The sequence below is a fragment of the Neptuniibacter caesariensis genome, assembly GCF_000153345.1.
GTDB lineage: Bacteria > Pseudomonadota > Gammaproteobacteria > Pseudomonadales > Balneatricaceae > Neptuniibacter > Neptuniibacter caesariensis.
This window is the reverse complement of the sequence record NZ_CH724127.1, coordinates 2,981-60,651: the sequence shown is the minus strand read 5'-3', so window position 1 is coordinate 60,651 and position 57,671 is coordinate 2,981. Positions and strand designations below refer to the sequence as shown.

48 protein-coding genes (1 of these 48 cut by a window edge) are annotated in these 57,671 nt (G+C 45.9%); 22 read left to right on the top strand and 26 right to left on the bottom strand.

The features are described 5' to 3' along the window. Positions 1-124 carry the 3' end of a bifunctional alpha/beta hydrolase/OsmC family protein gene (locus tag MED92_RS14100; protein WP_007022238.1) on the top strand. Its footprint begins 1,097 nt before the window's first position, so 124 of the gene's 1,221 nt are visible here — the last part of the coding sequence; the start codon falls outside the window, past its left edge; its stop codon occupies positions 122-124. On the opposite strand, the gene MED92_RS14095 is transcribed toward MED92_RS14100, so the two are convergent. Both MED92_RS14095 and MED92_RS14090 read right to left on the bottom strand, forming a co-directional pair. Further along, positions 121-945 carry an AraC family transcriptional regulator gene (locus tag MED92_RS14095; RefSeq protein ID WP_238321521.1) on the bottom strand — a complete coding sequence of 275 codons (825 nt, stop codon included), beginning with the start codon at positions 943-945 and terminating at the stop codon, positions 121-123. The two genes, MED92_RS14100 and MED92_RS14095, sit on opposite strands and share 4 nt — an antisense overlap. Before the next feature lie 7 nt (positions 946-952). Then, positions 953-1,534, bottom strand: coding sequence for a LysE family translocator (locus MED92_RS14090; RefSeq protein WP_007022236.1), 582 nt, complete (start codon positions 1,532-1,534; stop codon positions 953-955). A 240-nt stretch (positions 1,535-1,774) separates the two neighbouring features. Here MED92_RS14090 and cysM point away from each other — a divergent pair, with 240 nt between their 5' ends. The 12 genes from cysM to MED92_RS14030 all read left to right on the top strand — a co-directional run bounded on the left by cysM (position 1,775) and on the right by MED92_RS14030 (position 18,720). Next, positions 1,775-2,674 carry a cysteine synthase CysM gene (gene cysM / locus MED92_RS14085; protein ID WP_007022235.1) on the top strand — a complete coding sequence of 300 codons (900 nt, stop codon included), beginning with the start codon at positions 1,775-1,777 and terminating at the stop codon, positions 2,672-2,674. Positions 2,675-2,958: 284 nt separating this feature from the next. Continuing rightward, entirely contained in the window at positions 2,959-5,223 is a 2,265-nt protein-coding gene (relA, locus tag MED92_RS14080) for a GTP diphosphokinase (RefSeq protein ID WP_007022234.1), read from the top strand. A gap of 17 nt (positions 5,224-5,240) precedes the next feature. Further along, positions 5,241-6,059: a nucleoside triphosphate pyrophosphohydrolase gene (mazG, locus tag MED92_RS14075; protein ID WP_007022233.1), complete on the top strand. Its 819-nt coding sequence runs from the start codon at positions 5,241-5,243 to the stop codon at positions 6,057-6,059. Continuing rightward, a complete protein-coding gene (locus MED92_RS14070) occupies positions 6,060-6,443 on the top strand; it encodes a hypothetical protein (RefSeq protein ID WP_007022232.1) in 384 nt (127 codons plus the stop codon). Between the two features lie 164 nt (positions 6,444-6,607). Continuing rightward, positions 6,608-9,217, top strand: a complete 2,610-nt coding sequence (ppc, locus tag MED92_RS14065; protein WP_007022231.1) for a phosphoenolpyruvate carboxylase — start codon at positions 6,608-6,610, stop codon at positions 9,215-9,217. A 319-nt stretch (positions 9,218-9,536) separates the two neighbouring features. Beyond that, on the top strand, positions 9,537-10,196 hold the full coding sequence (gene adk, locus MED92_RS14060; protein ID WP_007022230.1) for an adenylate kinase: 660 nt from the start codon (positions 9,537-9,539) through the stop codon (positions 10,194-10,196). Positions 10,197-10,333: 137 nt separating this feature from the next. Continuing rightward, complete coding sequence (hemH, locus tag MED92_RS14055; RefSeq protein ID WP_007022229.1) at positions 10,334-11,344, top strand: ferrochelatase; 1,011 nt, start codon at positions 10,334-10,336, stop codon at positions 11,342-11,344. Then, complete coding sequence (gene rlmB / locus MED92_RS14050; RefSeq protein WP_007022228.1) at positions 11,345-12,082, top strand: 23S rRNA (guanosine(2251)-2'-O)-methyltransferase RlmB; 738 nt, start codon at positions 11,345-11,347, stop codon at positions 12,080-12,082. Between the two features lie 41 nt (positions 12,083-12,123). Further along, complete coding sequence (locus MED92_RS14045; RefSeq protein WP_007022227.1) at positions 12,124-13,356, top strand: DEAD/DEAH box helicase; 1,233 nt, start codon at positions 12,124-12,126, stop codon at positions 13,354-13,356. A gap of 273 nt (positions 13,357-13,629) precedes the next feature. Next, positions 13,630-15,105, top strand: coding sequence for a metallophosphoesterase (locus MED92_RS18685; RefSeq protein ID WP_007022226.1), 1,476 nt, complete (start codon positions 13,630-13,632; stop codon positions 15,103-15,105). Next, positions 15,090-16,484, top strand: a complete 1,395-nt coding sequence (locus tag MED92_RS14035) for an alpha/beta hydrolase family protein (RefSeq protein WP_007022225.1) — start codon at positions 15,090-15,092, stop codon at positions 16,482-16,484. The genes MED92_RS18685 and MED92_RS14035 overlap by 16 nt, the downstream gene beginning before the upstream one ends. Position 16,485: 1 nt before the next feature. Continuing rightward, on the top strand, positions 16,486-18,720 hold the full coding sequence (locus MED92_RS14030) for a DUF6351 family protein (RefSeq protein WP_007022224.1): 2,235 nt from the start codon (positions 16,486-16,488) through the stop codon (positions 18,718-18,720). Between the two features lie 39 nt (positions 18,721-18,759). On the opposite strand, the gene MED92_RS14025 is transcribed toward MED92_RS14030, so the two are convergent. Further along, complete coding sequence (locus MED92_RS14025) at positions 18,760-19,935, bottom strand: acetate/propionate family kinase (RefSeq protein ID WP_007022223.1); 1,176 nt, start codon at positions 19,933-19,935, stop codon at positions 18,760-18,762. A gap of 5 nt (positions 19,936-19,940) precedes the next feature. Beyond that, entirely contained in the window at positions 19,941-20,912 is a 972-nt protein-coding gene (locus MED92_RS14020) for a bifunctional enoyl-CoA hydratase/phosphate acetyltransferase (RefSeq protein ID WP_007022222.1), read from the bottom strand. A 263-nt stretch (positions 20,913-21,175) separates the two neighbouring features. On the opposite strand from MED92_RS14020, the gene MED92_RS14015 reads away from it, so the two are divergent. Beyond that, complete coding sequence (locus MED92_RS14015) at positions 21,176-22,660, top strand: response regulator (RefSeq protein WP_007022221.1); 1,485 nt, start codon at positions 21,176-21,178, stop codon at positions 22,658-22,660. A gap of 7 nt (positions 22,661-22,667) precedes the next feature. Here the strand turns inward: MED92_RS14015 and MED92_RS18680 are convergent, their stop codons facing one another. Next, positions 22,668-25,085, bottom strand: coding sequence for a sensor domain-containing protein (locus MED92_RS18680; RefSeq protein ID WP_162010868.1), 2,418 nt, complete (start codon positions 25,083-25,085; stop codon positions 22,668-22,670). Positions 25,086-25,151: 66 nt separating this feature from the next. Here MED92_RS18680 and MED92_RS19355 point away from each other — a divergent pair, with 66 nt between their 5' ends. The 3 genes from MED92_RS19355 (at position 25,152) to MED92_RS14000 (ending at position 27,209) form a co-directional block, all read left to right on the top strand. Further along, positions 25,152-25,283, top strand: a complete 132-nt coding sequence (locus MED92_RS19355) for a hypothetical protein (protein WP_272941717.1) — start codon at positions 25,152-25,154, stop codon at positions 25,281-25,283. Between the two features lie 372 nt (positions 25,284-25,655). Continuing rightward, on the top strand, positions 25,656-26,690 hold the full coding sequence (locus MED92_RS14005; RefSeq protein ID WP_007022219.1) for a DUF2333 family protein: 1,035 nt from the start codon (positions 25,656-25,658) through the stop codon (positions 26,688-26,690). A 90-nt stretch (positions 26,691-26,780) separates the two neighbouring features. Then, positions 26,781-27,209, top strand: a complete 429-nt coding sequence (locus MED92_RS14000; RefSeq protein WP_007022218.1) for a PilZ domain-containing protein — start codon at positions 26,781-26,783, stop codon at positions 27,207-27,209. Positions 27,210-27,223: 14 nt separating this feature from the next. Here the strand turns inward: MED92_RS14000 and MED92_RS13995 are convergent, their stop codons facing one another. The 9 genes from MED92_RS13995 to MED92_RS13955 all read right to left on the bottom strand — a co-directional run bounded on the left by MED92_RS13995 (position 27,224) and on the right by MED92_RS13955 (position 39,117). Next, positions 27,224-29,245, bottom strand: a complete 2,022-nt coding sequence (locus tag MED92_RS13995; protein WP_007022217.1) for an ATP-binding protein — start codon at positions 29,243-29,245, stop codon at positions 27,224-27,226. 167 nt (positions 29,246-29,412) lie between these two features. Then, on the bottom strand, positions 29,413-29,778 hold the full coding sequence (locus MED92_RS13990; RefSeq protein ID WP_007022216.1) for a histidine triad nucleotide-binding protein: 366 nt from the start codon (positions 29,776-29,778) through the stop codon (positions 29,413-29,415). 95 nt (positions 29,779-29,873) lie between these two features. Beyond that, complete coding sequence (locus MED92_RS13985; RefSeq protein ID WP_007022215.1) at positions 29,874-31,400, bottom strand: SpoVR family protein; 1,527 nt, start codon at positions 31,398-31,400, stop codon at positions 29,874-29,876. Continuing rightward, positions 31,397-32,683: a YeaH/YhbH family protein gene (locus tag MED92_RS13980; protein ID WP_007022214.1), complete on the bottom strand. Its 1,287-nt coding sequence runs from the start codon at positions 32,681-32,683 to the stop codon at positions 31,397-31,399. The genes MED92_RS13985 and MED92_RS13980 overlap by 4 nt, the downstream gene beginning before the upstream one ends. Before the next feature lie 89 nt (positions 32,684-32,772). Beyond that, the gene (locus MED92_RS13975) at positions 32,773-34,695 is read right to left on the bottom strand and encodes a PrkA family serine protein kinase (RefSeq protein WP_007022212.1); all 1,923 of its coding nucleotides are present in this window, start codon (positions 34,693-34,695) and stop codon (positions 32,773-32,775) included. A gap of 167 nt (positions 34,696-34,862) precedes the next feature. Beyond that, positions 34,863-35,984 (bottom strand): dihydrolipoamide acetyltransferase family protein, encoded by a 1,122-nt coding sequence (locus MED92_RS13970; protein WP_007022211.1) that lies wholly within the window; start codon positions 35,982-35,984, stop codon positions 34,863-34,865. Then, complete coding sequence (locus tag MED92_RS13965; RefSeq protein ID WP_007022210.1) at positions 35,981-36,970, bottom strand: alpha-ketoacid dehydrogenase subunit beta; 990 nt, start codon at positions 36,968-36,970, stop codon at positions 35,981-35,983. Before MED92_RS13965 ends, MED92_RS13970 begins: the two co-directional genes overlap by 4 nt. Then, complete coding sequence (gene pdhA / locus MED92_RS13960; RefSeq protein ID WP_007022209.1) at positions 36,967-38,049, bottom strand: pyruvate dehydrogenase (acetyl-transferring) E1 component subunit alpha; 1,083 nt, start codon at positions 38,047-38,049, stop codon at positions 36,967-36,969. Before pdhA ends, MED92_RS13965 begins: the two co-directional genes overlap by 4 nt. Before the next feature lie 24 nt (positions 38,050-38,073). Beyond that, a complete protein-coding gene (locus MED92_RS13955; RefSeq protein ID WP_007022208.1) occupies positions 38,074-39,117 on the bottom strand; it encodes a Leu/Phe/Val dehydrogenase in 1,044 nt (347 codons plus the stop codon). A 380-nt stretch (positions 39,118-39,497) separates the two neighbouring features. Here MED92_RS13955 and MED92_RS13950 point away from each other — a divergent pair, with 380 nt between their 5' ends. Both MED92_RS13950 and MED92_RS13945 read left to right on the top strand, forming a co-directional pair. Further along, entirely contained in the window at positions 39,498-40,706 is a 1,209-nt protein-coding gene (locus MED92_RS13950) for a L,D-transpeptidase family protein (RefSeq protein WP_007022207.1), read from the top strand. Between the two features lie 39 nt (positions 40,707-40,745). Then, complete coding sequence (locus tag MED92_RS13945; protein ID WP_007022206.1) at positions 40,746-42,209, top strand: L,D-transpeptidase Cds6 family protein; 1,464 nt, start codon at positions 40,746-40,748, stop codon at positions 42,207-42,209. Positions 42,210-42,249: 40 nt separating this feature from the next. Here the strand turns inward: MED92_RS13945 and MED92_RS13940 are convergent, their stop codons facing one another. Further along, complete coding sequence (locus tag MED92_RS13940; RefSeq protein ID WP_007022205.1) at positions 42,250-43,782, bottom strand: tetratricopeptide repeat protein; 1,533 nt, start codon at positions 43,780-43,782, stop codon at positions 42,250-42,252. A 215-nt stretch (positions 43,783-43,997) separates the two neighbouring features. Here MED92_RS13940 and MED92_RS13935 point away from each other — a divergent pair, with 215 nt between their 5' ends. Both MED92_RS13935 and MED92_RS13930 read left to right on the top strand, forming a co-directional pair. Beyond that, positions 43,998-45,614 (top strand): FecR domain-containing protein, encoded by a 1,617-nt coding sequence (locus MED92_RS13935; RefSeq protein ID WP_007022204.1) that lies wholly within the window; start codon positions 43,998-44,000, stop codon positions 45,612-45,614. After that, positions 45,614-46,741 carry a CHASE2 domain-containing protein gene (locus MED92_RS13930; protein ID WP_007022203.1) on the top strand — a complete coding sequence of 376 codons (1,128 nt, stop codon included), beginning with the start codon at positions 45,614-45,616 and terminating at the stop codon, positions 46,739-46,741. The genes MED92_RS13935 and MED92_RS13930 overlap by 1 nt, the downstream gene beginning before the upstream one ends. Before the next feature lie 25 nt (positions 46,742-46,766). On the opposite strand, the gene purD is transcribed toward MED92_RS13930, so the two are convergent. The 9 genes from purD to aroQ form a co-directional block, all read right to left on the bottom strand. Further along, on the bottom strand, positions 46,767-48,050 hold the full coding sequence (purD, locus tag MED92_RS13925; protein ID WP_007022202.1) for a phosphoribosylamine--glycine ligase: 1,284 nt from the start codon (positions 48,048-48,050) through the stop codon (positions 46,767-46,769). A gap of 109 nt (positions 48,051-48,159) precedes the next feature. Continuing rightward, positions 48,160-49,740: a bifunctional phosphoribosylaminoimidazolecarboxamide formyltransferase/IMP cyclohydrolase gene (gene purH / locus MED92_RS13920; protein WP_007022201.1), complete on the bottom strand. Its 1,581-nt coding sequence runs from the start codon at positions 49,738-49,740 to the stop codon at positions 48,160-48,162. Positions 49,741-49,773: 33 nt separating this feature from the next. Then, on the bottom strand, positions 49,774-50,058 hold the full coding sequence (gene fis, locus MED92_RS13915) for a DNA-binding transcriptional regulator Fis (protein WP_007022200.1): 285 nt from the start codon (positions 50,056-50,058) through the stop codon (positions 49,774-49,776). Positions 50,059-50,079: 21 nt separating this feature from the next. Further along, on the bottom strand, positions 50,080-51,066 hold the full coding sequence (gene dusB / locus MED92_RS13910; RefSeq protein WP_007022199.1) for a tRNA dihydrouridine synthase DusB: 987 nt from the start codon (positions 51,064-51,066) through the stop codon (positions 50,080-50,082). Between the two features lie 149 nt (positions 51,067-51,215). Beyond that, entirely contained in the window at positions 51,216-52,136 is a 921-nt protein-coding gene (locus MED92_RS19090; protein WP_007022198.1) for a zinc-ribbon and DUF3426 domain-containing protein, read from the bottom strand. Positions 52,137-52,138: 2 nt separating this feature from the next. Continuing rightward, complete coding sequence (gene prmA / locus MED92_RS13900; protein ID WP_007022197.1) at positions 52,139-53,035, bottom strand: 50S ribosomal protein L11 methyltransferase; 897 nt, start codon at positions 53,033-53,035, stop codon at positions 52,139-52,141. 130 nt (positions 53,036-53,165) lie between these two features. Further along, complete coding sequence (gene accC / locus MED92_RS13895; RefSeq protein ID WP_007022196.1) at positions 53,166-54,506, bottom strand: acetyl-CoA carboxylase biotin carboxylase subunit; 1,341 nt, start codon at positions 54,504-54,506, stop codon at positions 53,166-53,168. Between the two features lie 28 nt (positions 54,507-54,534). Next, positions 54,535-54,984 carry an acetyl-CoA carboxylase biotin carboxyl carrier protein gene (gene accB, locus MED92_RS13890; protein ID WP_007022195.1) on the bottom strand — a complete coding sequence of 150 codons (450 nt, stop codon included), beginning with the start codon at positions 54,982-54,984 and terminating at the stop codon, positions 54,535-54,537. Positions 54,985-55,024: 40 nt separating this feature from the next. Further along, on the bottom strand, positions 55,025-55,465 hold the full coding sequence (gene aroQ / locus MED92_RS13885; protein WP_007022194.1) for a type II 3-dehydroquinate dehydratase: 441 nt from the start codon (positions 55,463-55,465) through the stop codon (positions 55,025-55,027). Between the two features lie 316 nt (positions 55,466-55,781). Here aroQ and MED92_RS13880 point away from each other — a divergent pair, with 316 nt between their 5' ends. Next, positions 55,782-56,552: a ParA family protein gene (locus MED92_RS13880; RefSeq protein ID WP_007022193.1), complete on the top strand. Its 771-nt coding sequence runs from the start codon at positions 55,782-55,784 to the stop codon at positions 56,550-56,552. 239 nt (positions 56,553-56,791) lie between these two features. Here MED92_RS13880 and MED92_RS13875 read toward each other — a convergent pair whose 3' ends face one another. Both MED92_RS13875 and MED92_RS13870 read right to left on the bottom strand, forming a co-directional pair. Beyond that, positions 56,792-57,259: a hypothetical protein gene (locus tag MED92_RS13875; RefSeq protein WP_007022191.1), complete on the bottom strand. Its 468-nt coding sequence runs from the start codon at positions 57,257-57,259 to the stop codon at positions 56,792-56,794. A 150-nt stretch (positions 57,260-57,409) separates the two neighbouring features. Further along, positions 57,410-57,671 (bottom strand): inorganic diphosphatase (locus MED92_RS13870; protein WP_007022190.1); only part of this gene is annotated, 262 nt, incomplete at its 5' end.

Sequence of the window (57,671 nt, the reverse complement as noted above, 5' to 3'; positions counted from 1 at the left end):
AACGCTTGTTGGTCAGCTTTCTGATGATGAGCGCCAAAAGCTGTTAGAAATTGCAGATAAATGCCCAGTGCATAAAACACTGGAGGGAAAGATTAATATCGTGACAGCGCTGGTGGGTGATTAAGCATTAAAAAAAGATTGGTATTGCTTAGGGGTCAGCGCGACCCGCTTTTTGAAATTACGCTGAAAGTGGCTCTGGTCAGAAAAGCCAAGCTGTAGTGCTGTATCAGCCAGGCTGGCTCCATCTTGTAAGAGTGCCTTGGCTTTCTTGATGCGCTGATCCAGTTGATAAGCATGGGGTGACTGACCATAGCGGTCTTTAAAACTACGGATCAGATGGTAGCGGCTTAACCCGGATTCTTCGCTAAACTCATCAAGTGACCAGTTGCTATCTAACTGGTCCATGATGAGTTCCTGAACGCGGCGAATATGAAAATTGTCTCTTTTATCTTTATCTATAGAGAGTTTGAAACCTTTCGCAAAATGGCTTTTTAAAAACTCAATCAGATAGGTTTCTGCTTGCAAAGCCGAATCTGGGGCGAGCAATGCCTGATAGAGTTTATTGAAACGCTGGAAGCTTAAAGAGTGATTATCATAGAGCTCAGGGAAAGGCAGGTAATCGATCCCCTGACATTCAAAAAGCTCTTGTTGCAGCTGACCGATCCAATCAGTATCGACAAATAGCATGCGATAAGACCATTCTCCCTGATCCGGGTTACAAGAGTGGGCGTCACCTGGATTAATGGTTACGGTTGTTCCGCTACCAATGTGATTGCGCTGGTTAAGATTACAATAATCGGCGCAACCCGTATCGATGACGCCAAAAGAAAACTCATCATGGGAGTGGGTGTGATAACAAGCGGCTGATCGGTTGGCCGATTTTATCTCAACAAAAGGTAGTGTCTGGCTTCGGGCTAAAAAGATGGTTTTGTTCTGAGCCATCATTTTACTCCTATCCGTTGATAAATATTGATACAACCGTTAAGCAGAGAAGGCCGCCCATTACTTGGTTAAAACGCTTTTGTCGCCCGGGTCTTTGTAGATAATTTTTGATCATATGCCCAGCAACCGCCCAAGTAGCGACTCCAATAAAGCATAATACAAAAGAGATCAGGCAATAAGCCAGCAGATAAAAATCAGTGCTGCTTTGGCTGAGAACAAAAACACTAACCCCGGACATGGAAACCAGCCAGGCCTTTGGGTTTAAGCTCTGACATAAGGCGCCTTCTATAAAACTGGGAGGTATAGAGCTCGATTCAGAAGAGTTGCTAGCGCTGTTTGCGGTGGCAATCTTGTAGGCCATATAGAGTAAAAATGCGCTACCCAGATAGCGTAATGTCTCTGTGAAAGCAGGGACGTTTTGTAATAACTGATGCAACCCAGTTCCGACTAGATAAACAATTAATGTATAGGAAACGGTTGCCCCCAGCACGTGTGGGATGGTGCGTAGAAAACCAAAAGTGGCTCCAGAGCTGGTGGCTATAATGTTGACCGGACCTGGGGTGATTGCGCCGACCAGGGCAAAAACAGACATTGAGAAGATTATAGTCGTCATACAGTGCTCACTACGAAAAAGAATGAGTGCACTATGACTTAGATGGCAAATGACTTTATTGAACAAAATTGCTGTGCCTTATTGAGATTAACGCTTAAACAGCAGTTTTCTTGTGCTTTAGGGGAACCATCGGTAAAATTCCGAGTCTTTTTATAGGGTATAAAAGCTATACTTCTTATAGCTAATTGTTAGTTTCTCCCTTCAAATGGTGATTTTCCTATGAGCACTTACTTCCCGACCATCGAAGATTATGTTGGCAAAACGCCGCTTGTACGTTTGCAACGTATCGGTCAGGCCAATGGCAATATTATTCTCTGTAAACTGGAAGGGAACAATCCGGCCGGATCGGTAAAAGACCGCCCTGCATTGAGTATGATCCAGCGAGCTGAGGATCGTGGGCAAATAAAGCCTGGTGATACTTTGATAGAGGCTACTTCTGGGAATACCGGGATCGCTTTGGCGATGGCAGCAGCCATTAAAGGCTACAAGATGAAACTGATCATGCCTGACAATAGCAGCGAGGAGCGTAAGGCTTCGATGACTGCTTATGGTGCTGAGCTAATTCCAGTCACTAAAGAAGAAGGTATGGAAGGTGCGCGTGATCTGGCCTTGGCGATGCAGGAGCGTGGTGAAGGGATCGTACTGGATCAATTTTCCAATATGGATAACCCAGAGGCTCACTATTGTGGAACTGGGCCTGAAATCTGGGAACAGACCCAAGGCAAAGTAACTCACTTTGTAAGTTCGATGGGGACCACAGGCACTATTATGGGCACTTCGCGCTTCCTTAAAGAGCAAAACCCGGATGTGCAGATTGTAGGCCTGCAACCTAGCGAAGGTGCTCAAATACCGGGGATTCGTCGCTGGCCACAAGAATATCTCCCTAAAATATTCGATGAGAACCGAGTGGACCGCATTTTAGATATTAATCAGGATGATGCTGAGAATACGATGCGTGCTTTGGCACAGGAAGAGGGTATTTTCTGTGGTGTTTCTTCCGGAGGGTCCGTAGCTGGAGCCTTACGCTTAGCTGAAGAGGTAGAAAATGCGGTTATCGTTTGCATTATCTGTGATCGTGGCGACCGTTACCTGTCCACAGGCGTGTTTAATCAGAACTAATTCTGGTGAATATATAGAAAAGCCCCAATGGGGCTTTTTTTGTATCTGGCCTAAAATTATCCACGGTTGTTGATGTAAGTGATTGTGTGGCATCGAAAATGCAAAGATATTCGCGCTTTGCTTCGTGAAGGAATAAAATAGTGCGCCGCAAGAGATGAGAGTTGTTCTCAGGCTACTGAGTTCTCAGGTTGAAAAATGGAGCAAAGCCCATATCTCTTGTGCATATAACAATAAGAAGAGCCGTAGTTTCGGTGAGAATTAGTTTTTGGGAGTGGTAGTCCAACATGGTTAAGGTTCGTCAGGATCAGCCTGTCCGCGAAGATGGCAGCATCGATCTGAGTATTTGGCTTGAACATCTTCAGGATTTGACTGAGGTCGAAGATATTGAAGAGGTTCGCAGAGCCTGTGAAATGGCGAAACATGCTCAAGATAATACCGATGGTACTGATGATGTCTGGGCTGAAAACTCTCACAATAGTTATAGGACAGGTCTTGAGATGGCTCAGATCCTGGCCGACCTCCACTCCGATCAGGAAACCCTGATCGCGGCAATTCTTTATCGCGGTGTACGTGAAAGAAAGATTCCTATCGAACGTGTTCGTAAACAGTTCGGAAAGTCTATCGCCCAGATGATCATGGGTGTTCTGCAAATGGCTGCTATCGGAAGTCGGAAGAACCCTAGAATTGACGATAGTGTTCTAGGCAGCGATACCACCCAGATGGACAATGTTCGTAAAATGCTGGTGGCGATGATCGATGATGTTCGTGTTGCATTGATCAAAATCGCGGAGCGAACCTGTGCTATCCGTGGGGTAAAGGACGGAAGCAGACGTAAACGTTACCTTGTTGCTCGTGAAGTTTTCGATATCTATGCGCCCCTTGCGCATCGATTAGGTATTGGGCATATCAAGTGGGAGCTTGAAGACCTTTCCTTCCGTTACCTGAAACCGAATGACTATAAGCACATTGCTCAGTTGCTTGATGAAAAGCGGCTGGACCGTCAGGAGTATATCGACCGGGTGGTACTTCGCCTTGAGAGTGAGCTTGAAGGGGTTAACATCGATGGTGATGTGAGCGGTCGTGCTAAGCATATCTACAGCATCTGGCGTAAGATGCAGCGCAAGAATATCGAGTTTAGTCAGGTTTATGATGTTCGAGCGGTGCGCATCCTGGTTCCCCATAGCCGTGATTGTTATGCCGTCTTAGGTATCGTCCATAGCTTGTGGCGAAATATTCCCCATGAATTTGATGATTATGTCGCGTCTCCGAAGCCTAACGGATATCGGTCGCTGCATACGGCTGTGTTTGGTCCTGAGGGCAAGGTACTCGAAATTCAGATTCGTACCTACGACATGCACGAAGAAGCCGAGCTCGGAGTATGTGCTCACCATCTTTATAAAGGCACTGACACTCGTTCGAAAAGTGACGCCTACGAAGACAAAATTGCCTGGTTACGTCAGGTTCTGGAATGGCATGATGATCTTGGTGAGAGCGAAGGCTTTGGTGAAATGTTGCGTGGTGATGTGGTTCAGGATCGCCTCTATATATTCACTCCTGATGGTCATGTTATCGATATGCCGAAAGGCTCGACCCCCGTTGATTTTGCTTACCGGGTTCACACCGAAATTGGTCACCGTTGCCGTGGGGCGAAGATCAATGGTCGTATCGTACCGCTGAACCGCCGTTTGCAGACGGGGGATCAGGTGGAAGTGATGACCGGGGGGGAAGAGCGTCCTCGCCGTGATTGGTTAAATAGCAACTTAGGTTTTGTTAATACCCCCCGAGCTAGAGCGAAGGTTGCACACTGGTTTAAGCTGCAAGCAAAAGAGCAGAATGCAGACGCAGGTAAAAACATTGTTCTTAAAGAGTTCCGTCGGTTGGCTATTGAGCTTGATGAGCTGGACTTTGACAGGATCAGTGAAGAGGTTAACTACAAAACCACTGAGGATATGTACGCTGCTTTAGGTGCAGGTGACTTACGCCTTTCCCAGATTATCAATGCAGCACAGCGCCAGTTAATGAGTGAGCATGAAGAGCAGCTCGATCTGGAGCTTCCTTCTACTTCACCAACTAAAGAGACCCAACCTGAAGGGGTACGCATCCGTGGTGTAGGTAACCTGCTAACGACTATGGCGAGCTGTTGTAAGCCTGTATTGGGTGACCCGATTTCTGGTTACATCACGCAGGGGCGTGGTGTCTCTGTTCACCGTGAAGACTGCATTAATATGGTGCAGCTCCAGGAGCATGAACCTGAACGCATTATTGAGGTTGATTGGGGCGAAGCCGGTGAAAGCACTTATCCAGTGGATATCTACATTGAAGCCTTTGACCGCTCAGGTCTATTGCGTGATGTGATGCTGGTAATGGCTGCCGAGGACTTGAACATTATTGCAGCTAATTCACTGTCTGATAAGAAAGAGAATATTGCTCGGTTGACGCTAACCGTTGAGATCTCTAGCCTCGACCTGTTGGGGCGAATCATGGATAAGATCAATCAGGTTCCAAATGTAATGGAAGTACATCGTCAACGTAGTGGCGTGAACCTATAAGCCGCCTTGAGGCAAGTATGCAAAAGTACACGATTGAAGACCTGCTTTACCTGATGGGACGCCTTCGGGATCCTGAATTGGGGTGCCCTTGGGATGTGAAGCAGGATTTTGCTTCAATTGTTCCTCATACGCTTGAAGAAGCTTATGAAGTGGCTGATGCGATTGCCCGAGAAGATTGGGAGCATCTGAACGATGAGCTGGGTGATCTGCTTTTCCAAGTGATCTTCTATGCACAGATGGGCTCAGAAAAAGAACGTTTTGATTTCTCTACAATTGTTTCTAATCTGGTTGAAAAGTTGGTTCGTCGCCACCCTCATGTTTTCCCTGATGGTTCATTACAATCTGACCGTTCTGAGACGCCAATTTCAGAAGAGGAGATAAAGCGTAACTGGGAAGCGATTAAGCTACAGGAGCGCAATGCGAAAGAAACCAGGGGAATCAGTCGTGTTTTGGATGATGTCCCGCGTGCGTTACCTGGGCTTTCTCGTGCAGTTAAGTTACAGAAAAGAGCTGCTCAAGTCGGGTTTGACTGGAACGAAGCTGAAGCGGTTCTGGACAAGATGGAAGAGGAATTAGCCGAGCTCCGTGAAGCTATAGCCGCAGGTGATAAAGAAGCTATCGCAGATGAAATGGGTGATATGATCTTTGCGCAGGTTAATTTGGCCCGTCATCTGGGCGTGAACCCTGAAGATGCTGTACGTGGAACGAATCAAAAGTTTGAGCGGCGTTTTAATCATGTCGAGGATAGGGTCTTGGCTTCTGGCAGGCCCTGGAATCAATTTACGCTTCAGGAGCTGGATAGCTTTTGGGATGAGGCCAAAGAGAAGGGGCTTTAAATGTCGGGAATACACTGGATTGTTATCGCGTTTGTGGTTATTGCGGGACTTGGATTTTGGAGCTGGCAGCAGAGTGCTAAACAGTTAAAAAAGCTTCAAGCGTCAGGGTTTATTATCTCAACTGACTTAAAAGGCAACCCTAAGCTTTTGCTTGATGAAGAAAATCGTCTTCTAGCGTTAGTCGGACCAACTAGCTATAGGGTCTATGAGCTTCAACAGGTTCGGAACCTTGAGTACAAATACGATAGTAATGCTCAAGTTGAGATGAACCACCGTATAGAGATTTCTCTCCAAAATACGACAACAGATCAGGAAACTGTTGTATATGAAGATGAGTGGATCGCGCAAGATAAGTTTAAATTACTACAAAGCAAATTAAGATAGTCCCTCTTTATCCTCCCTTTCTCGGGCTCAGTAAATACCCTTAATTCCTTGGTTTAAGGCGACTATAGTCGCCTGAAAATACAGTGTTTTTCTGAAAATATATCAGGTAGCATCGAAAGAAACCGATATTGTCGGATTGCGATTTACTGAGTCAGGAGGGATGTATGACCGATCTGCACGAAGCTTTACGCGATGATGTTCGAATGCTGGGGACCAGTTTGGGCGAGACCATTAAGTCTGACCTGGGTGAGGCATTTCTGAGTAAGATTGAATCCGTACGCAAACTGGCCAAAGAGGGCCGTACGGAAGAGCAACCTGAACATGAACAGCTACTTCAGGCGCTTATAGATCTGGGGGACGATGATGTACTTCCGCTAGCCCGGGCCTTTAATCAATTTCTAAATCTCGCCAATATTGCCGAAGAGCATCACCGTGTTCGCCGCCATCTAGAAGTAACCGACGTATGTACCCCTGATTCGCTTTGTACTCTGTTTGCCCAATTAAGAAAGAAGGGATTTACCCCGAAGCAGGTTGCAGACACCTTATCTGAGACCCAGATCGATTTGGTACTCACTGCTCATCCAACCGAAGTCAACCGACGCACATTGATTCAGAAATATGATGATATTGCAGATTGCCTACGGCGGCTGGATCGAGGTGACAGTGAAGCGCAGATACGGTTGGATGAGTTAATTCGGCAGATCTGGCATACCGATGAAATTCGTAAGCAAAGACCGACGCCGGTGGATGAAGCCAAGTGGGGATTTGCTGTCATTGAAAATTCTTTATGGACCGCTGTGCCGAAATTCCTTCGCCGCCTGGATGCTCAGCTGGATGAAACCTTAGGCGAGCGCCTTCCTCTAAGTTGTTCACCCATCCGTTTCGCCTCCTGGATGGGTGGGGACAGAGATGGAAACCCAAATGTAAAAGCTAAGGTCACAGAAGAGGTTTTGTTACTTTCACGCTGGATGGCGGCTGATCTGTACCTCAAAGATGTCGATGCACTGCGAGCTGAGCTTTCCATGTATCAGGCGAGTAAAGAACTACGTGATCACGTTGGGGAGGTATCCGAACCTTATCGCGCGCTGCTAGGCGAGGTGCGGGAAAAACTTCTGGCGACCAAAAACTGGGTTGCTCGCCAGTTAAATGGCCAGGTTGAGCAGGACTGCGATATCTATGTGCATGAAGAGGAGTTATTAGAACCGCTGCAACTTTGTTATCGCTCCCTGCAAGCTTGTGGAATGGGGATTATCGCTGAAAGCGCCCTGGAAGATATTATTCGTCGTATCGCCTGCTTTGGTTTGACGTTGGTTAAACTCGATATCCGTCAGAGTTCCGATCGTCATGCCCAGGTATTTGAAGAGTTATCCCAGTTCTATGGTCTTGGCTCATACAATGGCTGGACCGAGGAGGGGAGGCAGAGCTTTTTGCTCAAAGAGCTGCAGAGCAAGCGTCCTCTGCTGCCCAATGAGTGGGTGCCCTCTGAAGAAGTTCAGGAAGTTCTGGATACCTGCGAGGTGGTCGCTAAAGCTGAGAAAAGTGCATTAGGTTCTTATGTTATCTCGATGGCTAGCCACCCTTCCGATGTGCTGGCGGTAATTCTGCTGCTTCGCGAGATGGGTATCAGCCACAACATGCGTGTAGCGCCTCTGTTTGAAACCCTTAATGATCTTGAAAATGCCCGGGATTGTATCGATGCGCTGCTCAGTGTGGATTGGTACAAAGCCTACACTCAGGGTCATCAGGAAGTAATGATTGGTTACTCTGACTCTTCAAAAGATGCAGGGCAGCTGGCTGCCGCCTGGGGCCAATATAAAGCTCAGGAGGGTCTGACAGCGCTCTGTAAAGAGCATGATGTGCATCTGACCCTGTTTCATGGGCGTGGTGGTACTGTCGGTCGAGGCGGTGGTCCAAGTCACACGGCAATCCTGGCCCAGCCTCCTGGATCCGTTGATCGTAGTCTGCGTTTAACTGAACAAGGAGAGATGATTCGCTTTAAATACGGCATGCCGGATTTGGCTGTGCGAAATCTGGAGCTGTGTACGGGAGCTGTATTGGAGGCAACTCTGGATCCATCACCCGGCCCTGAAGAAGCCTGGCGTGAGCAGATGGAAAGCATTACTAAAGTCAGCCTTGCTGAGTATCGCGCTATCGTCCGCGAAGATCCCATGTTTGTACCTTACTTCCGAGCCGCAACACCTGAGCAGGAACTGGCCAAGCTTCCCTTAGGTTCGCGACCTGCTAAGCGTCGGCAAGATGGAGGGGTTGAAAGCCTGCGAGCAATTCCGTGGATATTTGCCTGGACCCAGATTCGACTTATGCTGCCTGCTTGGCTGGGTAGTGATAAAGCACTCTGTAGTGCGATGGAAGGAAGCAGTGCGGTTCTGATTAAACAGATGTACCAGCAGTGGCCGTTTTTCAGATCTACTATCGATATGCTAGAGATGGTTCTGGCAAAAAGTGATCGTAATATTTCAGCCTATTATGATGAACGGCTTGTCTCTCAGGAACTGGGGATTTTAGGCTCAAGTCTGCGTAATCGTCTGGGGGATATTGTGGATGTTATCAACCTGATTAAAGAACAGGACGGTTTGTTACAGGGTAATCCGGTGATACGTCAGTCGATCGATGTGCGTAATCCTTATATAGACCCTCTGCACTTCTTACAGGCGGAGTTATTAAACCGGGATCGAAATCAACCTGATCAGCGCTTAGAGCAGGCATTAATGGTTACAATGGCAGGTATATCGGCAGGGATGCGCAATACCGGTTAGCTTGAGAATGATTCATCTGGTACTGCAATGCAGCAATAAAGGGTTGAATTGCAGTTGCCAGATGGCGTAGTCTCCTTGGAACAAACGAAAGGTAAGACCTCTCCGATCCCCTCTTTGGTGGCATTTCAGTGGTCCAGCCACCGGACTTTAGTTGACCTATGGTAGTCCTAATGTCGAATTGTTCGGCTAAGGGGGCATGGTATCGTCCGGCATTAGCTTTTTATTTATGACAAGAATTCAGCGGTGCTGATGGAATTAAACGTCAGCAAAGCACCAATATTTTTAAAATTATAAACTTACTAAGTTAGGAGTCTCCTGTATGCGTATTATCCTTCTGGGCGCACCAGGCGCAGGTAAAGGTACTCAGGCACAGTACATTTGTGAAAAGTACAACATTCCACAGATCTCTACTGGCGATATGCTGCGTGCCGCGGTAAAAGCGGGTACCCCGCTGGGCGTAAAAGCAAAAGAAGTTATGGATGCGGGCCAGTTGGTTTCCGATGACATTATCATCGGTCTGGTAAAAGAGCGTATTGCTGAAGCAGATTGTGCAAATGGTTTCCTGTTTGATGGTTTCCCACGTACGATTCCTCAGGCAGATGCGCTGAAAGATGCAGGTGTAAAGATCGATGCGGTTGCTGAGATCGATGTAGCGGATGAAGAGATTGTTAAGCGTATGGCAGGCCGCCGTGTGCACCCAGGTTCTGGCCGTACTTACCACGTTGTATTCAATCCGCCTAAAGTTGAAGGTAAGGATGATGTGACGGGTGAAGATCTGGTTCAGCGCGCTGATGATGCTGAAGATACCGTACGTGACCGTCTGAAAGTTTACCATGACCAGACAGCTCCTCTGATTACTTACTACAAGGGCTGGGCTGAAGAAGATGCAGCTGCTGCACCTTCTTACGTTTATGTACCTGGCGTAGGTTCTGTCGAAGATATTCGCGATGCGGTATTTGCAGGTCTGGAAAACGCTTAATTTTTCCTGATCCAGGATTGAAAAAAAACCGTACCCTGCCGGGGTACGGTTTTTTTGTGCCCGAATCTCAGCTAGCGCTGGGCTTTTGACCCCAGTTTCGCGATAATTGCTCCCCTTGCCAAGAAGGAATCCTCTGAATGACTCAGCCATCCAAAACTGCCGTTGTATTAGTTAATCTGGGAACACCGGATAAAGCCGAAAAAGGTGCAGTAAGGCGTTATCTTAAGGAGTTTCTCTCTGATGATCGTGTCGTTGAGGGCAAAGGGCTACGTCGTCTGTTGTGGCTTTCTGTTTTGAACGGAATCATCCTGAATGTGCGGCCAGGCAAAGTAGCTAAAGCCTACGCCAGTATCTGGGAGGAGGACTCCCCAATGAGGATCATTCTTGATAAACAAGTCAGTGAGCTTCAGCTTGTGCTTCAGTCTCACCATGGTGAGCATTCCCCTGACGTTTTCGCAGCGATGACCTATGGCAAACCAGGCTTAACGCCGCTGCTTCATAAACTATCGGATACTGGGTATGAGAAAGTGCTTTTAATCCCTATGTATCCGCAGTACTCCGCTACGACGACTGCTCCTGTTTACGATCAGGTAGCGAAATTTCAGCTACAACAACGTCGTGTGCTTGATGTCCGTATTGTAAATTCTTATTACGATCATCCGAAATATGTGGAAGCGCTGGCGAATCAGGTCGCTAATTTCCGGGCGGAGAATGAATCTGTTGATAAGCTGATTCTTTCCTATCACGGGATACCCAAAGAGTATGCTGATAAGGGGGATCCTTATCCTTTGCAGTGTCATAAAACCTCTGAGCTTTTGGCTGAAAAGCTCGGTTTAGCCGATACTGAGTGGATGACCACTTTTCAATCGCGTTTTGGGCCTGCCGAATGGTTACAGCCTTACACAGATAAAACCCTTGAGAAGTTGCCCGAACAAGGTGTTAAAAAACTTCAAATTGCTTGCCCGGCTTTCTCAGCAGACTGTCTTGAAACACTGGAAGAGATTGCTGAAGAGAACCGTGAAGTCTTCATGGATGCTGGTGGGGAGTCTTATGACTATATTCCCGCGCTTAATGCAAATGATGGCTTTATTGAGTTATTGGCATCGTTAGTCCGTGAGCAGGCAGGTGACTGGGTAGGAGTACGTTAAATGCAGTTTGAACCTCTGTTTGGTATTCATGCCGTTAATACCGCACTGAAACGTGACGCACAACGCATTCATAAGATTTTGATTATGAAGGGGCGTCAGGATGCGAAGATGCAGCGTTTAATTGATACTGCTCTGGATCTTCGAATTCGGATCGAGCAGGTTTCTAAACGTGAGCTTGAGGAATTGGTAAAAGGAGCCGTTCATCAAGGGGTGGTGGCACTGTGTAAACCTATCCAGACTTATAATGAGCAGTATCTGGATAAACTTCTTGATCAGTTGGAAGAACCTCCATTTCTTTTAATCCTGGATGGTGTGACAGACCCACATAATTTGGGTGCCTGCTTGCGAACTGCGGATGCTGCAGGCGTTCAGGCGGTGGTTGCTCCAAAAGATAAATCAGCTCCGTTGAATGCTACTGCGGCAAAGGTTGCTTGCGGTGCGGCTGAGTCGGTGCCTTATGTTCTGGTGACTAACCTGGCGCGTACTCTTAAGTCTTTGCAAGAGCGAGGTGTATGGACAACCGGTACTGCGGGTGAAACCGATCTGGATATCTATCAGGCAAACCTGAAGGGGCCTATGGCTTTAATTATGGGAGCTGAAGGCCAGGGGATGCGACGTTTAACCAGAGAACATTGTGATCAACTGGTAAAAATACCGATGGCCGGAGAAGTTTCAAGTCTGAATGTATCCGTTGCCACAGGTATCTGTCTTTTTGAAGCGGTACGTCAGCGCGACTGATTATAGATTCCTGACCTTCACCCTATTATTGAGAATTTTTTATGCTTGCTGATATCGCTTTTCATCCCCAACTTGAAGAGAATCTAAAGAGTTCGGAGCTGTTATCAGCAACTGAGGTCCAGCAGCAGGCGATTCCTTTAGCGCTTGAGGGGGCTGATTTGTTGATCAGTTCTCCAACGGGATCGGGTAAGACGGCTGCTTATCTTATCCCTGTGATACAAGAACTGAGTGCTGGGAAATCTCCGACCAGGCAACCTAAAGCTATCGTGCTTGTCCCTGTAAGAGAGCTTGCCGAGCAGATTGCCAGTTTTTTCGACAAGCTAGCAGCGGGTCTGGATCTCAATGCTGTTGCCATTGTTGGTGGAGAGGACTTCAAAAAACAAGAGAAACAACTGGCGCGTGCTGATCTGGTTGTGGCGACCCCCGGTCGACTCATTCCTCACTTAGAAAATCGCTCCATTGAGTTGGACAGTCTGGACCTCTTGGTTTTGGATGAGGCTGATCGCATTCTGGAAACAGGCTTCAAAGAGGCACTTGATCAGATACTGACACTTTGTCCTGAAGCGCGTCAGACGCTTTTAGTTTCTGCAACTTTACCTACCTCGGTCAGGAAATTAGCTGAGCGGATCTTACAAGAGCCTGAGTGGGTCAGAGTTGGCCAAAAGCGTGAAGTTGAAGCGAATATTGAGCAAAGAATTATTCTTTCTGATGATCAGACGCTAAAGGATAAGCAACTGTGTTGGTTATTGGAAAATGAGAGTTACGATAAAGCTGTTGTGTTTTGTAATAGCAAAACCGAAGCTCGGCGTCTGGATGGTTTTATTCGCTACCATAAGTTCAAGGCGGCTTTACTGCACGGTGATGTCCAGCAAAAAGGACGCTTTGCTACTATCGAAGGGTTTCGTAAGGGCACAACAAAGATTTTGGTAACGACTGACCTTGCGGCAAGAGGTTTGGACATTGAAGGTGTTGATCTAGTCATTAATACCGAGATACCACGTAAAGGTGATCTGTATATTCACAGAATAGGGCGCACAGGTCGTGGTGGTGCATCGGGTAAAGCGGTGTCTTTAATCTCGCCTGCAGAATGGAATCTGATGTCTTCAATTGAGCGGTATTTGAAAACCCGTTTTCGCAAGTCTGAAATATCAGGGTTAATCGCTAATTATAAAGGCCCAAAAAAAGTTAAGGCGTCCGGCAAGGCAGCTGGATCAAAAAAGAAGACCGTTAAAAAGAAAACAGCTAAAACTAAAGCTGTTAAGAAAAAGAAATAAACCCGCCTAAAAATTATTATTTAGTGAGCTGGAGATGATACTTGCAGCTCACTATTTTCCTGATTTCATTCATCCTCAGCAGTCAGTCTTCCCGCTGGGCTGTATTTAGTTTCCCTTCATAAATTCCCTTACCCATTTGCATTTTAGTTAATTCTTTTACTGGGATTACATGGCTGTTTAGTGCTATGTTTTAAACGCAATTGTTCAGTCGAGCATCAGCGAAAAGCAAATTGCACAGTGCATTAACCTGGATGGGCACGCGGAGAGTCAGGGATGAGAGCGATCTTTTACGCTTGTATTCTGCCATTTTTCCTTGTTTTACAAGGGTGTAGTACATTTTTTTCTACTTACTCAGAAGTTTTGAGTACTAAAAGGCATATCAACCCAGTTAAGTATGATCCCATTGCTTACGCGAAATTCAAACAACTGTTTGTTAGTGTGGGAGAGGTTGTTTATCTGGATGGAACTCCCAGCCAGAGCCTGTCAGGTCAAAACTTAGCTTACCGCTGGTCAATTCTACAGCGTCCTGTGAACAGCTCAGCAGCATTAATTCAAACCACTCATCCAGGTAAAATGAAGCTTCTGATTGATCAGGAAGGGGATTATAAAATCCGCTTGGTTGTTAGTGATGGAGAGTTTGATAGTCGTCCTTTTGACCTTTTTTACTCTACAGATAAAAACAGTTTGGACAGGGTTCGTATCGTTGCAATTGGCGATGCAGGGACAGGAAGTCCTCAACAGAGATACGTGGGTCAGGCTATTGGTAGTGTATGTGCTGAGCAGTCCTGCGATTTCGTAATCGGTATGGGCGACAATATCTATAGTTCAGGCCCGTCCAGTGTTCAGGACCAACAGTTTGAGGATAAGTTCGAGAAAGTTTATAGAGGTTTAAGCCTGCCATTTTTTATGGTTCTAGGTAACCATGATTCCAGCGGCCTATTTGCCGGTGACGGTGGTTTTAATGCCCGGGGGCAGATAGAAGTTGAATACTCGGAACATAGCGAAATTTGGGCCATGCCTGATCGATTTTATCAGGTGGCTGCGCCACTTAAAGGCGTTGATCCTAGAAATGTTCCCAATGCGAACTCACAGCCATTAGTTGAATTGTTTGCGCTGGATTCTACCCCGCTTACAAGTGCGCCTGATCTGGTGCCACGCTACCGTATTAATCTCTATTCTAAAAACATGGGCAACTGGCTTTCTGCAGGATTACACAATAGCGCAGCTCAGTGGAAGCTTGCCTATGCTCATCACCCCTATATTTCCAACGGAAAACATGGCAATGCAGGAAATTATGATTCAGTGGGGGACTATGCGGAGAAGCTAAAAAAGTACATGCCGCAGTTAAATAAGTATCTGTTTCAAAGAGTAGCGGGCAGTTACTACCGGGACTTTTTTGACCAGCATATGTGTGGTGACCTGGATATGTACCTTGCTGGCCATGATCATAATATGCAATGGCTAGCGCCAACTGAACAATGTGGAAAAACGCATTTTGTCATTTCAGGGGCTGGGGCAAAATCTAATCGAATTAACAAAGCCGACCGCAATTTAGCATATTGGCAATGCAGCGAAACCATCGGCTTCTTTTTGCTCGATATCATTGCTGATCAAATGACGGTCAGCATTTATAAAGTGGACTCAGGGAATGGGGAGTATCAACTTGCCTATCAGGCACGTTTTAGTCAGCGAAACCCGAATGAGGTAGAGCTTCTTCAAGGAGGAATGGATCGATGCGCTTCCATCTAATCGTTTGCTTGGCCTGTACCTTGTCTGGCTGCGGTACCTTCTGGGAATTAGTGATGACTGATGAAGAGAAGAAGTTACTGCGGGATTCTGCTGAAGAAGCCGCCGCTTGCCAGCTAAGTCAGTTTTTACAGGCTCCGATGGGGCATCATTCGTTATATACCTATGAGCAAGGTAGTTGTGTTGTCGCTCCAATCTGGGATGAAAGCTGGTTTGATAAAGATCAGAAAGCCCCAAGAAAGCGCTTATACAGTGATTTATTTTGCAAAGAGCCGATTCAGTATCAACTGACTCGGTTCCATAGTTTTTGTCAGGATTATGTTTTTTCCGAACGGCTGGGTAATGATCAATCCTTACAAAGGGAAGGGGCCTGGACCCTAAACCCTTCCTCACGCTTTCGTTTACCGCTCATTCGCCAGTACGGCTTTGAACAGCCCTTTATGACCACAAGAGTCTATAAAACAGTTAACGTTTCAGACCCCCATGTTTTTGCGCCTGTCTCGACACCTCTTCAGCTTCGACGGGGAAGTGGGTTGTGTGAATTACAGATGCGCGTTTTTAAGGAAGAGCCTGAGGCGGAGGGAGGAATCCCTCTGTTATTGATTCATGGTGGGGGAGGTCATAAGCGCAGTTTCCATGTTCTTGCGATGGAAAGTCGCATCCCAGAGCTAACTGAACAGGGTTATACAGTGTATATGCCTTTCTATAGATTGATGGGTGATGGTCAAACTACAAGTGAATGCAGTCGAGCGAACTGGCATGAGCAGCGTGATGATGTAGATTCTGCGCTAAGTTGGGTAAAAGAGAATAAAAATAGATTTGGAGATCAGGGGGGGATACGGCTGATTGCTCATGGAAGTGCAGGCCTTCTGGCTAGTTGGCTATTAATCGAAAGGCCCCAAGATATTGAACGAGTTCTGTTTTATTACCCTATGTTGGATACGGCTAAGATGCGCAGCCGCATTATCGATCAAGGAGGTTATCCTGATGGTAGGGCGACTTTAGAACGAATTCTTGAAGCGCCTTTGGAAAGTGTCTCAAATGGCTCTCAGCTTCTGCATGAAACCAGTTTTTTGGAAAAAATCGTGAAGTCACAAGGCGATATTCCACCTTTGTTATTTATTCACGGCGCTAGGGACCAGCGAATTCCCTATCAGCAATCGGCCGCCGCTTGCTCAGCCTTAGGTGATATTAAGGTTGATGAAGAAACTTCTTTGTTGAATCACTGCGGAGTTCACCGTTATTACCTGTTACCCAATGCTCAATATCACCTTGATTTATGTTTACAGGGTGTTGAATGCCCTGCAGGCGATGCTACTTCACGTAATCAGGTAAGAGCAACGATCAGTGCAGCATACAGGTGGCTAGGGGAGGATAGTTGAAATGAAACTATGGTTAATTTTGGCTGTGCTCATAATTGCTGGTTGCTCAGGTAAAAATGTCCAGATGCCCATTGGCGGTTACCCTGTTAAACCTGGAGAAGTGGGGCCGGTAGCCGTTGATAATCCGATGCAGTTTCCTTTTTCGTGTACCACCTCAGAAGCAGGTTTGGGTGAGCCATTAATTGATAACTATGAACAAAAGGGATATCCAGTCTGGGATCGCTGGTTATTCTTCAATTATAAAAAGGGGTATAGCCAATATTGTGGCGCGAAGATGGAGGTCTCTTTCTATTACCGGAATGATGCAGGTGATTTTAAAAGCTTAGTAGCCCAATCAGATATACCAGGTGATGCTGAGTACTTAGAAAGAGATGGCAGGCGTTTCCCGTTTGTTGTGCGTTATGAGAGAGGTGTAATTAACCGATTTATTTACGGCATCACATCTTTAACAGAGTGGCCCATTCAGCAGGCTGGGATTGTTCCTGTATGGAATAAGCAGTTGATTATGCTTTTTAACGGGGGGATCGGTATTGGTCACCATCAGTCAGGGATTGTGTCTTTGGGGATGTTGGGTGCAGAGGCAGAAAAAAGCGATGACTTAATCAGTCTATTCAATCCAGATTTGCTTGCCAGGGGGTACCTGCTTGCGGGCTCTACGGGCATGGGAACCGACACCAGTTTCAATCTCCCTTTGCTCTTACAGACGGCTGGGATGGTAAAAAAGCAGGTTGTCGCAGAATTTGGAGAGCCCGATTTCACTTTGGGCCTTGGAGCATCGGGAGGTGCAATCCAGCAATTTTTTAGTGATCAGCATGCCCCTGAGCTACTTGATGGCGTTGTAGTTAGTCATATGTTTCCTGATCTGTTAACCCAAATGACAGGGGTTGGGGATTGCGAGTTACTGCAATATTACTTCGATAATCACAGTGATCAGTCTTCCGAAGGTTTTTGGAAAACCTGGTATCACCGGGGTTTAGTAGAAGGTTTTAATGCTATCGATGGTTATCCGAGTAAGTACAGTATAGATGGCAGCGGTGTTCCTATGATGTCGACGGCTAAGCCGGGGAGTTCTGTCTGTGTGGATGGGTGGAGGGGAATAACGCCACTCATGTTTAATCCCAAACTATTTTTACCTTTTTATGATATGCATCACGCATGGCTGAAAGGAGATGCGTCTGAGTTAAAAAGTACAAACTGGACCCACTGGGATGATGCTGTTGCTATATATGGGACAGATCAAAGTGGTTATGCACTTCGAACCTATGACAATGTTGGGGTTCAGTATGGATTAGAGGCGCTAAAGCAAGGGGCGATATCAGTGGATCAGTTTCTCGATCTTAATGCGCGTATTGGAGGATGGAAACCTTCTTCGGAAATGAGGTTTGAGCAAGCCCCTTTTTATCCTTTTGGAGCTTTGACGTTGGATCGTATTTCTCTGAGTGAGTTTATCTTTGGCAATATCAAATTACGAAGTGTTGGTTCCTTTTGGCGCGGAACTCAGAATGTATTAACACTGATGCCTGACGACAAAGTCTCTCCAAGGGTTAAACGCTGGTTTGGGAGGGATGATAAACAATCAATCTGGAGCCATCAAAACTCTACAGCTAGTCTAGATACAGCGATAGCAGAGCGCTCTTCGGCGAGTGCTACCGCTATTGAGCGTGCTAAGAAACAAGGGATGGTTTTTGGTGGGGAGTGGAATAAACCGACAATTGCAATGATGGTTTATCTGGATGACAGATTGGATATTCATGATGCTCGACAGCCGTTTGTTTTTCGCGAGCGTATGAGAAAGGCAGGTCACTCAGATGGGAGTTTTAGTATTTGGGGGTTAACGCCTTCCGGTAATCCCGAGTCTGATAAAAAACAATTAAGGGATATTGCCACTCAATCAGTCGAGACATTATCGGCCTGGTTACAGCAGGGAGAGAAACCCCCGTCCGCTATCGATCGTTGTTGGGACAAGCATTATCAACTGCTTGCTGTTGGCGAGTCGGTATGGAATGGCGTTTCGCTTAATCATAGCGATAAAGGTCTGTGTGCCAGAGAGTTTAAAATTCACGGAAGCCCGAGGGTTGCGGCCGGTGAACCATTTGCCGCAGATCTGCTGAAGTGCCCGTTAAAATCAGTTTCTTCAGCGTTGCAGGATGGAACTTATGCGACTATTCGGTTCAATGAAATGCAGAAGGTTTATCTTGAGAAAATATTCAAAGAAGGTGTCTGCGCATACAATTAAGGCTGAAATAGGGAAAGGGGAGATCATTCCCCTTATTGATCAGGTGAGCTCTGTCACGTGAGTTGCAATCATCGCTTCTTCATTGGTAGGAATAACGCGAACGATTACAGATGAATCATCCTGACTTATGACTGCAGAACCTGCATCGTTAGCTTGTTTAGCAAACTTAATTCCAAGCCAGTGACAACGCGTTAGGATTCGAGACCTTACATCAGCATCGTTTTCGCCAACACCGCCAGTGAATACTAGCTGTTGCAGACCTTCAAGCGCTGCGGATAAACGCCCAATCTCTAATGCAGCTCGATAGCAAAACATATCTATCGCTTCTTCCGCTTCGGGCTGATCACTCTGATGTAGCTCAAGCATATCCGAGCTGATTCCTGATACTCCGTACCAGCCGCTTTCCTTGTAGATAAACCTTTCCAGATCATCCGCACTCATCTGATGATGGCGTTGAAGATAAAGCATAACGCCAGGATCAATACTCCCGCAACGGCTCCCCATTGGTAGTCCATCAACGGCAGTGAAGCCCATGGACGAAGCGATGGATTGTTTGTTCTTGATAGCACACATGCTTGCACCTGCACCAAGATGACAAACGATCGTATTTAGTGAATCGCTTTGCTGCTCAGTGAGTTTACGCAGAATAAACTCATAGGATAAACCGTGGAAGCCATAGCGTTTGATGCCTTCCTCCGTGTACTTACGCGGAATAGCATAATGTTGCTCGAGCGGTGACTGTTTGGCATGAAACATCGTATCAAAACAAGCCACTTGCGGAAGGTTAGGTTCCAGAGCATGGCATGCTTCGATTAGTTTCAGGTTGAACGGCTGGTGCAGTGGCGCCAGAGGGATAAATTTACGCAGCTCGTCCATCAATTGGTCGGTAATTAGTCGAGGCGCGTTGTATTTCCCCCCGCCATGAACAACACGGTGGCCTATAGCCGAGATAGATGTTGTACTTTCCTGTTCTGAGATCCAATTCAGAACAGTTTGGAGTGAGGCCTGGTGGCGTTTCTCTTTTGAGATCGTCGAAAAATCCGGCTCGCAGTGGCTTAGCAAATTGCCATTAGAATCAAAGGCCCTAAAGCTTGCTGTATTTAGAATATTACCCAGCTTAAAGCTATAAAGTAGATTCAATCTGTCATCAACGCGCTCAAACAGCGCGCATTTAAGGCTTGAGGAACCACCATTCACTGTCAATATTGTTTGCATAACATCTACTTCATATTGGCGTGATGTACCATATGGGATGCAAGCGCGCAGGAAGCGAGCCTGGCCAGGGTTTTATCTGCACGGCTGGTCAGAATAATGGGAACCCTTGCGCCTAGCGCTATTCCTGCTGATTTTGCGTTGGCTAGATAGATAAGCTGTTTAGCTATCATGTTAGCGGCTTCTAAATCAGGGGCTAACAAAATGTCGGCATCGCCTGAAACGTCAGAAACAATGTGTTTGTCTATGGCTGCTTGCTGAGAAATAGCGTTATCGAATGCCAGAGGCCCATCTAGAAGGCCTCCTGTAATCTGTTCTCTATCCGCCATTTTACACAGGGCTGCAGCGTCAATGGTACTTTGAATATTCGGTTTTACTTTTTCAACTGCTGAAAGGATCGCGACTTTAGGTTGTTCAACGCCAAGCGCTCGGCAGAAGTCTATTGCATTCTGTGTGATGTCTTTTTTGCAATATAGGTCAGGAACAATATTAATTGCCGCGTCGGTAATGACCAGGGGCTTGTGGTAGTTGGGGACGTCAAATACAAAGACGTGGCTCAAACGGCGTTCAGTACGTATGCCTTTCGTTTTATGCACCACGGCACGCAGTAGTTCCGATGTACCCAGATGGCCTTTCATTAACGCTTCTGCGTCCCCCCGTTTGATGATCTCGCATGATAGTTCAGCCGCTGCATGGCTGTGTTCAGTATTGACCATCTCATATTGGCTAATATCGAGATTGTTCTCTTCCGCAACGGCTCTGATTTTTGTTTCTGGACCGACCAGAATGGGGACTATCAGGTTGTGTTCGGCAGCTTCGACAGCGCCAATTAAGCTGTTGCTATCTACTGGGTGAGCCACCGTTGTTGTGATTGGGCGGGCTTTCTCAGCTTGTTGGATGAAAAACTCTAACTGGTCGTGAAGCGGTGGCTTCTCCTGAATAACCATTGAAACCTCTGGATTCTTATCAAAAAGTAACATGCAACTACCCAATAAGTATGATGGATATCTTCTAAGGTAGCTTTAGTCTATTACTTGATTATGACGCACTGCAGCAATTTTTCTAGTGACTTATGTCAGCTATAAATAACCTAATGAAAGTAAAAGGGTTTTAAACGGCTGTTTGTTGAAAAATTTGCTAATAGATGAGTAATCGTATTATTTTGCATGTTAAGGCCATGTGGCAGGGATAATTCACCAATTTGGTGTAAGCTTTAGATATAGAAAATAAGGGAGTGTCACTGATGCGTCAGAACATTTATGTTGTGGACGGCAGTACAACGATAAGGAATTTATATTCGGCTGTCTTAGAATCTGTAGGTTACAGAGTTAAGTGTTTTAAAACGGGGGAAAGCTGTTATAAAGCACTTAATTTTGAAATACCTGATCTCATTATAATGGGAGCAGAGTTACCAGACACTGAGTGTGTTGAGTTATCCACAAGAATTAAGTCACAGCCTGAATTTATTCTACTGCCAATCGTTGTTGTTTCTTCCATTCGCTCCATGGAGCTGAAACAACGTTGTTTCCAGGCGGGTGTCACCGATTTTATCCTGAAAAATTGCACGCAGGCTTTTCTGCTGGAGCGAGTTAAGAATATTCTCCAGCGCAAGGAAACAATGCAGTTTAACCAGCATCTGGCAGGGCAGCGTTTCAATGTACTTATCGCCGAGGATAGTGCTTCCCTTCTGGCATTATATGGCGTCATGTTAGAGCAACTTGGCTGTTTTCCTATTCTTTGCAGTAATGGTAAAGAGGCTTGGGAAGAGTTACAGAAGCACGATGATATTGATCTTATCCTTACCGATGTAGAGATGCCTATTATGGATGGCATCGAGTTTAATCATTTGGTTCGTTCCGCAAGTGAGTATGACCAAGTGCCTTTGATCGTGGTGACTCAGCACGATCAGGAAGAGCTACTCTGCGAGCTGTTATCAAGTGGTGCCAGTGACTTTATAACCAAGCCTTTTAGTCATGAAGAGCTTCGTGCAAGAATTGGTTCTCATTTGAGAACCCGCTTTCTTTATAAGGAGCAGCTACGGCTTAATAGAGAACTGCAGGAAGCGAACACTTACCTTGAAGACAGGGTGCGTGAGCGGACGCAGGAACTCTATGATGCAAATATTGAGACCATTACGAAGTTGGCTTTGGCCTGCGACTATAAGGACAAAGATACAGCGAACCATATCGATAGAGTTAAATTGTATTCTGAGGAGTTGGGCAGAGCAGTAGGTCTGTCCTCGGAAGTGATCAAGCGCTTAGGTTATTCGAGCATGATGCACGATGTGGGTAAGATCACAACGCCAGATCATATTTTGAATAAGCCAGGTCCGCTTGATGATCAGGAATGGGTCGAGATGCGTAATCACTCCGCCGCTGGTGCGCGCGTATTAGGTGGAAGCGCATTCTTTAATATGGCGAGGGATATAGCTCTGTATCATCATGAGAAAGTTGACGGTACTGGGTATCCAAAAGGCTTGAAGGGCGATGAAATCCCACTAGCGGCGCGTATTGTTGCTGTTGTGGATGTGTTTGATGCACTGGTCTCCAAGCGAAGCTACAAGGAACCATGGTCAACAGAGCAAGCAGTCACTGAACTTCAGCGTATAGCAGGGGTTCACCTGGATAAACGTTTAGTCGAAATTTTTATCTTAATGCTTGAAAGTGGGCAATTGGATTATATCCGGAGTAAATACCCTGAGCATGAAGTAGCGGATGACCATTTTTAACGAGCGTTTATATTCTGAAGTGCTTACTTTTGAACCCTGTGGTCTCAGGAAGTTCATGGGTTTCTATGAGGATTTCCATCTCTTTTTGAGTCAGGGGCTTACTGAATAGGTAGCCCTGGCCAATGTCACAGTTTTGCTCACGTAACATGGCAAGCTGATCTTCATCTTCAATACCTTCTGCTACGACTTTCATGCCAAGCGCATGAGCCATAGTGATGATGGTATGGGTCAATGTTGCATCACCTTCATTGCTAACCATATCTTTAACAAAAGCACGGTCCACTTTAAGTGTAGAAACCGGGAAGGTTGTTAAGTAGCTCAAGGAGCTATAACCAGTACCAAAGTCATCTATGGTGAGTGCTGTTCCAAGTTCAAGCAGACGTTCTAATCGAGGGAGAATCTGGTCAATATTTTCGGCCAGCAAGCTTTCGGTAATTTCAAGTTCCAAACGGGAGGGGTCTATTCCTGTTTCTTCAATACCCTTGGCGACCATATCAACAATACTGTCATCATTTAACTGACGGATAGACAAATTAACTGCCATTTTCAGCGTTGTATCTGAGAATTTTTGGAACTCTTGTAAATCGATACAGGCTTGTCTTAAGGCAAATTCACCTAGTTCGTTGATAACGCCAATATCTTCAGCTACTTCGATGAACTCGAATGGGCCGACAGGGCCAAGAACGCCGCTGTTCCAGCGCATCAACGCTTCAAAGCCAATGATTTTTCCAGATGCGATATCATTCTTGCTTTGATAAGCCATGTAGATTTCGTTACGTTCCAGCGCTTGTCGAAGCTCTGTTTCGATGGTGTGTTTACGTTTCAGGCGGCGATCTAGTTCGTGATCAAAGAAGCTATAGCGATTTCGGCCTTCACGTTTTGATTCATAGAGGGCTATATCAGCAAATTTTACGAGACCGGTAACATCATTATTATCTTCCGGATAGCGTGAAATACCGATGCTGACCGATACAAAGATCTGCTTACCCTCGATCAAAACAGGGGTTTGTACGTCATCTAGAATTTTCTGAGCCAGTTTTCTTATGTCGCTTTCACTGGCGTAACGGGCATAAACCAGGAACTCATCGCCGCTAATATGGCAGATGTTCGCCAGATCTTTGCAGCATTTCACTAATCGGGCTGAAACCAGCTGTAATAACTGATCCCCGACCATATGACCAAAGGTGTCGTTTACATTTTTAAAGTTATCGATATCCAGGTATAAAACAGCGACTTGTTGCTTATGCTTCCATGCACTCTGTAACTCTGCAGTAAGGTTTTCATGCGCTCTTCGGCGGTTTGGTAAGCCGGTTAACGGATCAAAGTTTGCCTGCTTATAAAGTTTAGCTTCTGCTTGTTTACGGGCGCTGATGTCCTGAACAACAGTCACATAGTGGGTGATCTGGTCAGAGGGATTAGTTATATGACTAATAGAAAAAGAGTACCACTTCCCATCGAAATCCGTTTTGCGTTCGCCAAACCAGTTACCACTTAGGGCGACTTCATCACTGATTTTTTTCAGGTCTGTGGTTAATACGTTGTAGGGCGGATAATCGATAATGTTGTGTCCACGCGCTTTATCATGCGCGTTTGGCTTAGCTGTAGCGATGTCAAAGTGGCTATTAGCGTATTCAATGCACCAATTGTTATCGGTAATCACGACACTATTAGGGCTTTGCTCTATCGCTTTAGAGAGTTTATGTACATTACCTTCGGCAGCCTGTTTAGCGTCAGATATCTTTTTACTGATTTGCAGGGCCGCGCGATAAGCCAAAAGGGCGGCTAGCAGGAAGAGAATAAATATAACCCCTATAGGTTGCATTCTCTCCAGCCAGGCAGTGAACAAGGCAGAAACCGGATGAGAGTTAAGGGTTATCAACTGGTACTCAGGAAGGTAGCCAACATTGGCAAGTACCTGCTCTCCTTTTACTTCCAGCTCAAGTCCTTCTTTGGTTTTACCTGACCTTAGATTGTATTGAATTTCTGAGGCCGTTTCCGGGGCTAAACGCCATCCAAACAGATCGGATACGACTCCTCGCGGCACAGGGTATGACATCCGTACCTGGCCTCGCTCCCCAAGAAGCCACATAGTGTTTCCATCTGGAGTGATAAAATTGTTCATCAGTGAGGATTCGCCTTGAACCCGGTAGAAAGCAACAACGAAGGCGATGACCTTTCGCTCGTCGCTTAGAATAGGGACAAAGAAAGGAAGGTACGAATCTCCAAGTAATCCCGCCCTCAGAAGGTAACCAATTTGCGCAGTCTGGCTTGTTCTGGCACGTTCGATGACAGTATTGCTCTGATCTGACAAAGACGGAATTGTTATATCACCACGGGTCACCAGGGTTTTACCGCTTAAATCGACTAAAGAGAATGCGGCAGCTTCATTTGTGGCAGACATTAAATAATCAAAAATGTTTGTCACGGAGCGTTCCTTTACACCATTTGTGACAAAACGGGATTGAACTGTTTTTACAATCAGGCGTGTTTGATGATCAAAGAAGGCTCTGCTTTGACTTATCAGTGTTTGGTTCTGTTTGAAGAGTTTGTCGAATTGGCTGGTCTTAACATCTTTCCAAAGCGCGAAACTGAAAACAACAAGAGCACACAGAAGTATCACTGATAGTAAGGTAAACAGTAATTTAAGTGGCTTAATGCCTTCGTTTCCTATCATCCCCAAGATGCTCCTGCTCGCATTCCCTGCGTATTAATAACTTATTCTAATCAACTATAGCAAATGCGATGCCTCTGAGTATTAAAAGCATGCTCCATTTGACGAAAATTGGACAGAAATCAAGTTATCCTGAGTTAAGCTGCTTAAACTTCTGCTTTCAATAGAATGATTTCACTATCCAGTATCGTGCTGGCGGGTTAGTATTCTTAGGCAAATACGTCCAGATTACATTCGCTTGATCATGCCTAAGGTTAAGTTAAGTTTGTTTAATGTAATGTGAATGTCTGTTGTTAGTATGGAATTAGTTTTTGAGGGATATTGATGAACTTCCTGATTGATTGGTTTTTAGACTTTTGGGATAACATGCCCGGAGGCAAGATAAGCCGGACGATTTTCTCTGCTTTTATTTTGACCTTAGTGATCTCCATCCCTTTGGGTGTTTACTGGAGTATGACGCCTGCGGCTTTTGATCCTGTAACTGAAGCGCAAGCCGATGCGGAAGAGCAGCAAGCTGAGGTTACGACGGGCTACACCTCTGTATATACACTTCATCGCCTGGTTGATACCTTGCTGACCAAACCAGGTGGCTATATTAGTAATGATAAACTACCGCCAGGGCTTTGGCTGGATAATATTAGTCACTGGGAATATGGTGTTTTGGTTCAATCCAGAGATCTGGCAAGAGCACTGCGTAAGGACTTTAGTCGTTCCCAGTCCCAGTCTGTGGAATACCCTGCTTTAACAGTGGCTGAGCCTCAGTTCCATTTTGATTCAAATAGTTGGTTGCTGCCATCCTCTGAGTCTCAGTATAGAGAAGGTCTGGAAGCTCTGCGAGAATACAACATTGCTTTAGCGGATAAGACTCAGTCAGAAGCACAGTTTTTTGCCAGAGCGGATAATTTGAATAATTGGCTAGGTGATGTTCAAACGCGTTTAGGAAGCTTATCCCAGCGCCTGAGTGCTAGTGTTGGTCAGAAACGCTTGAATACAGATCTTGCGGGTGATCCCGATGCCGAACAGTCGACTCAGGTAGCGGCTGATACAGAAGTTAAAACGCCTTGGCTGGAAATAGATGATGTTTTCTATGAAGCGCGGGGTTCTGCATGGGCCCTGCTACATATCTTGAAAGCGATCGAGCATGATTTTGGTCCGGTTCTGGATAAGAAAAATGCGCGAGTTAGCCTGCGTCAGATTATTCGTGAGTTAGAGGCAACTCAGGAAACAGTGTGGAGCCCGATGATTCTTAACGGTGGTGGGTTTGGAGTATTTGCTAATCACTCTTTAGTGATGGCGAATTATATCTCCAGAGCAAACGCCGCAATCATCGATTTGCGTGAGCTTCTAGCCAGAGGCTAAGTTTTTACTCATTTTAAGAAGGGGGCTTATAGCCCCCTTTTTTGTGTCTAGGGTCTACACTTAAAAGGTTAGCAGTAGTGGAGATGAGTTATGCCGCGACGCTTTATTCGTCATCCTGCTTCCATCCCCATTCAGATTGGTAAAAGGGTAAGCAGTGATCATGACACCCAGTATCACACTCAAACCGTTGATGTGAGTGCGGGGGGCTTGTCTTGTGAATCTGAGTTTCTGATGTCCCCTGGTGAACCTGTCGAAGTTGAAATTGCACTTAATCAGCCTCCGTTTAAAACCATCGGTCATGTCGTGTGGTGTAAACATAATGGCGATCGATTTCTGGTTGGAATTGGCTTCGCCGATTTGGCTACAGCCTATGCAGTAAGAATGGTTGAACAGGTTTGCTATATCGAGGAGTACAGGCAGGCGGTGTTAGAGGAAGAGGGCCGCGAGCTCAGTTCTGAAGACGCAGCCTTAGAGTGGATTAGCAAGCACGCTGGAGATTTCCCGCAAAACGTACACTAACTGTTTCAGTCTCATTAAAAGAAAGGCTGGACTTTGATGTTCTGCTCTTTGCTAATCAGCCATCGGTCATCGCTGAATTCAAGGGTAAGACGTTTATGGGTCTTATCTTTGTACCCATTGTCAGCTTCGTATGTTAGCCAGAAATCTATTTTTACAATCCCATTCGCTTCTTCGGTTTTAATGAAGTCCGAGCGAGTTAGTTTAATCCAATTAGGTTTGTTAAGTGCAGTATGTCGCTTTTTAAGCCATTGTTGGTGGGTTTTGTATGCACCATTAAAACCAGTAATGTACTGAGCTACATAGTCTGCATGGTTCTGATTTTGCCAGGCCGCCTGCCATTCGGAAATGACCCGTGTGGCTTTTTCAAGGTCGGTTAATGGTTGCTCTATGACCTTATTGACTTCTGTCAGCTGTTGGCGGGACGTTTCAGTAATGATGTCATGAATGGATTCGGCCTTTTCAATTAAAGGTTCATCCTTTTGCTCGGTATCGACCAGAACCTGCTTTGGCAGTTCCGAATTGATAACCGTTTCTTTGATCTTATCTTCAGTAACAGGCCCGGTGTCCTCTGAGCGTGTTGTTGTACTGTTCTTCGATAAAGTGGTTTCGTTTCCAGCGACTACGGCTAATTCAGGAAGTGGCTGTTGCTCAGTGTGTACTACATTATCACCAGGAGAAACTGCAAGCTCTGCGGTCGTATTGCTATCTTCAGCAAGAACCTTTGCCTGCTGTGCTTCCGCTAATGCCGTTTTTAATCGCTTGTTCTCAGCTATGGCATCGTTGAGTTGTTGCTCAATGAGCTCCAGTTTATTCTTCACCTCATTCTGAAATTCAGCTTCCGATAGAGAACCCGCCGCAGGAGAGGCCTTACTAATGACTGTCTGTTCTTGTGTGATTTCTAAGCTTGTATCAAGGCTGCTTGTGGGATCTGCCTTTACACTAGATGAAACAGAATCAGCTACTACTTCAGGAGTGTTTAGCTGAGGAAGGCTGTCTAAGCCCCCAGAGGATTCCTCTTCAGTATTTATAACACTAGATTCGATCGATGAAGTTTCTGTCTTCGCGGGTGTTGATGAAAGACTTGGGGGGGTGATCTTGCTTAGGTTTTGGCCTTGTTCATTATTCGCAAAAACAGGCACTACTTCCGAAGGTACAGTTTGTTGAGAAACTGAGTTATCGCTAAGAATGAAGTGGTTAAGCCCAACGCCCGCAACGAGTAGAACCAAAAAGGCGACTGCAAAAATAGCCGTATTGTTTTTCGGAACTTTTACAGAGGGTTTGCTAAGTCCCTGAATATCTTTGCGGGTAATAACATCTTTATGGATTAGCGGCAGTAAAAGTGCCTTTAAGCGGCTAATGCGTCCTTCTGTCTTTTCAATCATAAGGAAATCAGTGCCAATCTCATAAGGAGTTGGTTGAATCCCTTTAATAGCAGACAGGTAGTATATATAACCTTCAATATCATCCGTATGAAGGGGGTCTAAGGTCACCTCTTGATTGATCCAGTTATGAAAGTCAGCTTCGGGAGTGCCGTCAGTATGAATAACCAGATAATCTTTACGTATGACGACCAGTTTTATCGCGCCAGCGGTTGTTTCTGAGGCAATACACAATTGCTTCAGAGCATTCTCAACTTCCGGAGATGAGTTTATGGCTTCCTGATCAACAACTACGAAGCAAAATTGTCCCGCTTCCTTTGTATTTCTTAGCGCGCGAACCAGGTCATTCTTTTGTTTTGGAACCCCTAACGTCTCTGCCAAAACGGCGTAGAAATGGGCTGCTTTAGGCAATGCATCACGGAAAACGGCAACAGGTACGCCTTTGTGCTCATATTCGCTAACCAGCTCAGCTATCAGGGTCGATTTACCTGTGCCTTCAACACCTTTGAGGATTACAGCGTTCTCTTTGGTTAGTCCATCTCTGAGCTGCTCCAAAGCACGCTTGTAACCCTTATGGCGATAAGGACCAGTAAAAGAATCTTCCTGCTGGTTGCTTCCCTGGTTATTTTCAGCGCTGGGCTGATTTTCCTGATACATGTGTTTGGCTTATTCTCGGTTACATAAAAATTATGTGGGTTGAGTTGCCGTAATTATATTCCCTAAGGATACATCTTCCAATTACAGAGTTTAGGAGTCTTTTTGTATAACGTCCGCCGGGATTATTGCTTCTATCGCCTTAATCCCAGCTTAGCCTGGAACTGTTATTAAACCGGGGTTTTCAGTGTCTCCTGGTATGGGGGCCAGCCCATAGGTTTGCCTCCCAGTAAGTGCAAATGGATATGGTAAACCGTCTGCCCGCCGTGCTCATTGCAATTGAAAACAGTACGGTAGCCTGTTTCAGCGAAACCTTCTCGCTCTGCGATAACCGCGGCTGTTTTAATCATATGACCAACAAGGCTCTCATCTTCGGAGCTGATGTCATTTAGCGTAGCAATATGCTTTTTGGGGACGATCAAAGCATGGAAAGGGGCCTGAGGGTTGATATCGTTGAAGGCGATAACCTGATCATCCTCGTAGATAATTTCTGCAGGAATCTCTCTGTTGATTATTTTGGTAAACAAACTGTCCATCATGTCCCCTTATCGTGTCGTTTTTCGCAGTATAACGAGAGTTGGTCAGCTATCAAACCAGGTATTGGTATCTTCAGAGCATTCAGTACCGCAAATTATAGTAGGGATTCTGTAATCTCTTCCTGCGCCATCTCAGGACAATGATAGCTTTTAGACACAGTCCCATCAGGTAAGACAGATTCTAGGTGTACATCGAAACCCCATAAACGATGGATATGTTTGAGCACTTCATCAGAGGATTCACCCAGTGGCTGTTGGTTGTACATGAAGTGCCTTAAGGTCAGGCTTCGATCACCCCTAACATCTACATTATAAACTTGAATGTTGGGTTCCCTGTTGCCTAAATTATATTGAGCGGCCAGATCTTCACGGACTTTGCGGTAGCCGCTTTCATCATGAATTGAGGTGACTTCGAGGTTGGCTTTTCCAGCATCATCCATGATCGTGAATAGTTTAAGTTCGCGGATCAGTCGTGGTGAGAGAAATTGAAGAATGAAGCTCTCATCTTTGTAATTCCGCATGGCGTCATCGAGGGTTTCATTCCAGTCCTTTCCGGCAAATTCAGGGAACCACTCTCGGTCCTCATCTGTGGGATCAACACAGATGCGTTTGATATCCTGCATCATGTTATAACCCAAGGTGTATGGGTTGATACCACTGAAATATGGACTGTCAAACGGAGGTTGGTAAACGACACTGGTGTGAGAATGCAGGAACTCCATCATAAACCCATCGTTGACTAGTCCTTCATCATGCATTTTATGAAGTAGAGTGTAATGCCAGAAACAAGCCCAGCCTTCGTTCATCACCTGGGTCTGTTTTTGTGGATAAAAATATTGCGCGACTTTCCTGACGATCCGCACAATTTCACGTTGCCAGGGTTCAAGCAGTGGGGCATTTTTTTCAATGAAGTAGAGAATGTTCTCTTCAGGTTCTTGCGGGAACCTAGCAACCATAGGTATCTCTTCACCCTCTTTTTTGGGGATGGTGTTCCACAAGTCGTTCAGATGCCGTTGTATATACTCTTCGCGAGCCTGCTGGCGTTCTTTCTCTTCATCCGCGGTAAGGGGTTGAGGACGGACATAACGGTTTACCCCATAACTCATTAGCGCATGGCATGAATCTAGTAATTCTTCTACGGCATCAACGCCGTAGCGTTCTTCACAGCGATTAATGTAACTTTTGGCAAAGAGTAGGTAATCAATAATTGCAGAAGCATCAGTCCATGTCCTGAATAGATAGTTACCTTTAAAAAAAGAATTATGACCGTAGCAGGCATGAGCAATCACCAGCGCTTGCATTGTCATTGTGTTCTCTTCCATCAGGTAAGAGATACATGGATTTGAATTGATAACTATTTCATAGGCCAGTCCCATGCGGCCGCGTTTATAGTTCTGCTGTGTATCGACAAATTGTTTACCGAACGACCAATGATTGTAGTTTAGAGGCATGCCCACAGAGGAGTATGCGTCCATCATCTGTTCGGAAGTAATTACCTCAATTTGGTTAGGGTAGGTATCCAGACCATATTCGTTAGCAATTCTGCCAATTTCGTGGTCGTATTCCGCAATTAAATCGAAGGTCCATTCAGCTCCGGTAGAGATCGGTTCACGCTTTTTCATGCGGCACCCTCCGTTTTTTTCTCAAACAAGCTTCGGAATACAGGGAAAATGTCAGATGGCTCCCTTATCTGTTGCATAGCAAAACTATCGGCCCAGGAGGCCTGGAGTTTTTCATATTCGTGCCATAAGTTCTGGTGGGGGCCAGTCGTTATCTCAACATAGGCAAAGTACTGAACCATTTTTAAGATTCTGCTGTTAAGAACATCAGAGCATTTAGATGAGTCCCCATCCCAGTTATCACCGTCAGAGGCTTGAGCGACATAGATATTCCAGTCGGAAGGTGAATATCGTTGTTCAATGATTTCTGCGGTTAAATCTAATGCACTGGAAACAATGGTTCCGCCAGTTTCTCGGGAGTAGAAGAACTCTTGTTCATCGACTTCTTTGGCGTGGGTATGGTGACGAACAAAGACGACTTCAATGTGCTTGTAATTACGTTTCAAAAACAGATAGAGGAGAATGAAGAAACGTTTTGCCATGTCCTTGATGCTTTGGGTCATAGAGCCTGAAACATCCATTACGCAAAACATAACGGCTTTGCTGGAAGGGACCGGTACCTTGATCATATTGTTGTACTTGATGTCAAAGTCATCGAGAAATGGGACGCGTTTTAACTTTGCCTTTAACTCATCTATTTCAGTTTTCAGATGCTGGATCTGGCTTTCTGCATCAGTATCGGGAAGGCGAGCCCGCAACGTCTCCATCTCTTCCTCAAGCTCGCGTATTTTTCGGCGTTCTTTACCAGATAACGCGATACGGCGGGCATGAGCGGCTCTTAGTGATCTTACAATATGAATTTTATCCGGGCTGCCTGCGTTGGTGAAACCGGCCCTTCTTGTTTCGTACTGCGTGGTATTTTTTAGCTGTTTTTTAACCAGATAGGGGAGTTCCAGGCCATCAAACATGAAGTCGAGAAATTCTTCCTGATCAATTTGGAAAGTAAAGTCATCTTCCCCTTCACCTTGGTTACTGGCTTTACCATCGCCGGCACCACCACCTCCGCCACCTTGCGGGCGCTGAAACTGGTCTCCAACCACAAACTCTTTGTTTCCAGGAAAGACTTTTTGCTTTATTCCGCCTTCGCCGTGATGAAATACAGGTTCAGAAATATCCCTGCGTGGAATCGTTACGTTCCCGCCTTTATCAATGTCAGTAATGGATCGGTTGTTTACAGCGTCTTCGACAGCATCCTTGATGTGCTTTTTATAGCGTCGAAGAAAGCGCTGTCGGTTTACCGTGCTCTTTTTCTTCGAATTAAGGCGGCGATCTATGATGTAACTCATACTTCTATCCCCGTGTCAGAGCTGAAGTTGCAAATTCCCGGCAACTTCAGCTCCTTGCCCTGATGTTGGTTTTAAAAGATCTCAGCCCTTTACTGGGACTTTCTGACCCTGATATACCACTCAGATAACAAGCGTACTTGCTTCTCGGTATAACCGCGTTTGATCATGCGTTTTACGAATTCACCATGTTTGGTTTGTTCGTCGCTGGATGCTTTGGCATTGAAAGAGATAACGGGCAGCAGATCTTCGGTGTTCGAGAACATTTTCTTCTCGATCACGCCACGCATCTTTTCGTAGCCCATCCAGGATGGGTTCTTACCGTTATTGTTGGCACGTGCACGTAGGACAAAGTTAACGATTTCATGACGGAAATCTTTTGGATTACTTATGCCAGCTGGTTTCTCAATTTTTTCCAGCTCTTCATTAATTGCCTGTCGGTCCAGAATATCGCCAGTTTCCGGGTCTCGATATTCCTGATCCTGGATCCAGAAATCCGCATAGGTCACATAGCGATCAAATATATTCTGTCCATACTCAGAATATGATTCCAGATAGGCGGTCTGGATCTCCTTACCAAGAAACTCAATATATTTAGGTGCAATGAATTCCTTCAGATAGCCCAGATATTTGTCCTGTATTTCAGCAGGGAACTGCTGCTGTTCAATCTCTTTCTCAAGGACATAAAGCAGATGCACAGGGTTTGCTGCAACTTCTGAAGGGTCAAAGTTAAAGACTTTAGACAGAATCTTGAATGCGAATCGAGTAGACAGACCGTCCATTGCTTCATCGACCCCAGCTGAGTCTTTGTACTCCTGCATCGATTTCGCTTTTGGATCGGTGTCTTTAAGGTTTTCACCATCGTAGACACGCATTTTTGAGAAAAGACTGGAGTTTTCAGGCACTTTCATACGTGAGAGCACACTGAATTGAGCCAGCATATTTAACGTGTCAGGCGCACATGGGGATTTGCTTAATGAACTGTTTTCCAATAGTTTTTCATAGATTCGAACCTCTTCCGTCACGCGGCAGCAGTAAGGCACTTTGACGATGTAGATTCGATCTATAAAGGCTTCATTGGTTTTATTGTTTTTGAATGTTTGCCACTCAGATTCGTTAGAGTGAGCTAATAGGATACCGTCATAGGGTATAGCACCCATTCCCTCTGTACTGTTGTAATTGCCTTCCTGGGTGGCAGTCAGAAGTGGATGAAGGACCTTTATAGGCGCTTTAAACATCTCAACGAATTCCATCATGCCCTGGTTAGCACGGCACAAGGCACCAGAGAAACTGTAAGCATCGGGATCATGCTGTGGAAAATCTTCCAGCTTTCGGATATCGACTTTACCGACCAGACTCGAGATGTCCTGATTGTTTTCATCGCCCGGTTCAGTCTTAGCGATCGCAATCTGATCGAGTATTGACGGGTATAGTTTTACAACTCGGAACTTGGAGATGTCCCCGCCAAATTCATGAAGACGTTTTACTGCCCATGGAGACATAATACCCTTCAGGTAGCGGGAAGGAATGCCATATTCTTCGCGAAGAATATCGCCATCTTCTTCTGGCTTAAATAAACCAAGCGGAGATTCAAAAACCGGTGAGCCTTTAATAGCAAAGAAGGGAATGTGTTCCATTAAATGCTTAAGACGTTCTGCTAGTGAAGACTTACCACCGCCTACGGGGCCTAATAAATAAAGGATCTGTTTGCGTTCTTCCAGGCCCTGAGCTGCATGTTTGAAGTAAGAGACGATATTCTCGATAGCGTCTTCCATACCATAAAATTCGCTGAATGCAGGATAACGTTTAATCAACTTATTGGAAAAAATCCGACTTTGTCTTGGATCCGTCGATGTGTCGATCATCTCCGGTTCGCCAATTGCCTGCAACATCCTTTCAGCAGCATCCGCATAGATGGATGGATCCTGCTTACATAGCTGGAGATACTCGTCCAGACTGTACTCTTCTTGTTGCACAGACTCATATCGGGCTTTGTAGTGGTCAAAGATACTCATACTAATCACCTTTATTCAGCCAAGTCTTGCTATTGGATTTGGATATTCCTTAATCGTTTTCTTAAACGTCGATACTCTCAGTGTAGTTCACATTTTCTGCTGTAAAGAGAATTAAACGATATTTTTACGTTAATTTTCTGTTCATTAATCTCATAATTTACAAAGGGTTATACCTCGCTAAGTGATAAATCAGTCAGTAGAGCCTGTAAGAACCTTGCGGCCTCGCCGCCGGTTAATGCTCGATGATCAAAGGTCAGGGACAGTGGAAGGATTTTTTGAATTTTCATTTCATTATCGATAGCCAGTATTTTCTCCCGAATAACGCCAGCACCGATAATTGCAACCTGCGGTGGAACAACAATTGGGTTAGCATACCTACCAGCAATCGTCCCGAAGTTGCTAAGAGTGATAGTGGCTCCCTGTAGTTCCTGTGGAGGGATTGTTCTGGCTTTAACGTCGTTTCGTAGATTATCCAAGCCACTACGGATATCGGTTAAATCCCGTGAACCGATGTCTCTTAATACGGGGACAAAAAGTCCTTGTTCAGTATCTACAGCGACACCCAAGTCAATTTTCTGGTGTATACGTCGGCTCAGTGACTGACCGTCAAACCAGGCATTAAACGCGGGCTCTTTGGCACATGCGTAGGCAATGGCATGGATTAACCTTAATGTGATGTCTGTCCCTTTAGGCCATGCATGAATATTGGCATCCTCATTTATGGTGACGGGCACAACTTCAGCGTGCGAACGACTCATGGCCAGAGCCATCTGCTTTCGTACGCCACGAAGGGGTTCCGCCTTACCGTGTAATTGGTCCATTTTTGAGGCTTTCTCTATATCCGCCGGTGTAACGCTGCCATTCCTGCCGCTGCCTCTGACTTGTGCAAGATCGATATTGAGCCGTTTTGCTAAAGCACGGACAGCGGGTGTGGCTTTGACTGATTCGCTAACAGTGCCAGAAGTCGGTGAGCCGATAATAAAATCATCACCGCTTTGGGTTTGTTGTGACGCAACCGGAATTTTGCCGACCACGGTGCCCGTGTCTTCTTCATCCTCGCCGGAAAATTCTAACAGAGGTTCCCCTGTATGGATGGTATCTCCAGCCTGGCCGAAGAGGTGCGCAATCACGCCAGACTGAGGCGAAGGGACTTCTATAATGGCTTTGGCTGTTTCTACGGATACAACGATTTGATCGGTCTGAACCTTGTCTCCTTCCTGTACATGCCATTCAAGAATTTCAGCTTCAGGGAGGCCTTCCCCCAGATCGGGTAATTTAAAATACTTCATGAGAACTCCAGTGTCTGAGTAACCGCATCGATAATGTCTTGCGTGTTAGGTAGATAATGATTCTCTAAACGGAAGTAAGGCATGACGGTGTCATAGCCTGTTACGCGTGCGATAGGCGCCTGTAATTCTAATAAGGCCTTTTCTGCGACAGTGGCAGCAATCTCCGCCCCAAGCCCCAGGTTTCTGGGGGCTTCGTGAATGATCACTAAACGCCCAGTTTTTCGTACCGAAGTAAGGATCGTTTCTGTGTCTAATGGACTGATACTTGCAACGTCGATCACTTCACAGTGAATGCCCTGCTCTTTTAAAGCGGCCGCAGCTTCCAATGTTTCAGTGATCATGGCCCCCCAGCTCAGCAGGGTGATATCACTGCCTTCGCGCAATGTGAAACACTTGCCGATGGGAAGTTCGACACCGTTATCTTCAATCTCTTGCTGTACACTGCGATAGATACGTTTGGGTTCCAGAAAAATGACGGGGTCAGGATCCCGCATAGCCGCCAGAAGCAGACCGTAGGCTCTGGCAGGGGAGGAAGGAATAACGACTTTTAAGCCAGGAATGTGAGCCAGTAATGTTTCAGTACTTTCAGAGTGGTGTTCAGGAGCATGAATACCCCCGCCAAACGGAGCACGAATAACCATAGGACAACTTAAACGACTACGTGTCCGATTACGCATACGAGCTGCATGACAGATGATGTGTTCAAGCGCTGGGAAGATAAACCCCATGAACTGAATTTCAGCGACAGGCTTCAAGCCTTGTGTTGACATACCCACCGTCAAGCCGGCAATCATGGTTTCAGCCAGAGGTGTGTCCATGACTCTTTTTAGGCCAAACTCTTCGCGTAAGCTTGCGGTAGCTCTGAATACGCCACCGTTAACACCGATATCCTCCCCGAGAAGTACAATGCTGTCATCTCGGCGCATTTCTGAGGCCAGTGCAAGATTTACTGCTTCCAGAAGGCAAACTGAATGTTTCATGATCATTCTCCTTCCTGATGATGGCTGCCACCAGGCATTGCTTTCACCACAGCCCAATCACGCTGTTCTACAAGGTGTTCAGGGAGTTCGGCATACATATGATCAAAAAATGATTCAACTGCTTGTGGCGCCATCTTTATGTAGTTGTCTGCTGACTTTTGCACGGTCTTATTAATTTCATGGAGAAGCGCTTTCTCTTTCTCTTCATCCCACCAACCCTGATTGACCATATGGCCGCGCAACCGTTTAATAGGCTCCCTGTGCCATGCAGCCTTTAACTCGTCATTGTCACGGTAACGGGTCGCATCATCAGCAGTGGTATGGTCGCAAAGCCGGTAGCTAACCGCCTCAATCAGGGTAGGTCCTTTACCCTCATAGGCACGCTGCAACGCTTGATTGGTTGCTTCACGCATAGCGATCACATCATTACCATCTACCTGAATTCCAGGTATGCCTGCGGCAATGGCTTTATCAGCCAGGGCGTTGGCCGCACTTTGAATCTCTCGGGGTACAGAAATAGCCCATTGATTATTGTTAATGATAAAAACGACCGGAAGGTGCCATACGCCAGCAATGTTAAGGGCTTCCATAAAGTCGCCTTTGGAGGTGCCCCCGTCCCCTATAAAAGTCACCGTCGCTTGTTTGAGATTGTTAATCTTCATAGCGGTTGCGACTCCACAGGCATGTAATGACTGTGTAGCGATAGGGACTGCATTTGGAAAGTCCTTACCCATCTCTATGGCGGCATTACCCCGTTCATCTCCCCCCCAATATAGAAAGGCGTCTTCAAGTGGGAGCCCGCGGATTATCTGGCAGGCATGGTTGCGGTAGTAAGGCACCAGAACATCATCACTCTGCATGCTGAGCGCAACGGGTACGTCTATACCCTCAGAGCCAAGCAGCGATGCGTAAGTGCCTAATTGTCCTGTGCGTTGTAGTGCAATAGCCTTTGTGTCGAACTGTCGGGCCAGAACCATGAAGTGGTAGCATTTAAGAAACCAGTCAGGCTCTTCAGCCCACTTGGGGAGTGCCTGAGTGGGTACGCCTTCGCAATCAAGGAACTGTAAGTGGTTCTGAGTATTCATAGCCATCTCCTGAAAAGTTAAGGATTAGGCTGCTGAATTTATTTTCTCTGCAGCAGCAAGGATGGATTCCGCCTGACGATTAGCAACCCGATGAACGCCAGAGCCTGAGGTTATTGATTCCTGATAGAGCTGGTGGAGTGCCGAACCAATATGATGTACTTTGCTTTTGATGGCTTGTTGCGAAAGCCCTGCATATCTGGAAGCAACAAAAATTAATCCTCCAGAATTAATTAAGAAGTCCGGCGCATATAAGATTCCTTTTTCGGCCAGTTGATCGCCGTGACGATCTTCCGCAAGCTGGTTGTTCGCAGATCCTGCAATAATACTGACCTGAAGTTTTGCGACAGTATCATCATTGATAATTGCTCCCAGGCCGCATGGGCAGAAGACATCGGCATCTACACTGTAAATATCTTCCGGATTGACGCTTCTTGCATTAAATTGGCTCTGACATAGCTTGATGGGATCGGGATTAATATCTGCAACCGTCAATTTTGCGCCAGCATTGTGAAGTAGTCTGGCTACTTCAAAGCCAACGTGCCCAAGCCCCTGAATGCTGATATGAATTCCAGATAGTGACTCTTTTCTTAATTTGAATTTTACAGAGGCCTTAATACCTTCAAACACCCCTTGGGCGGTATAAGGGGAAGGGTCTCCGATTGCGCTTGTACAAGTGACAAATCTGGTATGTTTACTGATTTGGTCCATGTCACTCACCTGGGTACCGCTATCCATAGCCGTAATATAATCACCGCCTAAGCTTTCAACGCATTTACCAAACTCCTGCATCAGCGAACTACGATTAAAGTCACCTTCAGGGCGGATAATTACGGCTTTAGCACCACCGTGGGGTAGTCCAGCCAGAGCGGCTTTGTAGCTCATGCCTTTGGCAAGGCGAAGTGCGTCGGTAATTGCATCTTCTTCGTTTTTGTATGAGATGAACCGACATCCACCGATTGCAGGTCCTTTTAATGTCGAGTGGATGGCAATGATGGCTTTTAAGCCTGAGTCTGGATCACAAAAAAGCTGCAGACGCTGGGTATGATTGCTTTCCATCTGTTTAAACATCACGGGGTCCTCCGTCTGTATTACAGGAAAACATAAGCAATTATCCGTAGATGCTTTTGCTGGGTATGCAGAGTATCTACGTACTACTCATTTAATATGGATCTTTTGGATCACTTACTAATCTGGATAGCACATCTTTGGGCAAGGTGCGTTGCTGAAAATTCAATTTTTTTGGAACTTATTTTTCTTTTTTGCGTCTGCAACAAAGGCTGATTGTTCAGCAATTATCTAAACTTCGCGGCTTTCTGGTCGAAAACGTGTTGCGAACACGAAAAAAATGAATCGATTCGAAAAATTGTTTTTTTATGGTCAAATACAGTCCAATTACATCTGAATATCGTTATAATCATTGGTTTGTTATTTCGGGGAAACTAACGCGAATGAAGAAGGGATTAATCAGTTCTCTATTTGTTCTCAGTGCGACAACAATTGCATCTGCAAATGTTTATGCTGAGGATAGTAATCGCTATGGTTTATCTGAAGGCAACGAAGAATTATTACTAAGCGGCCTTAAAAACCTTAAAAGCCATGAATTGGATTCTGCGTTATCGGATTTGAAAGCGCTGACAGAAAGGCGCCCCGATTTCCGATTAGCTCAGCTGGTTTATGCTGATATTCTTGCGGCGCAGGCTCAGGGGTCTCCTTTAAGTGTTCGAGGTTCGGACCACCGAAACAAAATTGATGGACTGATTTCAGAGGCAAAAGCACGTTTGCTGATGGATATGGAAAAACCATCCAGCAATATGCTCCCTGCCGATATGATGAAACTTTCTCCTTCCCAGAAGCATGTCATCGTTGTTGATACCCGATTGTCGCGTTTGTTTCTTTTTGAAAACCAGAACGGTGTACCTGTGCTGGTAGAAGACTTTTATGCATCATACGGGCGTGGAGGAACGGGCAAGGTCAAACAGGGTGATTTGAAAACGCCTCTTGGGGTTTATTTTATTACCAACCGCCTGGAAGATGAAAAACTACCTTCGAGATACGGTTCAGGGGCTTTGCCTATCAATTACCCCAACGTCTGGGATCAGCGTCTGGGTAAAACAGGAAATGGTATATGGCTGCACGGGTCACCCGTTGAGACATACAGCCGTCCACCCAAAGCCAGTGAAGGCTGTATTTCGCTGACAAACCCGGATTTCATTAAACTGGATTCCCAGATTGATTACCTGAATACTCCGGTGTTGGTCGGTCATAATATTCGCTGGATTGAAAAACAGGACTGGGTTGCCCAAAGTCAGCGCTTTGAGCAGCTAATTGAACGTTGGGCTTCAGATTGGGAAAGCCAGAATCATCAGCGTTATATCGCTAACTATTCACAAGCATATGCCGATGGAAAGCGGAACTTCTCCCAGTTTTCTACCTATAAAAAGCGTGTAAATGGCGCTAAGGAATACATCAAAATTGGTGTCAATGATCTTAGCGTATACCGCTACCCCGATAACCCTGACTTAGTCGTAGCGACATTTAAGCAGGACTATCAAAGTAGTAACCTCAGCGGCTCATCCGTAAAAAGGCAATACTGGACGTTCGAAAGTGGGCGCTGGAAAATTGCTTACGAAGGTCTTCCATCTAAAGGTAATCCTTAGCCTTAACTCTTTCTAGCTGACTATAAAAGGGGTCAAACTTTGAGCGATGCCAGCTTTACGTCCGCAGACCTGTTACTGACAAATCTTGTAGATCATCAGGTAATAAGAATTGAGGGTAGTGGACGCTGGATGAAGGGTGTTGTTGATAGCATCCTTTCAAGTCAGGATCATAGTATTGTTTTGGACGGTGAGTTGAATCTGAACGCTGTTCAAAGCCGTTTGGCTGACTATCTTAAGGTTGAGGATGATGCTTCTTTTATTCAGCAGGAGCTAAAAAGCCGTTTAGCGCGGGGGATTCGTTTACACATCATTATCGATGCGAATGATGTTGAAGAAAATGCGCTAGTGTACCTTCTCGGTTTACCCTCTATTTGTGATGAGCAAGGTTCTGCGACGACAATTATTCTTGTGTCTACCCCCGAATTGGTGAAAGTACTTAAGTCTTCATCGGTGCTCGCAGCAAAACTGGATGGTTACTACCAGGAAGAGAGAGAGGTTACTGTTTCTGCGAAAAGCTCTACTAAACCCGTAGTGCTGGGTGTTGCAGTAATCTGCTTAGCAGCTGGTGGCTGGCTCTACCTTCAGCAGGGTGAAGGGCAAAACGAAAAGTCCCCTGAGTTAGCTAAACCCGTAGTTGTTGCTCCGGAAGTTAAGATTATTACTGAACAGCCGTCTGAGGCTGAGGCTGAAAAAACAGCTGGAATAGTGGCTGACAAAAAAACAGAGCCTAAAAAAATCTCTACTGAATCAGTGGTTCAGACTAAGCCAGAAGAGCCTGAGGTCATGCAAAAGGCGGCTCAAGCTGAAGTATTGGATGACGCGCCCAAAGCAGCGCATACCTCTGAAACTGAAAAGGTCGTCAATAAAGAGCTATTGGCTGATCTAACCGCAACAGTGGCTAAAGCGAAATCCAAATTAGACAAAGAAACGCCATCTAATGAAAAGTCTCAGAAGCGTCCGCTTATTATAGCGTCGGTTGAAGATAAGCCTGAGCCTAAAGGCAAGCCCACTGTACAGAAGGAATCTATGTCTGCGGAGGTCAGCTCCAAGGCGATAGCTGAGGAATCAAAGGCGGATATAGAAAGAGAGCTTAAGAAACCCAAGCCAGCGCCGCCTGTTTTTGTGGCTAACAATGAAGCTGAGGTGAGGAAGGTCGTTAAGCAGTGGGGAGATGCCTGGGCTGCTCAGGATTGGGAAAGCTATATTAATAGCTATTTACAGAATACTAAGCCTTATGGCGTGAAAATGCCGCTTGAAGAGTGGCGCGCTTTCCGTAAAAAACGTTTATTGACCCCAGCCTGGATAAAGCTTGAAATAGGCGAGCCAAAATTGACCCGTTTAAACACGCACTGGTACCGAGCTGAATTTTATCAACGCTTTGAAAAACCGGGTTATGCAGATGAAACGACCAAGCGGCTTGAGCTGACGTTAACCTCAAGCGGCTGGAAAATTGCTTCTGAAGCAACGGATGGGACGGTTGTTCTGAAGCGTCCCGGGGGGTAAAAATAAAAAAAGCCTGAATATTCTCAGGCTTTTTTATATCTTAGTTAATTAGCCCAAGGCTTCTTTCCAGGCTGATTTTCCACTCATCATCGGTCTTGATCAGCATAATGCGTTTCCTGACCGCATCTTTATATGTGTCAGACTGATAGCGCTGCTCAAACTTTGCCTCAGCAAGATTATCTCTGAGTAACTTCACCTTAATATCATTCAGGGAAACCTTGATAAATTTAGGCTTGCTCAAGCGTGCTTGACGTTGTGCAGTCCACTGGGAGTGAGTCAGTTTTGCATTTGGGCGATATTCGGCTGTATAAGAATCGATATAGCCTTGATAGTCTTTAGCGCTCCAGGCTTTACTCCAACTGAGCAAGTGTTGCTTGATCGCTTCTTCAGCTGATATTTCTTGAATATCCGCTGATACTGATTCTTCTGGAACAGGCGTCGTAATAGTGGGTTCTTTTAGCGTATTCTCTGTTTCTGTATCGGCTAGCTGAACTTTAACTGCCTGTGCCGCTTGCTGAGTAGTGTCCACTTCTGCCGTTTCAGATGTTTCTTTCTGCGTTTCAACAACAATCGTGGGGCTACTCACCTCAACCACAGCAACCTCTTCCTTAATGGCTGTGCTCTCTACTGAGATCGGTTTAGTAGTAACCGGGTTAGATTCGCGCATGGGTTCAGTGTTGCTGGCAACTACCAATTGAGGGCTTTCGATTGAAGCGTTAGTTGGGGCCTGATTGATCATCGCAAGGTCTGGGCCCGAAGATGCGCTACCCAGATCGAGAGCCTTATTGTATGCCTGAGAAGCCAGCGTTGCATATAACTCTTTTAGGTTTGTGTGCACTTGGGCGTAACTTGGGTGAGTCTGGAAGGCTTGTTGCAATGTCTCAATTGCCTTGGGGTAGTTACCCTCTTCAGAGTAGATAACCGCTAAGTTATTAAAAGCTTCCGGGCGGTCAGGAAATGCAACAGTCAGATCCTTAAAGATGCGCTTAGCTTCTGTTTTATCACCCATATTGCTAAGTACGATGCCTTTTGTCAGTTGGGCAGAAGCCATCTTAGGTTGGTGTGATAGTAGAGTATTAACACTTGCTAAGGCTTCGCGATGCTGGCCTTCGTGGCTTAATCGCAGAATATGTTCAATTTCAGGCGTTGAAGCCGATGCTATTGGGGTCGATACGCTTACTGTAGTGATGTAACTGTTCGTATTGGATACTTGCTTTTCAGTCGGGCCCGCCGCCGTTGCTTCACTAGGTTGCCCACTTAAAATTGCCTGCTTCTCTTGTGCGATCCATTTTTTAACTTCGGCGAGTTTGGAATTCATCCACTCTTCGTTGATCTCTTTAGGGCGAAGGTCTGCCTGAGCAGATGCCTTTTCAGGATCGCAACTGTAGTCGTTAGACCTACCGCCTTTGTAGCAATATTCTTCAGTAACTTTGTTATTGGCATGTTGTGTAGTCTGAGTTTCCGGAGAAACCTGATTCAGCGCTCCACAACCTACTAGCAAAGAGGACGATACCAGGGTGCCGATTGTTGTTTTTAAGAGGCGTTTTCCAGTATTAACTTCAAATTTAAGCATGTATTAAGGCACATTAAGAGATGATGTTGAGCCAGATTATACGCATATAACTAAACAAGTCATATTCAAACAACTGTTTTCGCTACTGGTCGCACATATTAATTAATGGGAGAATGTTGTGACAGCAGTGGTCTGGTTATTAAAGCAATTAGCAGATTGAGAAGGATGTACATCAGGTGAGAACTATAAGCCGGAAATTTTTATTGTTTCTATGTATGAGCTTTTCTGTCTCTAGCGTAGCTGAATCGACTGGAAATGATTGGGCTTACCCCATGCAGCCAGGTGAATCTGTATGGAGTATCGCACATGAATTGCTTACTGACTGGCGTGAATGGAAAACCATTGAGCGGCTGAATAACGTAAGCAATGACCGGCAAATGGCACCGGGTACCGTACTGCAAATTCCCCGGGCATTAATCAATGAAAAGCGTTCTGATATTCAGATCCTGGATGTGTCAGGTACTGTTACAGCTGAGGTGCTAATGAAAGAGGGGGCTGCTAAAGCTCATCTTCCCTTAGTACGCGGGCAAAGTTTGGGGCAAGGTGACCAGATACGTACGGCAGCTCAATCTACTGTGCTCTTGGAATTTGATGATGGTACTCAGGTTCTGATAATGGAAAACAGCTTGTTACGTATTGAGCAAGCGACCGTCGTTGGCAATAAACGAAAAGTTGTTGATATAAAGGTGTTCCTGAAGGAGGGGGAGGCTGAAATTCGCGCTAACCCGGGTAAAGTGCCAGGATCACAATTTCTTATTGATACTCCGGTGGCTTTTGCAACCACCAAAGGAACCACTTATCGAGTCAGAGCTCAGAAAGAGCAAACAGCGGCAGAGGTGACGCAAGGATTAATTGGAGTAGGGAACAACAAAGGTACAACGCGTGTGAAGCAGGGCTTTGGTACTTTGACCAAATCGGGCAAGCCTCCAGCGCCACCTAAAAAATTGCTAGCTGCACCTGAATTACCGGAGCTATCAGCTACAATCAGATACCTGCCGGGCAAGTTAAGTTGGGGTAAGATGACTGGCGCTGCAAGCTACAGAAGCCAGATATCCCCTGAGTCGAATTTCAACTCGATTGTTTATGATAATCTTAGCGATCAGCCCAAAATGGGTCTGCCGGCAACGCTTTTAGATCAAGCATACTGGTTGCGAGTGAGCGCCATTGATAAAGGTGGCTTGCAGGGTTTTTCGACAATCAGAAAAATCGATATTGATGCAAGGCCATTTCCGCCAATCAGGCAGGCACCTAGGCCAACTGATTCTATCTATGTTGGCGATGTTGAATTTGCCTGGTCCCAGCCTGAGACAGCTGAGAGCTTTATTCTGCAAGTATCAGAGACGGACGACTTTTCAGTACTGACTTTAGATGTTGAGGGGATCAGCGATACGCGTCATACCGCAATTATTTCTAACGCTGGTGATTATTTTTGGCGAGTTACCAGTGTGGCCTCTGATGGCGAAGTTGGGCCGTTGGGTTTTACCGGGAAGTTTAAGGTGAAGCCTGTACCGCCAAAGCCGGAGCTAAAAGAACCTGTCAGTAGTGAAAATGAGGTTTTCTTTAGCTGGCAGGAAGAGGAAGGTGTTAAGGAATATCAATTACAGCTTTCTAAAGATGAGAATTTCTCGGAGTTAGTTGTCGACAAGAAAACTGCACAAGCGGAATTAGCCGTTGATAAGCCTCAGCCAGGAAGTTACTTTTTGCGGGTAAGGGCAATCGATGCCGACGATTATGCGGGTGAGTGGAGTCCTGTGCAAAAGGTTGTTCAACCTGTCGAAAACTGGTGGCCAATGATTGTGACAGGTGCTTTATCTGTCATTTTGATACTCTGATGACGGCTAGATTCAGAACGCTCTTCTTAATCATTTCGATCCCGGTCATCACTATTTTGGCTGGGATCTCAGATTATCCCCCAAGCTTTGATCGTTGGGGTTATGATCAGTTAAATAGCTATTTTAAGCCCATCTCAGTAGCTGAAAACAGAATAGTACTCATCGATATTGATGCAAAGAGTATTGATCAGTATTCGGGTTGGCCTTTATCAAGGGAGTTACATGCCAGGGCGGTTGAAAAATTAACTGCCGCTAAGGTCGCGTCTCTTACCTATAACATTGTTTTTGCCCAGCCTGATCTGAGTACGGGTTCTAATGATCCGCAATTGCTGAAAGCGATTAAAGCTAATGGTCGGGTTGTGTTACCGGTTATTGCCGAGCATGGCAGGGAGATCTACCCCTTTGCGATGCCTGCTGTGGACGGTGCGGTTTATGCTCACGCTGATTTGTCGACAGACATTGATGGTCATCTGCGTCGGAGCTATCTTTGGGCTGGAATGCAGTTTCCGCGATGGCCGAGTATGGCTCTGGCAAGTTTACAGAAATATGCCCCTGTTAAAGCCAATGACCATTCAGGGCTGAGGACACCTTACCTTCATATTGCCTTCTCTGATTTATGGAGCCGTGACCATAAAATCTGGCTGCCAATGGGGGCGGGCAGTTTTTTGCACGATGTTCAGCGTTATCGTTTTTCAGAGTTGATCACAGGCCAGATACCTCAAGATCAGTTAAGAAACAAAGCTATATTTGTGGGAATTTCCGATGAAAGGATTGAGCAGAAAATCCCCGTGTATGCTGATCAACGATTCTTTTCGACTGAGATACACGCATTTGTGTTTGCCGGTTTGAATCAGGGGTTTGTTTTATCTCCGTCCTTACCAGTGTGGTCAACCGGACTTGGAATTTTTTCCGCATTCTGTCTTGCTAGTGTCTTATTACTAGTAATGCCGCTTTGGGCGAGGTTGCTCTTTCTCTGCCTATTTGGGACCAGTGTGAGCATGCCGTTGCTATTAATCGGTGAAGGGTACTGGATCAGCTATTTCCCTTCATTGGTGGGTATCGCCGTGGTATTGCTTATCAGTCTGTATAAGGTGATGAGCAACAAACTAAAAAAAAGCCCCGTATAACGGGGCTTTTTTAATTGTTCTTTGCTTATGATTGTTCGCGCGCGATCGCCCGGTAAGCAATATCTTTACGGAAGTAAGCACCTTCCCAGCTAACTTTATCCAGCAGTTCATAAGCACGTTTCTGCGCTTCTGTTACGGTTTCGCCAAGCGCAGTTACGCACAGTACACGACCGCCTGCAGTCACAACGTTCTCGCCATCAAGCTTAGTGCCAGCGTGGAAGATTTTAGTGCCTTCAGGGCATTCTGCAGGAAAAGAGATCACATCGCCTTTGCCGTAGGAGCCAGGGTAACCGCCTGCTGCCATAACAACGCCAACTGATTTGCGCTCATCCCACTCTGCTGTGGTATCAGCAAGCTTCTTATCCAGTGCTGCATTACATAGGTCTACTAAGCTGGATTTTAGGCGAAGCATAATTGGCTGAGTTTCAGGGTCACCGAAACGACAGTTATATTCGATAACCTTTGGCGTACCGTCTGCTTGGATCATCAGACCGGCATACAGGAAACCAGTGTATTCATTGCCTTCAGCTTTCATGCCGTTAACCGTTGGCATAATCACTTCGTCCATAATGCGCTGATCGATCTCTGCTGTAACAACAGGGGCAGGGGAGTATGCACCCATGCCGCCTGTGTTCAGGCCTGTATCGCCATCGCCTACACGTTTGTGATCCTGGCTTGTTGCCATTGGCAGAACGTTATCACCGTCAACCATTACGATGTAAGACGCTTCTTCGCCTTCAAGGAATTCTTCGATAACTACACGGCTGCCTGCATCTCCGAATGCGTTGCCAGCCAGCATGTCTTTGATTGCATCTTCTGCTTCGGTCAACGTCATGGCAACGATTACGCCTTTACCCGCTGCAAGACCGTCAGCTTTAACTACGATAGGTGCACCTTTTTCACGAACGTAAGCTAGTGCAGGCTCAATTTCAGTGAAATTTTCGTACTCTGCAGTAGGGATTTGCTGGCGAGCTAGGAAGTCTTTAGTAAAGGCTTTGGAACCTTCAAGTTGTGCAGCACCTTCAGTTGGGCCGAAGATACGCAGGCCTTCAGCCTGAAACTTGTTAACTACACCTTCAACCAGTGGTGCTTCAGGACCTACGATTGTTAATTCAACCTGATTGTCTTTGGCAAATGTAGCCAGACCTTCCAGGTCCATTACATCGATAGCAACATTCTGCATCTTATCTTCCTGTGCAGTTGCTGCGTTACCTGGGGCTACAAAAACCTGTGCGACCTTTTTATCTTTTGCTACAGACCATGCCAGAGCATGTTCACGGCCACCTGATCCAATTACAAGTACATTCATTTCTTAATCCTTCTTTGCAGAAAACCCCGCGCCTGATTACTCAGGCCGGGGTTTGTGGCAATAAGCTTTGCCTGCAAGGGAGCAAGCAGGCTTATCGCTGTCTTAATTCTTAGTGACGGAAGTGGCGCATGCCGGTGAAGACCATAGCCATACCATGTTCATCCGCTGCATCAATCACTTCCTGATCGCGCATCGAGCCGCCTGGCTGAATAACACACTTGATACCCGCAGCAGCTGCGGAATCAATGCCGTCACGGAATGGGAAGAATGCGTCAGAAGCCATTACTGAGCCTTCAACTTTAAGGCCTTCATCTGCCGCTTTAATGCCAGCAATTTTGGCACTATAAACACGGCTCATCTGACCTGCACCGATACCGATTGTCTGACCATCCTTTGCGTATACGATTGCATTGGATTTAACGAACTTGGCAACTTCCCAGCAGAAAAGAAGATCACGGATCTCTTGTTCTGTTGGCTGTACTTTAGACACTACTTTAAGTTCAGATGCATCTACACGGCCAAGATCAAGGTCTTGTACTAGTAGACCACCGTTAACGCGTTTGTAGTCAAAGCCATGTGCACGGTTAGCAGACCATTCGCCACACTCAAGTAGGCGAACATTCGGCTTAGTCGCAACGATGTCGGATGCTTCCTGAGTTACTTTGGGCGCAATGATCACTTCAACGAACTGGCGATCAACGATCGCTTTAGCTGTGTTGCCATCCAGTTCCTGGTTGAATGCGATGATGCCTCCGAAAGCAGATGTTGGATCAGTCTGGAAAGCACGGTTGTATGCTTCCAAAATGTCTGCACCGACCGCTACACCACATGGATTTGCGTGCTTAACGATTACACAAGCAGGCTCTTTGAATGATTTAACGCATTCAAGGGCAGCGTCAGTATCCGCTACGTTATTAAAAGAAAGCGCCTTGCCTTGTAACTGGCGCGCTGTGGAAACAGAGGCTTCTGCTGGCTCTTCTTCAACGTAGAAAGCAGCGCGCTGGTGAGGGTTTTCCCCGTAACGCATATCTTGTGCTTTAACGAACTGAGTGTTGAAAGTACGTGGGAAATCCGCTGGTTTCTCATCTTCGCCTTCAACGATTGCGCCCAGGTAGTTAGCAATCATGCCGTCATAGCCTGCAGTGTGCTCGAACGCTTTTACTGCTAGGTCAAAACGAGTTTTGTGCGTTAGACCTTTTTCGGAATCCATTTCAGCTACAACACTGTCGTAGTCAGAAGCGTTTACGACAATAGCAACATCTTTATGGTTTTTTGCCGCTGAGCGAACCATCGTTGGTCCACCGATGTCGATATTTTCGATCGCCATAGGTAGATCACAATCAGGGCGAGCAATAGTAGCAGCGAACGGATAAAGGTTAACAACAACCATATCGATTGGGTTAATCCCGTGTTCGGACATGATGCCATCATCCTGACCGCGACGACCCAGAATGCCGCCGTGAACTTTTGGGTGAAGCGTTTTTACACGTCCATCCATCATTTCTGGGAAGCCTGTGTAGTCCGAAACTTCAACTGCTGGAATGTTGTTATCTTTTAACAACTTATACGTTCCACCTGTTGAAAGGATCTCGACGCCGCGAGCGTTTAGGGCCTGTGCGAACTCAACGATACCTGATTTATCAGATACGCTAATGAGTGCTCGGCGAACCGGAGTGATGTTCTCTGCCATTGTGTCTGGATTCCGAGTAGTCTAGAAAAAGGATTAAAGTAAACCGTACTGTTTCAGCTTCTTGCGTAATGTGCCGCGGTTTAGACCAAGCAATTGCGATGCCTTAGTCTGGTTGTCCTTGGTGTAAGTCATCACCGTTTCGAACAGTGGTGCTTCAATCTCAGCAAGAACCATTTGATAAACATCCGTCACAGGCTGACCATCCAACTGACGGAAATAATTATTCAGAGACTGCTCTACGTTATCACGCAGGGTCTGATTTGTAGCTTCTGCTGAGTTGGAAACGAATGTTGGTTGTTTAATTTCTTTGTATTCCACAGTACTAAATATCCAATCTAATTAGGCTGCCACACCATTAGTAAAAGCTTCTTCAAAGAATGCTTCTATGGCGGCGGCCTGATCTGCTGCTGTTTCTAATATATTGAATTGCTTGCGAAAGCTACTTCCGTTGGGTCTGTTCTGCAGGTACCAGCCTACATGTTTGCGTGCTATTCGTACGCCCATGTAGTCTCCGTAAAAGGAATGTAACTCCTGCAGGTGTGCCAACAAAATTTCCCTAACCTCTTTCAGAGTCGGGGGGGGCAGGATTCTACCTGTACGCAGGTAGTGATCAATCTCGCGAAATAACCAGGGACTTCCCTGAGCTGCTCTGCCAATCATGACAGCGGCACAACCTGTATGCTCCAAAACCTGCTTTGCTTTTTCAGGTGAGCTGATATCACCGTTAGCAAAGACGGGAAATGACACTGCATTCACTATATCCGCGATGGTGTTATATTCTGCCTCTCCCTTATAACCGCAACTACGGGTCCGACCATGGACAGCCAGTGCTTGGATGCCTGCGTCTTCAGCGATCTGCGCAATGGTAATACCGTTGCGGTTTTGCTGATCCCAGCCAGTCCTTATTTTTAGAGTGACAGGGACGTCAACGGCATTAACCACTGCATGGAGAATATCGCTGACTAACGCTTCATCTTTGAGCAGTGCTGAACCAGCCGCTTTATTGCATACCTTTTTTGCCGGGCAGCCCATATTGATGTCAATGATCTGGGCGCCGCGCTCTACATTCATCGCAGCTGCTTCAGCCATCATTATTGGATCACCGCCAGCAATCTGAACAGATCTGGGTTCAGCTTCGCCGGTATGGTTTAAGCGGTAGGTGGACTTTCGTGATTTCCAGAGGCGGGTATCTGATGTCACCATTTCTGAGACCACCAGACCTGCTCCCATGCGTTTACACAACTGCCGAAAAGGGCGGTCAGTAACGCCGGCCATTGGCGCCAGGATAACCTGACTGTCAATGCTATATGGGCCGATCTGGAACATAGCGTGCCTTAAAAATAGTTAAAAAGAACCCGCAGCATCACGAATGACACTGTTAATTGAGCGGTTAGGAAGGCGAACAATCATACTCCTTCAGAGGGGGCTCTCCAAGGATTTTTTTGATGATTTTTTGAACAATTTTTCTTGATTTTTTATTGTTGTGACGCTAGCAGTTCAAGCGAATAGTTTACCCCTCGAGGGCCGGGGGACATCAGCTCAATGGTTACTTGTACCAATTGATTGATTGGCATGGAATTTTCACTTGCAAGGCTGCTGTTCAGGTAATCTGCGGGCTGAAGAACTCTTTGCGCGACAGGTCTGCCTTTGAGGTCGGAGAAGGTTAATGCGAGAGCTGGATAGGGTTGATGGAAATCAGCAAAGTTGAGTAATGCCAGGTCGATAATAACTGCATTTTCAATTTGTGGGTGTTTGTGAATGCGAAGATGCTGGTTTTTTATTCGAGACACATCGCTACGCTGTGGGAGGTCGCAGTTAATATACAAGCAGCTGTGTGAATAAATTACTGCTAGGTTGGGGTGGGAGTATAGCTCTGAGCGATTAAACCAAAGGGATTGGCCAAGCAGAACCACAAGCGCCAAAGTGAGTGCAGTGAACCAGCTCCATGAGATGTGCCTTTGAGTAACAGGGCTGTTCAGAATGACAGGCTCAACTTGAATATGTAATGGATTCTCGCTGGATTCCTCTTCGGGAATCGTCTTGATCACTGAATCGAGATTGTCCCTAGGTTCATGTGATGTAACCTTTTGCGTTGGAGGGGAGGGTATCTTTTCTTGGCTAATAGCTACCTTTTCAGGTAATGAGGCAGTCGCCTTCTGCTTCTTTACCGCTCTTCTCTTTGGATTTTTTTTGGGGTTTTCCTGAGGTGCGCGGGTTTGTTTTTGTGGTGTAAATGGGGACGCTTCAGCCGTCGATTGGTTGTGCTCCAATGCTGAAAAGACGAATAAGCAGCTACCACAACGGACCTGCCCATTCGCGACTTTTAATTGGCCTGGAGTCACCCGAAACTGGGTAGAGCATCCAGGGCATTGGGTAATGATACTCGCGTCCTGCATGATTATGCGCGTTTTGTTCCGGTTACTCTGATCCAGCCCTCTTTAATGCTGATCGGTTCTAGATCAAACCAGGCTGAGTAGGTCTCGCAAATTTCTTCACCCTGATTCGCAAGCAGCCCGGAAAGGCATAATTTGCCACCCGGTTTAACCAGGCTTTGAATTGTCGGCGCAAGCTGAACTAATGGGCCAGCAAGAATGTTTGCTACCAGAGTATCTGCTTGTTCAGACGGCTGATCTTCTGGCATGAATACTTCCAGAGAGTCGCTGCTGAGTTTGTTTCTTTGCAGATTGTCTTTTGTCGCCTGTAGCGCTTGAGGATCAATGTCGATGCCAATTGCTTGCTTGGCACCTAGCAGCAAGGCTGCAATACCTAAAATACCTGAGCCGCAACCGTAATCAATAATGTAATGATCATCAAGCTTCTGAGCATCCAGCCATTCGAGGCAGAGTGCTGTGGTTGGATGCGTGCCTGTACCAAAGGCAAGGCCAGGGTCGAGCATCAGATTAACGGCTTCTGGCTCCGGTGCTTCTCGCCAACTAGGGCAAACCCACAGGCGTTTGCCAAATTGCATCGGATGGTAATTTTCCATCCATTCTCTTTCCCAGTCCTTGTCCTCAAGGATTTCGGCTTTAATTTGGGGAAGAGTTTGGTCGGGGAAAAGGGTGTAGTGACCTTGTTTGATCTGTTCGAGCGTTTCTTCAAGATTATGCTCTGCGGAGAACAGGCCGGTGATTGTCGTGTTGCTCCAAAGAGGAGTAGTACCAAGATCAGGTTCAAAGATAGGCTGATCTTCCGAATCTTCAAAGGTTACCGCGGCACAGCCTGCCGATAACAGGAGATCTTCGTAAGGTTCGGAGCGTTCAGGGGTGATCTGAATTTTAATCTGCAGCCAGGCCATGCGTGGTTTTCTTCCATATCAAACAGTTACTTAGACACATAGTATCGGTGATAAACCAAAGGATGAACAGAAATGCTGATAATTAGATATAAAAAAACCCGCTTATGCGGGTTTTTTTTAGGAGTAATTGCTACAGGCCGAGCTTTTTCTCGAGATAGTGGATATTTACACCACCTTCCTGGAACTTGGTGTCCGCCATAATTTCTTGCTGCAGGGGGATGTTACTGCGAATACCATCAACCAGCATTTCATCCAGTGCGATGCTCATACGACGTAATGCCGTTTCGCGATCTTCACCAAAGCTGATGAGTTTAGCGATAAGAGAATCGTAATGCGGAGGAACGGTGTAGCCATTGTATAGATGCGAATCTACACGGATTCCGTTTCCGCCTGGAGCATGGAAGTGCTTGATTGTGCCAGGGCTCGGAAGGAAGGTTTTTGGGTCTTCTGCGTTGATTCGGCATTCAAAAGAGTGCCCTTGTACAACAACGTCTTCCTGTTTTATTGCTAAAGGCAGGCCAGAAGCGATTCGCAGCTGTTCCTTAACAATATCAACACCGGTAATCATCTCTGTTACTGGATGTTCGACCTGAACACGCGTGTTCATTTCGATGAAATAGAAACCGCCGTTTTCGTACAGGAATTCGAACGTACCTGCACCGCGATAACCGATTTCAATACACGCATCTACACATGCCTGTAGAACCTGAGCGCGAGCATCAGGGTCAAGGTGAGGTGCTGGAGCTTCTTCAACTACCTTTTGATGACGGCGTTGCATCGAGCAGTCACGGTCATAAAGGTGGATCGCGTTGCCCTGTCCGTCTGCAAGAACCTGTACCTCAACGTGGCGCGGGTTTTCCAGGAACTTCTCCATGTATACGGTATCATCACCGAATGCTGCTGCGGCTTCAGACTGTGTAACATGAATAGAGCTTATTAGCGAAGCTTCAGAGTGAACAACACGCATGCCGCGTCCGCCACCACCAGCAGCTGCTTTGATAATTACCGGATAGCCGATACGGCGGGCAATTTCGTGAACTTTCTCCGGATCTTCGGGCAGTGCGCCATCAGAACCAGGAACAGTCGGTACGCCAGCTTTCTTCATCGCTTCAATAGCAGAAACTTTATCACCCATCAGGCGAATAGTGTCTGCTTTCGGGCCAATGAATGTGAAACCAGAGCGTTCTACCTGTTCAGCAAAATCAGCATTTTCAGCTAAGAAACCGTAGCCCGGGTGAATACCTACGGAATCGGTAACTTCAGCTGCGCTGATAATAGAAGGAATGTTCAGGTAGCTTTTCGGTGACGGGGCAGGGCCAATACAAACAGCCTCGTCAGCCAAGCGTACATGCATAAGATCGCGGTCCGCGGTGGAGTGGATAGCAACTGTCTTGATATCCAGCTCTTTGCAGGCGCGAAGGATACGAAGCGCAATTTCGCCTCGGTTCGCTATGACTACTTTATCGAGCATCGAATGGAAATCCTTAGTAGCTTGAGGCTTATACGATAGTAACCAGTGGCTGGTCGAATTCTACCGGCTGACCATCTTCAACCAGAATCGCTTCTACAACGCCAGCTTTATCAGCTTCGATCTGGTTCATCATCTTCATCGCTTCAACGATACAAAGAACGTCACCTGCTTTAACAGTCTGACCTACTTCTACGAATGCTGGGGAGCTTGGAGATGGTGCGCTGTAGAACGTACCTACCATTGGTGATTTAACAACGTGACCGGATGTTTTCGGTGCTTCAGGTGCTGCTTCAGCAGCAGGTGCTGCTGCAGGTGCCGCTACAGGCGCAGCCGCAACAGGTGCTGCGATCGGAGCTGCTGCAACAACGCTTGAGCCACGGCTGATGCGTACTGACTCTTCACCTTCTTTGATTTCGATTTCATTAATGTTGGATTCTTCCAACAGTTCAATCAGCTTCTTGACTTTACGAATGTCCATTCTGATTTATGTCTCTCTAAACTATCAGTATATGTGTTTGTTATTTTGCAATTTTGCTGATCGCTGATTGCAAAGCAAATTCGTATCCCTGCGCGCCAAACCCGCAAATAACTCCATCAGCCACATCAGAGAGATATGAATGATGACGGAAAGACTCGCGTGCATGTACGTTGGATAGATGTATCTCTACAAAGGGGATACTGACACCAAGCAATGCATCACGAATAGCGACACTTGTGTGGGTAAAGGCCGCGGGATTTATAATTATGTAGGCAACCCCTTCATCTTGAGCTTCATGAATGCGCTCAATCAGGACGTACTCGCGGTTGCTTTGACATTGTAATAGTTCATGCCCTTCCTGCTTAGCTTTTTCAATTAAGCTGTTACAGATATCTTCCAGGGTGTCATGACCATATACATCCGGCTCGCGCTTACCTAAAAGGTTTAGGTTAGGGCCATTTAAAAGCAGGATTTTAGCCATGATATCTACCTGTAAGTGGACAGAACTTGGTTATCAACGAGCATAGTTTGCCGTAGTCCGTTAAGGTTGTCTATAAGTTAGCAAGTTTTTGCTGTTTTGCCACATTTTTACAGAAAATACCTTCTAAATCCCTGCGAAGACTGAACATAAAATGAATTTTTGCTGCTCTTTTGTATAAGCGTGATCTTAAGTTTGTTCTTTAGTAGATTTTACCGGTTAAATATCTGCAAGATTGTTGACGTTAGGGTCATAATTATGGATATTGCAATGCAGTAATGAATGATTTTTTGCTGATTTGATCAAAGGAAGAATTGCAATGATTAAGCGTGTGGTTTTTAACCAGAAAGGCGGGGTGGGTAAATCCAGTATTGCAATCAATTTGGCAGCGATTAGTGCCGCAAAGGGAAAACGTACCTTAGTTGTCGATCTGGATCCCCAGTGTAACTCCAGCCACTACCTTTTGGGTGAAAACTATCAGGATGTGACACCTGATATTCGCGACTTCTTTGAGCAAACTCTGACCTTTCAGCTAAAGCCGCAGGGCCCTGAATTCTTTATTCATCAAACTGAGTATGAAAACCTTAGTCTGATACCCGCGAATTCAGATTTAGGTGATCTGCAATCTAAGCTTGAATCAAAGCATAAGATCTATAAGTTGCGCGACGCTCTGGATAAGTTGGCTGATCAGTATGACGAAGTTTTTATCGATACCCCTCCTGCTTTTAATTTCTTTACTCTTTCTGCCTTAGTTGCTGCTGAGAAGTGCCTGATACCTTTTGACTGCGATGAGTTTGCACGTCAGGCATTATATAGCCTGTTGTCGAATGTCCATGAGACCCGTGAAGATCACAATGAGGCGTTGGAGGTTGAAGGTATTGTGGTGAATCAGTATCAGCCAAGAGCCAGTTTGCCTAAGCGTATAGTGCAGGAACTGCTGGATGATGATCTGCCAGTGCTGGAAACAAAGATATCATCATCGGTTAAGATGAAAGAGTCGCATGATGATACGCGTCCGCTGATCCATATGGCGCCTAAGCACAAATTAACTCTACAGTTTGAAGCTTTATACGATGAGTTATCGGCTTAATATGAGTTGAAGAAATATGCAGGGGTTACTCGTTGGTTTCTTCTTCTTTTTTTAAACTGGCAATCCATACCATAAGTAGTGGGATGCTGATGGTTAGAATGACAATTTCTGCAAAAGATTCGGACATAGGGTATCCAGATAGTTAATCGAATCTTGATTCTAACCTTAAGATCTTTATGTGCAAAAGAAAAAAATTCATAAAAAAGGCCGCTTAATTAGCGGCCTTTTTTTTAAATGAATTAGCAAGCAGATTTATCTTTATCGGATTTTGCGCAGGCTATTGATTCAGGCGCGACCACCGCGCTGCCAATTTTTAGTTGGCCGTTGTGTTCGCCGACAAATAACTGGGTGGATGTGCGTTTTCCTTTGTTGCTGATATAAACGATATTCAACTGACCTGATGGTTTAAGGTTCAGTTGATAAGTTTTACCGTCTTGTACATAGCTAGGGTTCAGGTCAGCAGGTATCTCTTCAATGTAGATGCGGCGGATCTGGCGCCCCTTAAAACCTGATTTAATGAACTTCTGCAGTGAGCGGCGAGATTCTTTATCAACGCCTTCCCAATTAATCAGGTTAAAGATGCCTTGAGCATCACGGCTTGCGAATGAATTCAGGTAGTTCTGGACAAATAAGCTGTTTTGATCGGCGAGCGCCGTGCTAGAGATCAGGGCAACTAAAAGTGCCGCAAAAGTATTGCGAAGTGTCATTCTTTCACCTTTGTGTTATTTGTTTTCCTGAGACAGCTCAGCCTAGTATAACTATTTTTTAGCTTACGAAAAGCTGAATTCAGTATATCTATCGGCAGCTTGAGGCAAAAAAAAACCTCGCGAAAGCGAGGTTTTTCGAAATAAAGAGGATTATTTAGCTGCTTCGTAAGCTTTCGCTGCTTCTACGATTGCTGCTTTAGCTGCTTCTGCGTTATCCCAGCCTTCAACTTTAACCCACTTGCCTTCTTCCAGACCTTTATAGTTCTCGAAGAAGTGCTTGATACGGTCAAGCTCAAGCTGCGGCAGGTCAGAGATGTCGTTAACATCTTTGTAAGCTTTAGTTAGCTTCTCGTGAGGAACTGCAACAAGTTTAGCGTCTTCGCCAGCTTCGTCAGTCATGTTCAAAACGCCA

What these genes read in the sequence shown, in the direction of transcription:
- aroQ (WP_007022194.1), bottom strand. Translation starts at nt 55,465, where the DNA reads ATGGCTAAAATCCTGCTTTTAAATGGCCCTAACCTAAACCTTTTAGGT.
- relA (WP_007022234.1), top strand. Translation starts at nt 2,959, where the DNA reads ATGGTTAAGGTTCGTCAGGATCAGCCTGTCCGCGAAGATGGCAGCATC.
- MED92_RS14095 (WP_238321521.1), bottom strand. Translation starts at nt 945, where the DNA reads ATGATGGCTCAGAACAAAACCATCTTTTTAGCCCGAAGCCAGACACTA.
- MED92_RS13955 (WP_007022208.1), bottom strand. Translation starts at nt 39,117, where the DNA reads ATGTTTAAACAGATGGAAAGCAATCATACCCAGCGTCTGCAGCTTTTT.
- MED92_RS14005 (WP_007022219.1), top strand. Translation starts at nt 25,656, where the DNA reads ATGAACTTCCTGATTGATTGGTTTTTAGACTTTTGGGATAACATGCCC.
- MED92_RS13995 (WP_007022217.1), bottom strand. Translation starts at nt 29,245, where the DNA reads ATGTATCAGGAAAATCAGCCCAGCGCTGAAAATAACCAGGGAAGCAAC.
- MED92_RS13880 (WP_007022193.1), top strand. Translation starts at nt 55,782, where the DNA reads ATGATTAAGCGTGTGGTTTTTAACCAGAAAGGCGGGGTGGGTAAATCC.
- MED92_RS19090 (WP_007022198.1), bottom strand. Translation starts at nt 52,136, where the DNA reads ATGCAGGACGCGAGTATCATTACCCAATGCCCTGGATGCTCTACCCAG.
- MED92_RS13940 (WP_007022205.1), bottom strand. Translation starts at nt 43,782, where the DNA reads ATGCTTAAATTTGAAGTTAATACTGGAAAACGCCTCTTAAAAACAACA.
- MED92_RS19355 (WP_272941717.1), top strand. Translation starts at nt 25,152, where the DNA reads ATGATCAAAGAAGGCTCTGCTTTGACTTATCAGTGTTTGGTTCTGTTT.
- MED92_RS14035 (WP_007022225.1), top strand. Translation starts at nt 15,090, where the DNA reads ATGCGCTTCCATCTAATCGTTTGCTTGGCCTGTACCTTGTCTGGCTGC.
- dusB (WP_007022199.1), bottom strand. Translation starts at nt 51,066, where the DNA reads ATGTTCCAGATCGGCCCATATAGCATTGACAGTCAGGTTATCCTGGCG.
- adk (WP_007022230.1), top strand. Translation starts at nt 9,537, where the DNA reads ATGCGTATTATCCTTCTGGGCGCACCAGGCGCAGGTAAAGGTACTCAG.
- MED92_RS14070 (WP_007022232.1), top strand. Translation starts at nt 6,060, where the DNA reads ATGTCGGGAATACACTGGATTGTTATCGCGTTTGTGGTTATTGCGGGA.
- MED92_RS13980 (WP_007022214.1), bottom strand. Translation starts at nt 32,683, where the DNA reads ATGAGTTACATCATAGATCGCCGCCTTAATTCGAAGAAAAAGAGCACG.
- hemH (WP_007022229.1), top strand. Translation starts at nt 10,334, where the DNA reads ATGACTCAGCCATCCAAAACTGCCGTTGTATTAGTTAATCTGGGAACA.
- prmA (WP_007022197.1), bottom strand. Translation starts at nt 53,035, where the DNA reads ATGGCCTGGCTGCAGATTAAAATTCAGATCACCCCTGAACGCTCCGAA.
- MED92_RS13985 (WP_007022215.1), bottom strand. Translation starts at nt 31,400, where the DNA reads ATGAAAAAGCGTGAACCGATCTCTACCGGAGCTGAATGGACCTTCGAT.
- MED92_RS13930 (WP_007022203.1), top strand. Translation starts at nt 45,614, where the DNA reads ATGACGGCTAGATTCAGAACGCTCTTCTTAATCATTTCGATCCCGGTC.
- MED92_RS14000 (WP_007022218.1), top strand. Translation starts at nt 26,781, where the DNA reads ATGCCGCGACGCTTTATTCGTCATCCTGCTTCCATCCCCATTCAGATT.
- MED92_RS13950 (WP_007022207.1), top strand. Translation starts at nt 39,498, where the DNA reads ATGAAGAAGGGATTAATCAGTTCTCTATTTGTTCTCAGTGCGACAACA.
- purH (WP_007022201.1), bottom strand. Translation starts at nt 49,740, where the DNA reads ATGGCAGAGAACATCACTCCGGTTCGCCGAGCACTCATTAGCGTATCT.
- MED92_RS14090 (WP_007022236.1), bottom strand. Translation starts at nt 1,534, where the DNA reads ATGTCTGTTTTTGCCCTGGTCGGCGCAATCACCCCAGGTCCGGTCAAC.
- purD (WP_007022202.1), bottom strand. Translation starts at nt 48,050, where the DNA reads ATGAATGTACTTGTAATTGGATCAGGTGGCCGTGAACATGCTCTGGCA.
- MED92_RS14030 (WP_007022224.1), top strand. Translation starts at nt 16,486, where the DNA reads ATGAAACTATGGTTAATTTTGGCTGTGCTCATAATTGCTGGTTGCTCA.
- rlmB (WP_007022228.1), top strand. Translation starts at nt 11,345, where the DNA reads ATGCAGTTTGAACCTCTGTTTGGTATTCATGCCGTTAATACCGCACTG.
- MED92_RS13970 (WP_007022211.1), bottom strand. Translation starts at nt 35,984, where the DNA reads ATGAAGTATTTTAAATTACCCGATCTGGGGGAAGGCCTCCCTGAAGCT.
- MED92_RS14015 (WP_007022221.1), top strand. Translation starts at nt 21,176, where the DNA reads ATGCGTCAGAACATTTATGTTGTGGACGGCAGTACAACGATAAGGAAT.
- MED92_RS14025 (WP_007022223.1), bottom strand. Translation starts at nt 19,935, where the DNA reads ATGCAAACAATATTGACAGTGAATGGTGGTTCCTCAAGCCTTAAATGC.
- MED92_RS13965 (WP_007022210.1), bottom strand. Translation starts at nt 36,970, where the DNA reads ATGATCATGAAACATTCAGTTTGCCTTCTGGAAGCAGTAAATCTTGCA.
- pdhA (WP_007022209.1), bottom strand. Translation starts at nt 38,049, where the DNA reads ATGAATACTCAGAACCACTTACAGTTCCTTGATTGCGAAGGCGTACCC.
- ppc (WP_007022231.1), top strand. Translation starts at nt 6,608, where the DNA reads ATGACCGATCTGCACGAAGCTTTACGCGATGATGTTCGAATGCTGGGG.
- MED92_RS13975 (WP_007022212.1), bottom strand. Translation starts at nt 34,695, where the DNA reads ATGAGTATCTTTGACCACTACAAAGCCCGATATGAGTCTGTGCAACAA.
- MED92_RS14020 (WP_007022222.1), bottom strand. Translation starts at nt 20,912, where the DNA reads ATGTTACTTTTTGATAAGAATCCAGAGGTTTCAATGGTTATTCAGGAG.
- MED92_RS13935 (WP_007022204.1), top strand. Translation starts at nt 43,998, where the DNA reads ATGAGCTTTTCTGTCTCTAGCGTAGCTGAATCGACTGGAAATGATTGG.
- accB (WP_007022195.1), bottom strand. Translation starts at nt 54,984, where the DNA reads ATGGACATTCGTAAAGTCAAGAAGCTGATTGAACTGTTGGAAGAATCC.
- accC (WP_007022196.1), bottom strand. Translation starts at nt 54,506, where the DNA reads ATGCTCGATAAAGTAGTCATAGCGAACCGAGGCGAAATTGCGCTTCGT.
- MED92_RS14045 (WP_007022227.1), top strand. Translation starts at nt 12,124, where the DNA reads ATGCTTGCTGATATCGCTTTTCATCCCCAACTTGAAGAGAATCTAAAG.
- MED92_RS13875 (WP_007022191.1), bottom strand. Translation starts at nt 57,259, where the DNA reads ATGACACTTCGCAATACTTTTGCGGCACTTTTAGTTGCCCTGATCTCT.
- MED92_RS13990 (WP_007022216.1), bottom strand. Translation starts at nt 29,778, where the DNA reads ATGGACAGTTTGTTTACCAAAATAATCAACAGAGAGATTCCTGCAGAA.
- mazG (WP_007022233.1), top strand. Translation starts at nt 5,241, where the DNA reads ATGCAAAAGTACACGATTGAAGACCTGCTTTACCTGATGGGACGCCTT.
- cysM (WP_007022235.1), top strand. Translation starts at nt 1,775, where the DNA reads ATGAGCACTTACTTCCCGACCATCGAAGATTATGTTGGCAAAACGCCG.
- MED92_RS18685 (WP_007022226.1), top strand. Translation starts at nt 13,630, where the DNA reads ATGAGAGCGATCTTTTACGCTTGTATTCTGCCATTTTTCCTTGTTTTA.